The sequence below is a fragment of the Mesorhizobium sp. genome (assembly GCF_005063415.1).
Classification (GTDB): Bacteria; Pseudomonadota; Alphaproteobacteria; order Rhizobiales; family Rhizobiaceae; genus Mesorhizobium.
The window spans coordinates 1-49,945 of sequence record NZ_SUEG01000017.1 but is presented as its reverse complement, the minus strand read 5'-3'; the positions used below and the strand labels follow the sequence as shown (position 1 = coordinate 49,945).

Below are 49,945 nucleotides of genomic sequence, written 5' to 3'. Positions count from 1 at the left end.
GCGCCATGATCGCCGACCGTCCTGGAGCCGCCTGAGCACTTCTCCTTCTCCCCTTGTGGGAGAAGGAGGATCGGCGCGCAGCGCCGAGCCGGATGAGGGGTGCTGGAAGAAACTCGGCGTAAAAATATTGAGGGATTTTAAGCGCTTATTTCTTCGCTGTAGCGATCCGTCCAACACCCTCATCCGACCGAGCTTCGCTCGGCCACCTTCTCCCACAAGGGGAGAAGGGAAGACCAGCGCGGGCTTACTACCTAACCTCCATCCAGCGCTGTTCCGCGAACGAGCGCGCCATCGCGTGCACCGTGCGCTCGATCTCCAGGCCTTCGTCGAAATCGATGATCCGCGCCGGCTTGCCGGCAAGCCGCGTCAAAAGTTCCCGGCATTCGATGATCTTGAGGTCGTTGAAGCCGAGGCCGTGGCCGGGCGCCGGCAGGAAGGCGTCATAAGGCTTATGGTGCGGCGCCACCAGGATGGTGCGATAGCCTTGCTCGGTCGGCCGGTCGGCTGTCAGATAGAGTTGGAACTCGTTCATCCGCTCCTGGTCGTACAGGATCGAGCCCTTCGAACCAAAAATCTGGATGGCGATCCGGCCTTTGCGGCCCCAGGCCGAGCGGTTGACCAGCAAGGTGCCGGCGATGCCGTTTTCGAGATGCATCAGGATGCTGGCGATGTCATAGGTCTCGACCGCGCGGCGCCCGCCCGAGGCGACGCGGCGGTCGGCGTAGGGTCTGGCCATGTCGCACATGACTCGGGCGACACGGCCGAACAGTACGGCAATGAGCGACAGCGGATGCACGGCGAAATCGTCGAGCGCGCCGTAACCGGACGCCGCCTCGTGCTTCCAGAAGAACAGCGCCTCCGGATCGGCCATGAAGTCCTCGTCCATCTCGATACGCAGATGGTTGACCTCGCCGATGATCTTCTCGTCGAGCAGCGCGCCGATATGGCGGATCGCAGGGTTCTGAATATAGTTATAGCCAAGCGCGGCCACCTTGCCGAACTTTTGGGCCGCCGCAGCCATTGCTTGCGCCTCCGCAAAACTTGGCGCCATCGGTTTTTCACACCACAGATGCTTGCCGGCCTCGAGGATGGCGATGGCCATTTCCGGGTGGAACTGGTTCGGCGTGGTCAGCGAGATGACATCGACATCCGGGTCGTCGACGACGGCACGCCAGTCGCCGGATGCCTTGGCGAAGCCGAATTCGCTGGCGCGGCGTTTGGCAAGGTCCTCGTTGACCTCGCCCAGATGGACCAGCCTTGGCTTGTCGACATCGGGAAAGACGGTGCCGACCGCGTTCCAGGCAATGGCGTGGCACTTGCCCATGAAGCCCGTGCCGATAAGACCTACCCTGACCATCTGCCTTGCCTCCCTGTGTGCAAACTTATGTGGATGAATTAGTCCATTTTGTTTGCAAATGGAACGCTTGCCTCATTTTTTATGGTGTTCTTGCACAGGCCCGCTATGATGAGGCACAGAGGGAACTAACGATGAGCCTGGGCGGAGCGACGATGGACGAACGGGTGCCTCGCGATTTCGAAACGCTGCGGGCGACGATCCTGGAGCGGCGTCAGAGCCTGCCGAAACGTATCGCCCAGATCGCCGCCTATGCGCTCGACAACCCCGACGATATAGCCTTCGGCACCGCTGCCAGCATCGCCGCCTCCGCCGGTGTCCAGCCTTCGACCCTGATCCGCTTTGCGCAGCAGCTTGGCTTTGACGGATTTACCAGCCTGCAGCTGGTGTTTCGCGAGCGCCTGCGCGAACGCAACTCGTCCTACGATGAAAGGCTGGCGGCATTGCGCGCCAAGGCCGACGAAGGCGCCGGCCACCGGGCGATTTTCGACGGTTTTGTCGCCGCGGCCAGCACCTCGCTCAACGACATTTCGCGCACGCTGAATGAAGACCATTTCGAAGATGCGATCGCCGTGTTGGCCAAGGCCGAAACCATTTATGTGCTGGCCAAGCGGCGCTCCTACCCGGTCGCCTCCTATATCGCCTATGCATTGGGCAAGCTTAGGATTCGCAACCAGCTGATCGAATCGGCCGCCGGCCTGAACGCGGAGATGATCGGCTTTGCCTCTCCAAGGGACGCTGTCATCGCCATCAGCTTTTCACCCTATGCCCCGGCCACCATCGAAGAGGCGCGCGTCATTTCGGAGCAAGGCGTGCCGATCGTGGCGATTACCGACAGCTCCTTTTCGCCGCTCGCCCAATTCGCCAGGGTTTGGTTCGAGGTCGCCGAAGCCGATTTCGCCGGCTTCCGCTCGCTGTCGGCGACGATGGCTTTGGCCATGGCGCTGACCGTCGCCGTCGGCGAGAAGCGGCGCGATAGCGGCCGCAAGCGCAAGGCCTAGTGGTGAAAGCCTGACGCTTGGTACCCGACGCACAGGGAAGTTCAGGGTGGAGAGTTCGCGTTGACGGTCTGAACGGGCAAGAAGGGACAGTTGCGGACGATCGGAAGTCACGTCATTTGTTGCGATGGTGATTTACCTACGAATGCCCAGCGTTTCATTCCGGCAGGCCAGCGAGCCGCAACCCGTCGACGTATCGGGCAAGGAGAGCCTTATCCCGATATGGCGCGCGGGAGCTGTATCGCTCGATTGAGAATTCCGGATTGAGCTTGAGAAGTTCGCTAGCGGCGCGACGGGCGTCCTCCAATCGACCAAGTTGGGCATATGTTGCCGCCAGCAAGCGGTAGGCGGAACCAAGATCCGCCATCTTTTCCAAAAGGGACAGGGCTTCGAGGTAGTTTCCGGAAAGGTATTTGCTGGCCGCAATGTTCCAAAGGTACCAGTCGGGTCGGCTGGGATTGAGCCGTAAAGCCAGTTCTCCGATTCTGGTCGCGTCCTCGAGACGCCCGAGATAGCCCAAGGCATCGCAATATTCGGCGAGGAGATCGCAATTGTTGGGCGCAAGCTCGCGGCCGCGTTCGTAACAGCCTATTGCTCTTTCAGCTTCCCCCCGCCAGAGGTAAACGACGCCCAGCGCCCAGTGGACGTTGGCGTCGTAGGGACTGAGTTCAAGGGCTTTGCTCGCCGAAGCGAATGCACTTGCCAGCGTGGTTTCCAGATCGACGCGCTCATTCCATTTCAGCCTGTGTATCTCGAGCCAGGCGAGTCCCAGGTATCCGCGCGCGTAGCCCGGATCGTCCTTGATCGCGGCGACGAACATCTCTCTGGCAAGTCTGACGTCATCCGGATTCAAGCTCATCTCAAGATGCCTGCCGCGCAGGTAAAAGTCGTATGCCCTCAGTGCGGTTAGCGGTTTGCCGAGAACACGGTGGCGCTCGGCCTCCTCGATCTTGATGTTAAGGGCGGCCGGAATGGATTGGGACAGCTCGTCTTGGATGTAGAACACATCGACAAGGTCGAAATCGTATTTCTCCGCCCAGATGTGTTCGTGTAACGCATTGGTCAGATTGGCATTGACCCGGACGCGATTGCCGAGCCGCCTCACGCTGCCCTCAAGAGTGTAATGCGTGGCCGGAGCATTCTGTTGCGGCTCTGAACGAGGCAAGCGAACGATCACGTTTAACCCGGAGAAGCGCGACAATGCGGCAACGATATCCTCGGTTATGCCGGCGGCGAAATACTCCTGGTCGGGATCGCCGCTCAAATTCACAAACCTCGAGACATAGAGAAGCGTTCTGTTCGACGCGATAGCAGGATTATCCTGAACGTCGAGCGACGGCGGTGCCATGAGGGCGGTGGGCGTGTGCTTGGATGGCGTGTCATCATCGATGATGACATTGAAAATCCGGAGCGGACGTTCAATGTTCTTCAACGCCTGCTCGCCCGCATCTTCGAAGCTGATATACAAGCGGTTGCCCACAGTATCGCGCACCGATGCCGAGACCGCGACGCCCCCAGGCCTGGCGATGCTCTCGATGCGCGCCGCCACGTTTACGCCGTCACCATAGACGTCTTCGTCTTCGAACAGGATGTCGCCGATATTAATGCCGATGCGAAATTCTATTTGCCGATCGCGACGGACGTTCGTGTTCCTCGTCCGCATCTCCCGTTGGATTTCGACCGCGCAGAGAACCGCTTCCTCGACGGCGCGGAACTCCACCAACATGCCATCGCCCATGAGCTTGATGATGCGGCCATGATGCAATGCGACCTTGACGTCCAATAGTTCCTGACGATGCTTCTTCAGGGCCGACAAAGTACCTTTCTCGTCAATTTCCATCAGCCGGCTGTAGCCGACTACGTCAGTGGCCATGATGACGGAGAGTTTCTGTTCCATCGGCGCTCCCCACTCCTACAAGCAACTAGATAACACATCCGCACCGCCGAAGCATCGAACTTGCGCGGCCGGAAATGGGAAGATGATTACACGATAGGTTCCTGATGGCTGCGGAAATTTCGGCTGCCGGCATGGACAACTTATTGAAAGGCAATTCCGTTTTTGATTGTCGGCTTCGGGCTCAATCACGACCTTCCAGCAGAAGATTTAAGGGCAGCACAGGGTCGGATCTTGCCGTTCATTGCGGGTACCAAGCGTTAGGCTTTCACCACTAGATCACCTCTATTGCCGTTTCGCCTCCTGTCAAAAGCCGCGCTGCGTCGCGGGCGGGCGGCGATCCGAACTGGCGGGCATACTCCCGGCTGAACTGGGAAGCACTCTCATAGCCGACAGCGAAGGCGACACGCGCCACGTTGCCCGGCTGGGCAATCAGCAAATGGCGGGCTTCCAGCAAGCGGATTTGCTTTTGATACTGGATTGGGCTCATGGCCGTCGCCGCCTTGAAGTGACGATAAAACGCAGCACTGCTCATACGGGCGATCTCGGCCAGATCGCCGACCCGGACCGGCTGATGGGGATGCGAACGGATCCAGGCGATCGCCCGGCCAATCCGGGACAGATGGCCATCGGCGCGCGCAAGTTCACGAAGCTTTCCGCCCTGGGGGCCTTGCAGGAGCCGAAACAGCATCTCCCGCTCGAGCATGGTCGCGAGCACGGGAATCTCCGCTGGCCGGTCAAGCAGCCGCATCATTCGACGCAACGCGTCGAGCAGGTCGTCATCAACGGGAGAGGTGGAGAAACTGTCGCCACTGAGGGTCGGCCCGTGCTCAACGAGGAGCGCGGCGACGGCCTGCAGGTCAAGGGTCAAGCCAATGGCCAGGTAAGGGCGCGCGGCGCTCGCTTCGACTATCTGGCTGATGGTAGGCGTCTCGACAGTGTAGATGAAATAGCTGGCCGGATTGTAACGAAGGGTCCGGTCGCCGATCAGGACCGTTTTCGCGCCCTGCAATACGAATAAGATTCCCGACCCCCACACCCCTGGCATTGGCGCCGTGGCAACTTCGCTGCGGCCGATCGAAACGCGGGGAACGGCCGTTCTTGTTCGTCGCCCGCGCGCATGGCGGCTGGCGATCTCGATCAACTCCTGCAGCGCCTCGCTCATTGCGCCAGCATCGCGCATTCACGCCGGCCGCGCAACTGCGTGAGAGGATTAGGCAAGAGCCTGAGAATTTCCGGCGCGCGGCGCCCGCTGCCTCGCGCCATTTGTGGGTCTTCCACAAGAAAAATGGAGACACCGATATGACGACTTCGAAGACCGCGCTGGTGACCGGCGCCAACAAGGGTATAGGCCGTGAAATCGCCCGGCGACTGGCGACCATGGGCTTCAAGGTCTGGCTCGGCGCCAGGAACGCCGAACGCGGCATGGCGGCGGCGCAGGCATTGCGCGCCGAAGGCCTCGACGTGGAGTGGCTTGAGCTGGACGTCACGCGGGATGACAGTGTGAAGGCGGCAGCCGAGGCATTCAGGCAGGCCAGCCCCTGCCTCGACGTGCTGGTGAACAACGCCGGCGTCGCCATCAACTACGACCTGCCGCCGAGCCAGCAGCGGATCGCCGACATCCAGGCCACCTACGACGTCAATGTCTTCGGCCCGATCCGCGTGACCCAGGCATTCCTGCCGCTGCTGCTGGCGGCACCTGCTGCCCGGATCGTGATGGTGAGCAGCTCCACCGGGTCCATCGGCCGGGCGCTAGATCCCGCCACCGCAAACCACGCCGTCAACATGATGGGCTACGGCAGCTCCAAGACAGCCTTGAACGCCATCACGGTGGCCTTCGCCAGGGAGCTCGCGCCCCAAGGTATCAAGGTCAACGCCGCGGCGCCCGGCTACACCGCCACCGATCTCAACGGGTATAAAGGTCATCGCACGGTGCAGCAGGCGGCCGAGATCGTCATTCACCTGGCGACCTTGGACGCTGATGGCCCGACCGCCGGGTACTTCACCGATGATGGCCCGCTTCCTTGGTAAATCAGCAGGTGTCAGTGGTAGACCCTTGACGTTCGTCTAACTTCAAAGTTTCTGAACGCGCGAGCCTTGCACAGCACTTTTCAGCCTTGGGAATGCTCGTTCCATATTGACTATGGATTGGAATTATTATTTCATATTGCCGGCGCCACGCTGCCGCTCGCGCGTGTTACCCAAGACAACAAAGCCGATGGGAGGTTCGAATGGGCGAAGCCGTGGAAGCGAGACATGCGCCGCTCGACATCATCACGATCGGCCGCGCTTCCGTCGATCTTTACGGCCAGCAGATCGGCTCGCGCCTCGAGGACATTACTTCCTTTGCCAAGTCGGTCGGCGGCTGCCCAGCCAACATCGCAGTCGGCACTGCCAGGCTCGGCCTGCGCTCGGCGCTGCTCACCCGCGTCGGCAATGAGCAGATGGGCCGCTTCATCCGCGAGCAGCTGACCCGCGAGGGCGTTTCGGTCCAAGGCCTCAAGACCGATCCGGAGCGGCTGACCGCCCTGGTGCTGCTGTCGGTCGAGGATGAAGGCGTCTCGCCGATGATCTTCTATCGCAGCGATTGCGCCGACATGGCGCTTTCGGAAGACGACATCGATGAGGCGTTTATCGCTTCGGCACGCGCGGTCGTCGTCACCGGCACGCATTTTTCGCGACCCAACAGCGACGCCGCCCAGCGCAAGGCGATCCGTGCCATGAAGGCCAAGGGCGGCAAGGTGGTGTTCGACATCGACTACCGCCCTAACCTGTGGGGCCTCGCCGGCCACGCCGAAGGCTTTGAGCGCTATGTGAAATCCGACCGCGTCTCGGCGCAGCTGAAGACTGTGCTGCCCGATTGCGATCTCATCGTCGGCACCGAAGAGGAAATCATGATCGCCTCGGGCGCAGACGATTGCCTGAGCGCGCTGAAGGCCATCCGCTCGCTGTCGGCGGCAACCATCGTGCTGAAACGCGGCGCCATGGGCTGCATCGTGTATGACGGGCCGATCAGCGACGATCTCGAGGACGGTATCGTCGGCAAGGGGTTTCCTATCGAAGTCTACAATGTGCTCGGCGCCGGCGACGCCTTCATGTCGGGCTTCCTGCGCGGCTGGCTCGGCGAGGAAAGCCTGGCGACGGCGGCGACCTGGGCCAATGCCTGCGGGGCATTTGCCGTGTCGCGGCTGCTCTGCGCACCGGAATACCCGACTTTCGAGGAATTGCAGTTCTTCCTGAAAAACGGCAGCAAGCATCTGGCGCTGCGCAAGGACGAGGCGATCAACCACATCCATTGGGCGACCACGCGCCGGCGCGACATCCCCTCGCTGATGGCGTTCGCCTGCGACCACCGCGTCCAGCTAGAGGACGTCGCGGCAAAAGCCGGCGCCGATCCGTCGCGAATTCCAGCTTTCAAAGTGCTGACCGTCAAGGCCGCGGCCAAGGTCGCGGCTGGCCGCACCGGCTACGGCATGCTGCTCGACGAAAAATACGGACGCGAGGCGATGTTCGAATTCGTCCACCATTCCTTCGCCTGGCTCGGCCGGCCGGTCGAGTTGCCGGGTTCGCGGCCGCTTCGCTTCGAGTTCTCGCAAGACATAGGTTCGCAGCTGACCGAATGGCCGGTCGACCACTGCATCAAATGCCTGTGCTTCTATCATCCCGACGATCCCGCGGAGCTGAAGACCGAACAGCAGCAGAAACTGCGCGCTTTGTTCGAGGCCGCGCGGAAAGTGGGCAGAGAACTTCTGGTGGAGATCATCGCCGGCAAGCACGGCAAGCTCGACGACATGACCATCCCGCGCGCGCTGCAGGAACTCTACGCACTCGGCATCAAGCCCGATTGGTGGAAGCTCGAACCGCAGGCATCGGCTGGCGCATGGGCAAAGATCGAGGCGGTGATCCTGAAGCACGATCCGTGGTGCCGCGGGATTGTGCTGCTCGGTTTGGAAGCGCCGCAGGACGAGCTGGAAGCGGCCTTCGCCGCCACCGCCAAGGCGCCCATCGTCAAGGGCTTTGCCGTCGGCCGCACTATCTTCATCAACGCGGCCGAACAATGGCTTGCCGGCAAGATGTCGGACGATGAGGCGGTTGCCGACATGGCATCTCGCTTCGAGAGACTGACCGAGGCATGGCTTGCCGCGCGTGGCCGCAAAGCAGCATAAGAAGGCGCGGCATAAGGACTGCGGAGGAAACGATATGACCAAAACCGTTCGCCTGACCATGGCGCAGGCGCTGACCCGCTTTCTCAGCAAGCAGATGACCGAGATCCACGGCAGGAAAGTGCCGATCTTTGGCGGCGTCTGGGCGATCTTCGGCCATGGCAATGTCGCCGGAGTCGGCGAGGCGCTCCATCAGGTGCGCGACGAGCTGCCGACCTTCCGCGCCCATAACGAGCAGGCGATGGCGCATTCGGCGATCGCCTACGCCAAGGCCAATTTCCGTCGCCGCTTCATGGCGGCGACCAGTTCGATCGGCCCCGGCGCGCTCAACATGGTGACGGCGGCGGCACTTGCGCATGTAAACAGGTTGCCCGTCCTGTTTCTCCCCGGCGACGTCTTCGCCAATCGCATTCCCGACCCAGTGCTGCAGCAGGCCGAGGATTTTTCCGACGGCACGGCTACCGTCAATGACTGTTTCAAGCCCGTGTCGCGCTATTTCGACCGCATCACCCGGCCCGAGCAGATCATGCCGGCGCTGAACCGCACCATGCAGGTGCTGACCGATCCGGCCGAATGCGGCCCGGTGACGCTGGCGCTGTGCCAGGATGTGCAGGCCGAGGCCTATGACTACCCCGAGAGCTTCTTTGCCGAACGGGTCTGGATCCCGCGCATGATCCGTCCGGATCGCCGGGAACTGGCGGCCGCCGTCGCGGCGCTCAAGGGCGCGAAGAAGCCGCTGATCATCGCCGGCGGCGGCGTACTCTATTCGCAGGCTTGGGAAGAACTGGCCGGGTTCGCGGAATGCCAGGGTATTCCGGTTTGCGAGACGCAAGGCGGCAAATCATCGCTGCCGGACGATCATCCCTTGAACATGGGCGCGGTCGGCGTCACCGGCACTTCGGCGGCCAACAGGCTGGCCGAAGAGGCCGACGTCGTGCTTGCCGTCGGCACCAGGCTGCAGGATTTCACCACCGGCTCGTGGTCGCTGTTCAAGAATTCCGCCAAGACCATCATCGGGCTCAACGTCCAGCCCTTCGACGCCGGCAAGCACCAGGCGCTGCCGCTGGTCGCCGATGCGGCGGAAGGGCTCGCCGAACTCGCTGCCGCGCTGAAAGGTTGGAAAGCCCCTTCAGGCTGGACCGACAATGCGATCAGCGGCAAGAAGGAGTGGCAGGCAGATGCCGGCAAGGTGACTGCGTCGACCAATGCCGCCTATCCGTCCGACGCGCAGGTGATCGGCGCCGTGCAGCGCGCCATGGGCTCCGGCGTGACGTTGCTTCACGCCGCCGGCGGCTTGCCCGGCGAATTGCACAAGCTATGGCAGGCGGGCGCGCCCGGCTCCTATCACGCCGAATACGGCTTCTCGACCATGGGCTACGAAATCGCCGGTGGACTCGGCGTCAAGATGGCCAGGCCCGACGAGGAGGTTGTGGTGATGATCGGCGACGGCTCCTATCTGATGCTCAATTCCGAGATCGCGACGTCGGTGATGCTCGGCCTCAAGCTGACCATCGTGCTGCTCGACAACCGCGGCTATGGCTGCATCAACCGGCTGCAGATGGCGACCGGCGGCGCCAACTTCAACAATCTGCTGAAGGACGCTCGTCACGAGACCTTGCCCGAGATCGACTTCGCCGCGCATGCTGCGAGTATGGGTGCGATTGCCGAAAAAGTGCCGTCGATCGCTGGGCTCGAAACGGCGCTGGCGCAAGCGAAGAAGAATACGCGAACGACCGTGCTGGTCATCGACACCGACCCGCTGGTTTCGACCGAGGCCGGTGGAAGCTGGTGGGATGTCGCAGTGCCGGAAGTCTCGGCACGGCCGCAAGTGAATGCGGCGCGCAAGAAATACGAGGAAGCGCTGAGCGGGCGGCGATTTTAGCGCCCGCCAACGCCTCGAAATGTCTGAAACTGGAGTGACGACTTGAAAGCCAAACTGGGCATGTCCCCCATTGCATGGTGGAACGACGATCTTGCCGAACTCAGCGATGATGTGTCGCTGGAGGAGTGCCTGCGCCAGTCGCGCTCGGCTGGCTTTACCGGCATGGAAATGGGCCGCCGCTTTCCCAACGACCCGACAATCATGCTGCCGATCCTCAGGCAGGCCGACGTGACGCTTTGCGGCGGCTGGTTCTCGGGGACGCTGGTCGACGAAGACATGGCGAAGAACAAGGATCGTATCCAGCCGATGATCGACCTGTTCAAGGCGGTGAATGCGCCTTGCATCGTCTATGGTGAAGTCGGCCGCTCCATCCAGGGCGACCGCTCGAAACCCCTCGCCACCAAGCCGAGGCTTTCGGACGATGAGATGAAAGCCTACGCGAAGCGGCTCACGCAGTTCGGCGAATGGTGTGCCGAGCAAGGCATGCCGCTCTCCTATCACCATCATATGGCGGCGGTGGTCGAGACCGAGCCAGAGCTCGACGCCTTCATGCGCTATTCGGGAGAAGGCATTCCATTGCTGCTCGACGCGGGTCACCTGGCCTTTGCCGGCGGCGACGTGCTGCGCGCTATTGATAACCACCACCGGCGCATCAACCACGTGCATGTGAAAGACGTGCGCATGGAGGTGATCGATAAGCTGGATCGTAGCAGGCAATCCTTCCTCGATGCGGTGGCGCTTGGTGCCTTCACCGTGCCGGGAGATGGCTCGCTGGACTTTGGCGCCATCGTCCAGAGGCTCGCCGACCATGGCTATGAAGGCTGGTTCGTGGTCGAGGCCGAGCAGGATCCGAAGAAGAACCCGCCGCTCAAGATGGCGCAGGTCGGCTACAAGGAATTGATGCGGGTGATGACGGCGGCCGGCTACACGGTGGAGACACAGGGCTTTCCCAATGCTTGAGGCTCGCGAGGAAAGGGTTGATCCGATGCCGGGGGTGATCCGATGAAAGACTCCGAGCACCCGTTTTTCCGGCCGCTGTGGCGGCGCGTTGCCGTTGTCGCGGTCTGCCTGGTCTGGTCGGTGATCGAATTCGCTACCGGCACGCCGTTCTGGGGCGTGATCGCGCTCGGCTTCGCCGGCTATGCCGTCTGGCAATTCTTCTATCTCTACAAGCCGGCTGACGAGGACAAGCCATCGGCAGACGCCAAACCGAAGGAATGACCATGTCGAAGCTGCTCATCAAAGCCAATAAGGGCCACGGCCGCATCGCCCATGTGACGCCGCAAAATGCCGGCTGGACCTATGTCGGCTTCGATCTGCATCGGCTGAGCCCCGGCGAGAGCGCTTCCGGGCAAACCGCGGATCGCGAGGTCTGCCTGGTGTTCGTCACCGGCAAGGGTAAGGCCAATGCCGGTGGCAAGGAACTCGGCCTGCTGGGCGAACGCATGTCGCCGTTCGAAGGCAAGCCGTGGTCGATCTATGTGCCGCAGGGGTCGGAGTGGTCGGTGAGCGCCGATACCGATCTCGAACTTGCCGTCTGTTCGGCGCCAGGACTGGGCGGCGGTCTGCCGGTCCGTGTCATCGGGCCCGACGATCTCGGCCAGGAGGTTCGCGGCAAAGGCACCAACACGCGCTATGTCACCAACATCCTGCCGGAGGGCAAGCCGGCCGATTCCTTGCTGGTGGTCGAGGTCATCACACCCGGCGGCCACACATCGAGCTATCCGCCGCACAAGCACGACCAGGACAATCTGCCGGCTGAATCCTATCTCGAGGAAACCTATTACCACCGCCTCAACCCGCCGCAGGGCTTTGCTTTCCAGCGCGTCTACACCGATGCGGACGAGAGCGGTGCTCGTTCGCTCGACGAGGCGATGGCGATCGAGGACGGCGACGTCGTGCTGGTCCCCAGGGGTTATCACCCCTGCGCCGCCTGCCACGGCTATGATCTCTATTATCTCAACGTCATGGCCGGACCGAAGCGGACGTGGAAATTCCACAACGCACCCGAGCACGAATGGCTGATGAAGGCCTAATCACTTCCCCTTCGCCCCAACCGCTGGTCCAAGCGAAAAATCGTCGGCTAACGAACCGGCTGTGTGGTTTCGTTACCGAAAACGCCGCAAAGCTTCGTCAATTCGTCATGGAAATCACCTATGGCTGCGGGGCTGACGAGGACTTTCGATGCGCTACGCGATCTATTTCACCCCCCGACAGGACGAAACGCTGGCACGGATCGCCGCCAACTGGCTCGGCCGGGACCCATTCGGCGCCGCCACAAAGCCGGTCGAGGCAGTGGGCGAGTTGTCGGCGGCGGAAGTTGCCTTCCATACCGCCTCGGCGCGCCGCTATGGCTTTCATGCGACGCTGAAGGCGCCCTTCCGACTGGCTTCCACCGAGACGGAAGCCTCGCTTCGCGCAGCACTCGACGATTTTGCCGAGGCGACGCCGGTGGTGACGATCCCGCGGCTGATCGTCACCCAGATCGACGGCTTCTTCGCGCTGGTGCCGGAAGCGCCGCTGCCGGCGCTCAACCGCTTCGCCGACGACGTGGTGCACGACTTCGACCGCTTTCGCGCGCCGTTGACCGAAGCCGAGATCGAGCGGCGCAGCCCCGATTCGCTGAAACCCGACGAGTTCCGCAATCTCTGCCAGTGGGGCTACCCCTATGTCTTCGAGACCTTTCGCTTCCATATGACGCTGTCCGGCCGGGTCTCGTCACAGGAAAGCCCTCGTCTTCACCTAGCAATCGACAGCCTGTTTGCGGGCGTGCTGCAACGGCCGGTGCCGGTGGACGCGCTGACGCTGTTTGTGGAAACTGAACCCGGCGCACCATTCATGGTGCTGTCGCATCACGCGCTCGGGCGCCGCCCGGCCAGAAGAACTGCCTGACCAGAAGAACTGCCAAAATGACTATTTGCTTTAACCGCATTGTGCGACACCGATTCATTTTCAGTTGGTTGCAAAATGCTCCGAGGACTGCCTGAAATGACCGCCGAGACCGTTCTTGACAATGCCCGCATCGTACTGGCCGACCAGATCATCGAAGGGTCGATCGTGCTGCGCGATGGCGTGATCGCCGACATTGCTCCCGGCGCTGGCCGCAGCGGCGAGGACATGGGCGGCGACTTCATCATCCCTGGCCTGGTCGAGCTCCACACCGACCATCTCGAAGGCCATTACGCGCCGCGGCCGAAAGTGCGCTGGAACCCGATCGCAGCTGTGCTGGCGCATGACGCGCAGGTGGCGACCGCCGGCATCACCACCGTGCTCGACGCCTTGCGTGTCGGCATGGACGAGGACGCCGACCTGACGGCCGCCGACATACGCAAGCTGGCCGACGCGATCGAAGACAGCGTGCAGCAGGACCGGCTCAGGGCCGACCATTTCCTCCATCTGCGCTGCGAGGTTTCGGCGCCGGACTGCCTCACGGCCTTCGCCAATTTCGACGGCGACGAGCGGGTCAGGCTGGCGTCGCTGATGGACCATGCGCCGGGACAGCGCCAGTTCGTCGATCTGGAAACCTATGCCTACTACTACCAGCGCAAGCTGAAGCTGACCGATCGCGATTTCCAGAAATTCTGCGAAAAACGGATGGCGGAATCGGCGAAGAACTCAAGCCCGAACCGCAGCTTCATCGCTGCTGCCTGCCAGGAGCGCGGCATCGTGCTGGCCAGCCATGACGACGCAACTGTCGGCCATGTCGACGAAGCGATCGAGCAAGGTGTGCGCGTCGCCGAGTTCCCGACCACCGAGGAGGCGGCACGGGCTTCAAAAGAGGCAGGGCTCGGCGTATTGATGGGCGCGCCGAACGTCATGCGCGGCGCCTCGCATTCGGGCAATGTCTCGGCCCGCACGCTGGCCGGCAACGGCCTGCTCGACATATTGTCGTCGGACTACATTCCGTTCAGCCTGATCCAGTCGGCCTTCTTCCTCGGCGACGTGGTCGAGGGCATCTCGTTGCCTCAGGCGGTGGCGATGGTCTCGAAAAACCCGGCCGAGGCGGTCGGCCTCACCGATCGCGGCGTCATCGAGCCCGGCCGGCGCGCCGATCTGGTTCGCGTGCGCGTCGACGACCATGTCCCAGTCGTCCGCACGGTCTGGCGGCAGGGACGGCGGGTCGCATGATGGTGTCGGCATCGGTCGAGCGTGAATTGTCAGCTGCGGCGTTTCCGATCCGCGACGGCGTCTTCGTCGCCGTCGTCGGGGCGAGCGGTGCCGGAAAGGATACGGTGATCGGCTATGCGCGCGCCGTGTTTGCCGACGAGAGCCGGCTCGAGTTCGTGCGCCGGGTCATCACCCGGCCGAGCGACGCGGCCACCGAGGATCACGACACGCTCGCCGACGCGGCCTTCGTCGAGGCCGAAGCGGATGGCGCCTTCGCGATTTCCTGGGAGGCGCATGGCCTGCGCTATGGCATCCCGGCCGAAGTCGATTGGTCGGTCTCAAACGGCCGTGTCGCGATCGCCAACGTCTCGCGCGCGATCATCCCGGCGCTGCGGGAGCGCTACGCCAATCTGGCTGTCGTCGAGATCACGGCTACACCGCAGATCCTGGCCGAGCGGCTGGCGTTGCGCGGTCGCGAGTCGCGCGGCGAAGTGCTGGCACGGCTGGCGCGCAGCGCCAATGTGGCGCTGTCCGGACCGGGTGTCACCTCGATCGACAATAGCGGTCCTCGTGAAGCCGCCGGCGAGCGCTTCGCCGAGGTGCTGCGCAAGGCCATGGCCTTCTCCGACATGTCGGGCCTTATCTAAAGTAGCGCCCATCCGATGAATTCGGGATGGGCGCTACTTGTCTAACCCATATTTTTTTTGGAAACCGGTATCCACTTTTCGGGATTATGGCCTCATGCGGCGTGCCGGTCCCGACCAGTGTGACGAGTATCTGTGGTAGTGGTTGTCGAAGGCTTCGCTGGCGCATCCGCTGGTGTATCCAGAACTGCAACGTGATGGCGATACACCATTTCCCAGCCCTTCCAGCCGGTAAACAACAGTATGCAGACCACTATGAACGACAACAGCGCGCCCCATGGTCGGACCGCGGCTTCGGCGCCTTGCGCATAGCGAAGGTAGAAATTGATCAGTGCCACAACGACCGCGGTCAAGTTGCCCAGCATGTGGTACCAGGCGTCGGACAAGGCGCGAATGCGCGGCTCGTTGAGGAAGTCGATAAAACCGGCTGTCGCAGCGAGAAGGGCCATTACGATGGCTGCCCCGATCAGCCACATCGATGCCCGTGCCCAGAACGCATCGGCAGTTCCCCAGAAAACCAGGTCGGTGACAAAGGCGCCAACAAGAAACGCGACAGGAAAAGGTATCAGCATCGGGTGGAGAGGGTGAGTTCCTACTTTGGCGGTACTTACTGGATTCGTGGGCATGGGACGCCTCCGCGTAGCAAAGCTTAAATAAACGCTCAGATACGGGTTTCGTTCCAAATGGAGATTAACCTGAACTTCTGTCGCGAAGCTCAGGCTGACCTTTTCATGCCCGCCAATGGCAGTCGGCGTATTTCATCCAGCTATTTTTGCGTCATTCCGCGGCAGCACCCGCCACGCCCTTACGAGTAGCTTCCAGCATCCGCCGCCGCGCCCTGAACACGCCCCATTGCTGGTCGACCAGCACGCCGATGAGGATCACCCCGCCCATCACGGCGAAGTTGAGCGAGGACGGGATGCCGAGCAGGTTGACCAGGTTCTGCAGCTCCTGCAGCAGCACCGTGCCGAGGAGGACGCCGATCAGCGAGCCTTCGCCGCCACGCAGCGAGAAGCCGCCGAGCACCGCTGCCGCGATGGCATAGAGCTCGTAGAACTGGCCGTGGCTCGCCGGCGAGATCGAGCGTGTGTACATGGCGAAATAGATAGCCGACAGCGCCGTCAGCACGCCGCAGATGACATAGGCGGCCATGACGATGCGGCCGGTGCGGATGCCAGAATATTTCGCCGCTTCCTCGTTCTTGCCGATGGCGTAGAGATAACGCCCGAACACCGAACGGTGCAGGACCACCCACATGACGACGGCGATGACGATCAGCGCGATAAAACTGTTCGGCACGCCCCAAGACCGCCCGGCCGTCAGGAATTCGAGTTCCGGGAAGTTCTGCCCGAAGGCAAAGCCGGCGGTGCCGTCGGCGGTGTAGAAGCGGGCCACGCCGCGATAGATCAGGAGGCCGCAGAGGGTGACGACAAACGGCTGCAACTTCAGCCGGGTGATCAGCCAGCCATGCATCAGGCCGATGGTGGCGCCGAGCGCGATGATCAGCACGAAGGCCAGCGGCCACTCCATCTCCCGCACGGCGATGAAATCGATGAACAGCGTACCGAGTAGCGCAACCACCGAGCCGACCGACAATTCGATGCCGCCGGTGATGATGACGAAGGCTTGGCCGATCGACAGAATGCCGAACAGTCCGATCAGGTTCGAGGTGTTGGCGAGGTTGATCGGCAGCAGGAAGCGCGGATTGATGATCGCCACCACCGCGCCGACCACCAGGATCAGGATCAGCAGGCCGAGATCTTTCTTGCTCATCGTCTTCTCCCAATGCCTGCGAATTATTTCGGCTGCTTGCCGACCGCCAGCAGCAGCACGTTTTCCTGGCTGAACCGGTCCTTGTCGAGAATGCCGGAGATCTGGCCCTCATGCATGACGGCGATGCGGTCGGAAACGCCGATCACCTCCTCCATGTCGCTGGAGATCATCAGCACGGCGACGCCGGCATCGGCCAGCGCCCGCATCAGCCCGTAGATTTCGGCCTTGGCGCCGATATCGATACCGCGCGTCGGTTCGTCGAGGATCATCACCTTCGGCTTCATCGCCAGCCATTTGGCCAGCACGACCTTTTGCTGGTTGCCGCCCGACAGCGTGCCGGTACGCGTCTGGACGGAGGGCGCCCTAATGCCGAGATCGGTCTTCTGCTTCTCGGCGGTGGCGGCCTCGGCGCTGGCCGAGACCAGCGAGCGCCGCGAATGCGCCGGCAGATTGGGCAGCGAGATATTCTGGGCAATCGACAGATCGAGCAGGATGCCGGTCAGCTTGCGATCCTCGGGGACGAGGAAGATACCATTGGCCACTGCATCCGCGGCCGAACCAAGAACCAGATCTTTTCCGTCAAGCTGGAACGAGCCGCCAAAGCTCCTGTTGATGCCGAACAGCACGCGCGCCAGTTCCGTCCGGCCGGAGCCGACGAGGCCGGCCAGGCCGAGGATCTCGCCATGCCTGACGTCGAGGTCGACGGGCCGGTCAGGATAGGCGGCGGTGCGAATGGCCTTGACCGAAAGCGCGACAGAGCCCGGCGGGCGCGCCGATTCTGCGGCCTTCTCGCGCTCCTTCAGCATGCGGCCGATCATCAGCTTGACCATCTGGTCGTGATTGATGGCGCTCTTCGGCAAGGTTCCGGCGAGCATGCCGTCCCTGAGCACGACGACGCGGTCGGCGACGCGCTCGACCTCGTGAAGGCGGTGCGAGATGAAAATGACACTGATGCCGTCTGCCTTCAGCGCCTTGATGACACCGAGGAGCTTGTCGGTTTCGGCGATCGGCAGGCTGGACGTCGGTTCGTCGAGGATAACCAGTCTTGCCTCGATCGACAGCGCCTTGGCGATCTCGACCATTTGCTGCTGCGCCAGCGACAGCGCCGACACCGGCGTATCGGCCGAGAAATTGGCGCCCACGCGTTTGAGCAGCGGCGCCGCCTGCGCTCGCAGCCTGGCGCGGTCGACGAGCTTGAGCGGCCCGGCGCGCAGCGGTTCGCGGCCGAAGAAGATATTGGCGGCCACGTCGAGGTTTTCGAACAGGTTGAGTTCCTGGTGGACGAAAGCGATGCCCGAGCCGATGCTGGCCTCGACTGTCAGTCCGTCATGGGTGACGCCATCGACGGTGATGGTGCCGGTGTCCGGCCTGGTGACGCCACCGAGGATCTTCATCAGCGTCGATTTGCCAGCGCCGTTTTCGCCGACCAGGCCGATGACCTCGCCGGGCCTTACGTCCATCGAGAATCCGTCCAGCGCGACGACGCCGGGATAGGTCTTGCGCACACCGTCGAGGCTCAGGAACGGAGCGTCCGTAGATGCAACGATGGATGGGTCGGAATAATTCATCACGCCTGACAGCAGCCGGTGGGCCGTTTGGCCTCAGACTGACGAGCCTCGCGAGGCCCGTCAATAGAACGCCGGCTCAAGACGAATCTTGAGCCGGCGCAACCTAATTCGCTCAGTTTCCAGACATCGCCTTGAGGCTGGCGGCGTAGGCGTCGACATCGTCCTTGCCGATGATCTTGGTCGGGATGATGATCAGTCCATCGGCGGGAATGCCCGACTTGTCGCCCTTGAGATAGGCGGCCATCAGCTTCATGCCCTGATAGGCCCATTCGAAGGGCTGCTGCACGACGGTGGCGGCGACGGTGCCTTCCTTGACGCCGCCCAGCGTGATCGGATCGTCGTCGAAGCCGACGACGGTGATCTGGCCGAGCTTGCCGGCATCGCGCAGCGCTTCATAAATGCGCGGCGTGTTGTAGGAATAGAAGCCGACCATGCAGGTGACGTCGGGGCTGGCGACCAGCGCGTCCTCGACGTTCTTCTTGGCGCGAGCCTGATCGATGTCGTCGCCACGCACGTCGACCAATTCGATCTTGGTGCCGGCGAGGCCGTCCTTCATGCCCTGGATACGTTCCTTGGCGTTGTCGGCGCCGAGCAGGCCGACGAACCCGAGGCACTTGCCGCCGTCAGGCATTGCCTTCTTGGCGATCTCTGCCGCCTGCTTGCCGGCATCGACATTGGACGAGCCGATATAGGCGACACGCTTGGTCTGCGGTGCGTCGCTGTCGGTGGTGAACAGCGCCGTTTCCGAGGCGATCTTGTTCAGCCCGTCGGTCGACGTCTTGGGATCGACGGCCGAGACCATGATCGCCTTCACGCCGGCCGTCACCAGATCGTCCATCAGGCGCTGCTGGATGGCGACTGAGGACTGCTCCGGATATTTGAGTTCCAGATTGTAATTGGGCAGTTCGCCTTGAGCCTTCTTGACGCCGGCTTCGGCCGCCTTCCAGAAATCGGAAGCGCCGTTGACGACGAAGGCCAGTGTCGGCTTGTCGTCGGCCCGCGCAATTGCGCTGGCGGACAGGCCGAGCAGCAGGGCTGCAGCGGCGACGGACGCATTTCGTATCGCAGATTTCATATTCAACCTCCCATTTGACTCAATAATTTTCGCTGATGGTGAACTTGCCGGCGCGGCTTGGACGCCCTTCTCCTCAAGGGTTTCCGGCAGCGAAGAACGACGCCATTCCAGCCGCAATCGTCGACTTTAGAGACTCATTCGCCGTTCGTAAATAGTCCGATTTGTCTGACATTTCCCGGAGCGGCAGGCAAGCTTCGGCTGACGGGAACCAGGCTGGCTTGCGTTCCGACCATGCGCGGTCCGATGTCGTCCGGCATGATGGATTGACGTTATAGGGATGCCAGATATTAGTAAAGAGTATTAGTTGGTCGGGATTCTCGCCACAAAGGAGAGAGGCCTCCCCAGTCGTCACCGTTTCGGATCGGGGACTAAATCGGCCTAAGAGGGTCGATTATATCTATTAGTATCGCTTCGCCCTATAAATGCGAGATTCGAGGGACCAATGACATGAACGAACCACTGCGTGATCCCGTCCTTGAGGGTACCAGGCGGCGCAAGCTGTCCGGGAAAAACCCCAAGGGCCGCGTTACCATGACCGACATCGCCAGGGCCGCAGGCTGTTCGCAGGCGACGGTTTCGTTCGTGCTCAACAACACGCCGGGCATCAGGCTGTCGCAGCAAACCCGAGAGCGGGTGATCGAGACCGCGCGAACGCTGGGCTATTCGCCGCCGGTGTTTTCCGCCCTGCGAGCCCCGGTTGCCGCATTCGACGGGCTGGATGGCGTGATCGGCTTCGCCGTCGACCAGTTGGCGACCAGCCCGGAGGCGGTCGTCGCCATTGAAGGGGCGCGGCAAGCCTCGTGGAACGCTGGCAATGTGCTGCTGGTGGCGCAGACCATGGGCGACGAGGTGATGGAGCCTCGCGCCATCGCGGCGCTGACCAAGCGGGGCATTTCGGCGCTGATCTACATGACCATCTTCACCCGCGAGGTCGTCGCGCCGGATTATCTCTACGGCCTCGACATTCCGGTCATCCTGCTCAACTGCTACACCGCCGACTATGCCTTCCCCGCCGTGGTGCCGAGCGAGATCGCCGGCGGGCAGAGCTCGACCCGGCACCTGATCAGCCATGGCCATCGCCGTATCGCCACCATCACCGGCGAGCCCTGGATGCAGGCGGCTCAGGACCGGCTGAAGGGCTACCGCCGGGCGCTGGCGACAGCCGACATCCCGTTCGACCCGGACTTGGTCGTCGAAGGCGATTGGTCGGCAAGCGCCGGCTATGCCGCGACCGTCAAGCTCTTGGCGCTGAAGGACCGGCCGACCGCCATCTTCTGCCAGAACGACCGCACCGCGATCGGCTGCTACGAGGCGCTAAAGGAGGCCGGCCTGCACATCCCCCAGGATATTTCGGTGGTCGGTTATGACGACGAGGAGATCGCGCGGCATCTGTTCCCGCCGCTGACGACGTCGATCCTGCCGCATATGGCGATGGGGCAATGGGCGATCGAGCAGCTGGAAGTCCCCGCCCCACCCGGTCGCGGCCGCTATCCCATCACCAAGCTCGAATGCCCGCTGGTGGAGCGGGAGTCGGTTGGCGCTATGCCGGGCTGAGGCGAAGCGGGCGGCGATCGACAACGGCACAGGCTTGACATCAGCCCCGGCATATACCCGATTGACTTCATGAGACTGCAAAGCTGCTATAATTTTCAGGACTTTCGCCGGCTGGCAAAACAGCGCCTGCCAGGCCCGATCTTCAACTATATCGATGGCGGCGCGGACGACGAGACGACGCTGCGGCGCAACACGGTGGCGTTCGAGGGCTGCGATCTCGTCCCCAACGTCCTTGCCGGCGTCGGACAGGTCGACATGTCGGTCACCGTCATGGGCCAGAAGCTGGCGATGCCGGTCTATTGTTCGCCGACGGCTCTCCAGCGGCTGTTTCACCATAGCGGCGAGCGCGCCGTCGCCGCGGCGGCGGAGAAGTTCGGCACGATGTTCGGCGTCTCGTCGCTTGGGACGGTCAGCCTGGAGGAAGTTCGCAAGCACAGGACGCCGCAGGTTTATCAGTTCTATTTCCATAAGGATCGCGGCCTGAACCGCGCCATGATGGAGCGCGCCAAGGCGTCCGGCGTCGAGGTGATGATGCTGACGGTCGACAGCGTCACCGGCGGAAACCGCGAGCGTGACCTGCGGACCGGCTTTTCCATCCCCTTTCGGCTTACGCTCGGCGGGATGATGCAGTTCGCGATCAAGCCGAGATGGGCCATCGACTATTTGACGCACGACAAGTTCAGCCTGCCGCAATTGGACGGCCATATCGATCTCGGCGGCGGAGCGCTTTCCATCAGCCGCTATTTCACGGAGATCCTCGATCCATCGCTGGATTGGAAGGACGTCGAAGACATGGTCCGCTTTTGGAACGGCCAGTTTTGCCTGAAGGGGATCATGAGCGTCGCCGATGCCAGAAAGGCCGTCGACATCGGCTGCACCGGCATCGTTCTGTCCAATCATGGCGGCAGGCAGCTGGACGGCTCGCGCAGCCCGTTCGACCAGCTGTCGGAGATCGTCGACGCGGTGGGCGACAAGATAGACGTGATCATCGACAGCGGCGTCCAGCGCGGCACGCATGTGCTGAAAGCCCTGTCGTTGGGTGCCAAGGCCGTCGGTGTCGGACGCTACTATCTCTTCCCGCTGGCAGCCGCCGGACAGGCCGGCGTCGAACGGGCGCTCGGCCTGATGCGAACCGAGATCGAACGCGGCATGCGGCTTATGGGATGCAGGTCGGTGGCAGAGCTTTCGAGGGCGAATGTGCGGTTTAGGTAATAGAGCCGGGAAGTGGCGCACGGCATAAGCTTTCGAAGTGCGAACCTATACCGACCTGCCGCTGCTCCTGCCGTCCGTGTCGAAGACGGCCTCGCCGGAAACAGCATCCGTATATCCGCCCTCAAGCCGCTGCAACGTATGCCGGAACCGATCAAGATTGCCTAGCATTTTGGGCCTGGCATCGACCATGTGCTGGAAAGTGTCCCACTCTCCAATCGAGAAGAAGGTGCCGCCTCCCGATTTGATGAGAGCCATTTTTCGCAATCCCTCGAAATTGCGCGGAGCGCTGCTGAACAGTTCGACGAATTCGTCTTCACTACCCGGCTTGACCTGGAAGCGGACGCTGTTGAATGCCGTCATGTACGTTCCCCCGTGAAAGGCACCTCGAACCCTTCGAACAGGTGTACAGGAAAATCGGAAGGTTGGCTTCAGTCACCTCCGGCCGAATGCCCCGTTTCTGGCGCTATTTTGCCAGGAAGAGGACGACGCTCGATCTCAATCGGTACGCCCTTCCGACCGGCAATGAAACGCGCTGTTAACGCCGTTCGCGGGTGACAGGATGTTGGCCGCAGTTCGAAGGTATGATCTGCGTCTCGCTGTCGTTGCGGAGGCGAAAATGAATTTGCTTCGGATTGCGCTCTTGTGCACGGCCATGATCGACCTTGGAATGCCGGCCGTTCGCGCTGAGGATCGGCCTGTGCCGCAGAACAATAAAGCCGCAACAACGCAGCCGCCCGTTCATTGTGAAGGCCAAAATTGTCTCCCGCCGGCGAAAGATCCCGTGCAGGAATGCACTGGCCAGGATTGCACGCCAGCTCCGCCGACTGAACCGGGTTCGGAGATTAAGCAGGCCGATTGAGCAGCATCAGCTGACGATCCCCTTTTTGGCATCGATAGCGCTCAGCCCTCGCGACCTTCCGACCATCGGCGCCGGTCACGGTCATAGTCGGAAGACAATGAGCTCACCGCGCCCGAGAGGCCCCATGAGGCGGGCCGTGCATTGGATTGATGGCGCGCCCGAAGAGATTCGAACTCCTGACCCCCAGATTCGTAGTCTGGTGCTCTATCCAGCTGAGCTACGGGCGCGCAACAGGCCATGCTTTGCATAGCCCCGCGATCCGATCCTGGCGACCGGCCGCGATGTGACGTGTTCCCTAGCGACTGAATTTGTGAAAAGCAAGCCGATCCTGGCCAAAAGTTTTACCGCCACGTTTTGCCGTCACGCGCCCGCCGGCGAAGGCGAGCTCACGCCACACGGCGGCCGAGCTGATGACTCGTAGTGTCGGACCAACCCTTTGCGGATTGAAACGATCCGTAACGAAACGGTTCGTTACGCCGGGCGACGCAGACCGTTGCGGGCCTGGTCGAGCCGGACCGGCTGGTCGGGAATGGTGACGGCGAATGTGGTGCGGCCGCCGATGCTTTCGACCAGTTCCACCGTGCCGCCATGGGCGCGGATCAATTCGTGGGCGATCGCCAGGCCAAGGCCGGTGCCGCCGCTGCGGGCCGAGCCGCGAAATGCCGCGAACAGGTTTTCTCGCGCCTTTGGCGGCAGGCCGGGGCCGGTGTCGGTGACGACGATGCGGCTGACGCTGCCGATGCGCTCGGCCGATATGGTCAAGCGGCGCACCACGGCGCTCTCGGTGTCCGCCGCCATCGCCTGCACGGCGTTGCGGCTAAGATTGGTGAGCACGCGGAACAGCTGGTCGGAATCGGCGTCGACCTCAAGCACCGGGTCGACGGCGTTGACGAATTCGATGCCGCATTCGATGTCGAGCAGGCCCTGGACGTCTTCGACCAGCTGGCGCAGCCGCAGCCTGCGGCGCGACGGCGGCGGCTCCTGGGTGCGGCCATAGGCCAGCACGCCTTCCGAATAGGACACTGCACGGTCGAGCGCGCGCAGCAGTTTTGGCGCGAAGGCCTGCACCGTCGGGTCCTTGACCTGGCGCAGGCGGTCCGACATCAGCTGCGCCGAGGCGAGGATGTTGCGCATGTCGTGGTTGATCTTCGACACGGCCAGGCCGAGATCGGCCAGATGCTTCTGCTCGGTCAGCATCTTTTGCAGCCGCTCCTGCATCTGCGACAGCTCGCGTTCGGCGACGCCGATCTCGTCGGCTCGGGCGGCGGGGTGAATGATGCGACCGGGATCGTCGGGCGCCTCGGAAAAGGACAGCATCGAGCGTGTCATCGTCCTGATCGGGCCGATCATGATCAGGTCTATCGCGGCGTAGACCAGCATGGCGGTGAACAGCGAGATCAGCAGCGAGACGAAGGCGACGTTGCGCGAATAGATCAGCATGGCATTGCGCAGGCGGTGGTCGGGCATGATCAGCTCGAATTCCTTGTCGCTGTCGCCGACCGGCCCGAAAACGCGCAGCATCCGCTTGCCGCCGAAAAACAGCGTGTCCAGCGCGCCGGTCATGCCCTTGATCATGCCGACATTGGCGATATCGATATGCTCGTCGACCTGCGGCGGCATTTCGGCCACCACCAGAAGCCGCGAGACGCCGCCGTCGCGCACCGCGATCGCCTTGGCGCCGATCGCCATCAGCACGTCGTTCTGGGCGGCACGCGACAGCGAGGCAGGTTCGCCCTGCACCAGGACGATTGAAACCGCGGCGGCCGTGCTCAGCCTCTCCTTCAGCCAGCTCAGCCTGTAGCTGGCGATCCAGGGCACGAAGATGAGGATTTCGGCCAAGAGCACGAAGACGATGGTGAGCAAAAGCAGCTTGGTCGACAGGCCGCGCGCCAGCGGCACCCTGCGGGTGGCGGCCTTCGCCTGGGCGATGCTTTCGTCGGTTGCTGGGACTTCACTCATGCTCGTCGTCACGGCTGCCTGTCATCACGGCTGCTTGTCTTAAGGACTGCTCGTCTTCACGATCGCTTGATCGGGTGAGATTAGGCGATTGCGGCTTTTTTGCCAAATTCATCCTTTGGTCGAAGCCGGACAAAGCGCCGCAAGACTTCCCTGCCGGTCCGACAATGCCGGCCCGACGCACTGGATTGACTTCCAAAACCCTTCTTTCTATAAGCCCGCTCACGCTCGGGCCATTCGTCCCGGCGCGGTTTCGATCGCGCCAAAACCGGCCCGGCAAAGCTCCTGTTACAAAGTGACAGAATCAAGAAGGGCCGCACCCCGCGGTATTTAAACAAATGAAGCGTACTTACCAGCCGTCCAAACTCGTCCGCAAACGCAGGCACGGTTTCCGTGCCCGTATGGCCACCAAAGGTGGCCGCGGCGTCGTCGCAGCCCGCCGCAACCGCGGCCGCAAGCGTCTCAGCGCCTGAGCACCAAGCGAGAGACAAGATCGTTGCCCGCAACCGGCAAGCCAACGGGTGCCCATCCCAAGCGGCTTCTGAAGCGCGCGGAATTCCTGGCTGTCCGCCGTGGTGAAAAGCGCCGCGGGCGGCTTTTCCTCGTCGAGGTCCTGGGCCGCGACGACAGCGAGGCACCGCGCGTCGGCTATACCGTCACCAGGAAGGTCGGCAACGCCGTCGTTCGCAACCGCATCCGGCGGCGGCTGAGAGAGGCCGTGCGCACGCATGCCGTGGATGACATGGCGCCGGGCAATGATTATGTCATCGTCGGGCGCGAAGACGTGCTTACCACTCCGTTCGGCCAGTTGAAGGCCGAACTCTCCCGCAGATTGCGTGGAACACGATAGGCCAAGGGCTTCGATGGAAAACAACCGCAACTTCTTCATCACCATCGCACTGTCGGTGCTGATCCTGGCGCTTTGGCAATATTTCTATGTGATGCCGCGCAGCGATATGCAGCGCGAAGCCGCCCGCATCGAAGAGCAGCGCGTGGCGGAGCAGAAGAAGGCCGCCCAAGGCACCAGCCCGGGCGCCAGCGAAACACCGGTGCAGCCGGGCGCCATTCCGAACGCGCCTGGCGGCGACGCGGTGACGCCGGCCGGCCGCGAGCAGGCGATTGCCTCGACCAGCCGCGCCAAGATCGACACGCCGAGCCTCGAAGGCTCGATCAACCTCACCGGCGCGCGCCTCGATGATCTCCGGCTCAAGCATTACAGGGAGACGGTCGACAAGACTTCGCCCGAGATCGCGTTGCTCAACCCAGCGTCCCTGCCAAATGGCTATTTCGCCGAGATCGGCTTTTCAGGCACGCCGGATGTCGGCAGGCTGCCCGGCCCAGACACCGTCTGGCAGACCGACGGCAATGCGACGCTGACACCGGCGACGCCGGTCACGCTGACCTTCACCAACGACAAGGGCCTGACCTTCAAGCGCACCTTCTCGGTCGATAGCCAATATATGTTCACCGTGTCCGACATGGTCCAGAACGGCGGCTCGGCACCCGCGACGTTGTCGAACTATGGCCGCGTCACACGTTTCGACAAGCCGGCTATCGCCAGCACCTATGTGCTGCACGAGGGCCTGATCGGCGTTACCGGAAGCGAGGGCCTGCAGGAATACAAATACTCCAGCGTCGAATCGGACAGGGAGTACAAACCAGGCAAGTCGAGCGACGGCTGGCTCGGCATCACCGATAAATACTGGGCGGTGACCCTGGTGCCGCCGAGCGGCCGCGAATTTCAGCCCAAATTCTCGTATTTCGAGTTCAAAAGCGGGCCCCACCCGCATAGCTATCAGTCCGATTTCCTGTCCGATCCGGTCACGATTGCTCCCGGGCAGTCAACGACCGTGGAGTCGGAGATATTCGCCGGCGCAAAGGAAGTTTCGACGATCAACGCTTATGAAAAGGACCGTCATATTCGCCAGTTCGATCTTCTGATCGACTGGGGCTGGTTCTATTTCATCACCAAGCCGATGTTCTGGCTGATCGACACGCTGTACAAATTCTTCGGCAATTTCGGCCTGGCGATCCTCGCCACCACCGTCATCGTCAAAGCGCTGTTCTTCCCGCTCGCCAACAAGTCCTATGCGTCGATGGCGAACATGAAGAAGGTGCAGCCAAAGATGCTCGAGATCCGCGAGAAATACGCGGACGACAAGATGAAGCAGCAGCAGGCGATGATGGAGCTCTACAAGACCGAGAAGATCAATCCGCTCGCCGGCTGCTGGCCGGTGGCGTTGCAGATCCCGGTGTTCTTCTCGCTTTATAAGGTCCTCTACATCACCATCGAGATGCGGCACGCGCCGTTCTTCGGCTGGATCCAGGATCTGGCGGCGCCGGACCCGACATCGATTTTCAACCTGTTCGGGCTGATCCCCGTTACCTTGCCGCACATGCTGATGATCGGCGTCTGGCCGCTGATCATGGGCGTGACAATGTTCCTGCAGATGCGCATGAACCCGACGCCGCCGGACCCCACGCAGGCTGCGATCTTCACCTGGATGCCTGTGATCTTCACCTTCATGATGGCGGGTTTTCCGGCCGGCCTGGTCATCTACTGGGCCTGGAACAACACGCTGTCGATCCTGCAGCAGGGCGTGATCATGAAGCGGCAAGGCGCCAAGATCGAATTGTGGGACAATCTGGTCGCGCTGTTCCGCAAGAAACCGTCGCCGGCGGAATAGCCGGCGCTCCGATGATGCGAAACCCAAAAGCCCCGGTTCGTCCGGGGCTTTTTGCACAAGCTGCCGGCCTGGATTAAGCGATTGGTACTGCCGGACGGATCGCGCTATTTTGACCTGGCTGGCAGTTGCCCGATGGAGCTCGATATGACCGGACCCAATCCATCGATCAAGCATCCGATCCCGTTGCACACGCGCGTCGGCTTTCTGAAACCGCTGGTGACGGCGCCGAATATCGAGATCGGCGACTTCACCTATTATGACGACCCTGACGGACCCGACAAATTCGCCGAAAAATGCGTGCTGCATCATTATCCGTTCATCGGCGACAGGCTGGTCATCGGCAGGTTCTGCGCCATTGCCGAGGGTGCGCGCTTCATCATGAACGGCGCCAATCACGCCATGTCCGGCTTTTCGACCTATCCGTTCAACATCTTTGGCCACGGCTGGGAGGAAGGTTTCGACCCGGCGACATGGTCGAAGGAGGTGCGTGGCGACACAATCGTCGGCAACGACGTCTGGATCGGCATGGAAGCGGTGATGCTGCCGGGCGTGAAGATTGGCGACGGCGCCATCGTCGCGGCAAAGTCGGTGGTGACGCACGATGTACCGGCCTATGCGATCGTCGCCGGCAATCCGGCCAAGGTGGTAAAGATGCGCTTCGATGACAGGACCATCCGGCGGCTGCTGGCGCTGGCGTGGTGGCACTGGCCGGTGGAAAAGATCAGCCGCAATCTCGATGCCATTCGTGGCAGCAACATTTTTCTTCTGGAGGCAGCGGTTTGAACGCGTTGAACAAGACCACGATCGGCATCGAATTGTTCACGCGAGCCTGGATCTTCATCCGCGGCGTGCCGGCGATGAAATTCCTGCCGCCGGAGGGTCCACCCGAGATCGCCTTTGCCGGCCGCTCCAACGTCGGCAAATCGTCACTGATCAACGCGCTGGTCAACCAGAAGGGGCTGGCGCGCACCTCCAACACGCCGGGCCGGACGCAAGAGCTCAATTATTTCGTGCCGGGCGGATTTTCGGGAGAAGGCGCCGATCTGCCGCCGATGGCACTGATCGATATGCCGGGCTATGGCTACGCCACGGCACCGAAGGAAAAGGTCGACGAGTGGACGAAGCTCGTGTTCGACTATCTGAAGGGCCGGGTGACGCTGAAGCGCGTCTACGTCCTGATCGATGCCCGCCATGGCATCAAGGCCAAGGACGACGAGGTGCTGTCGCTGCTCGACAAGGCGGCGGTGTCGTATCAGATCGTGCTGACCAAGACCGACAAGATCAAGGCGGCGGGGGTACCGCGGCTGATCGAGGAAACGCTCCAGAAGATCAAGAAACGCCCGGCGGCCTTTCCCTTCGTGCTCGCCACGTCATCGGAAAAGAGCGAGGGTCTCGAGGAACTGCGTGCGGCGATCGTGCTCGCCGCCAACGGCGGATAGGCAACGGACTCCGACGGCTGGTCAGGCGGGGCTGGAGGCCCGTTCCTGCTCTGCCAGCTGTTCGGTGCCGTACGCCTTCAGGAACACATCGACGCCCGACCTGACGATGTGTTCGATCTCGGCCGCACTTGGCGCCTTGGTGCGATAGGCGAATATGCACTGGCGGAAAAGACCGGCCAGGCACAGCTCGGTGAACTGATAGGCGGCAAGCTCGACGTCGTCGATCTTCAGCAGGCCGCGTTCGATAGCCATGTTGAGGAAAACGACGACCCTGTCATGGCCGCGCTTCGGGCCGCGTTCGTAAAATCGCGCGCCAAGCTCCGGAATGCGTTCCGACGCGCCGATCACCGTCCGCTGCGCCAGGATGACCCTGGCCGAAGTGATCTTCATGGACAGCACGATGCCGAACTTCACCAGCGTCTGGCGAAGGTCGCCGATCTGGTCGAGCACTTCGTACATGTTCTTGAAGATCGTGCCGCGCTCTTCCTCGATCAGCGCTTCGAACAGCTCTTCCTTGTTGGCGAAGTAGACATAGATGGTGCCCTTGGACACGCCGGCCTCGCGGGTGATGTCGTTCATCGACGCGGCTTCGAAGCCCTTGTCGATGAAGACACGGCGCGCACCGTCGATGATCTGGCTGCGCTTGACCGGATCTTGCCCCGCGGCCGGGCGGCCGCGCGGCAGACTGTCCAGCAGATCGCACTGGTCCTTGCCAGCGCTGGGCAATGGGCCTGAATCAGGCAAAGGAGCGGCCTTGGGGGCTTCGGCCATAATGTCACACCTCGTAAAATAATTCGAACCATCCGGTTCGATTGCTCTTGATATGGTCCTCTTTAAGCGCTAAGTCAACGTCGAGATCGAACCGAACGGTTCAGTCTGATGAAGTTCAGCGCCAGTTAATTTAGAGAGATATCATGTCCTCGAACGCGCCCACCAGTGCCGAAGTCCGCCCTTTCCCCAATGCCAAGGTCCAGCCTGCGATCGAAGCGCCGGAAGCCCCTCTCAAGCCCGCCGACGTCACCCCGCTGGCGCCCGCCAAGAAGAAGCGCTCGATGCGCTCGATGTTGTTGCCCATCATCGGCTTGGCCCTGCTGGGCGCCGGCTCTTGGTATGGCTATGATTACTGGACCGACGGGCGCTTCATGATCACGACCGACGACGCCTATGTCCAGGCCGACACGGCGTTCATCTCGCCAAAAATCTCGGGCTACGTCGATCAGGTCAAAGTGACCGAGAACCAGCAGGTGAAGGCCGGCGACCCGCTGCTGATCGTCGATGACGGTGACTACAAGATAGCCGTTGCCCAGGCCGAGGCGCAGATCGCCACGTTGAGCAAGACGCTCGACCGCATCGATGCCCAGACCGAGGCGGCGCGCGCCTCGCTCAAGCAGGCGCAGGCGCAGAAGACCGCCGACCAGGCCGCGGCCGATAATGCCAAGCGGGCTCAGGTTCGTGCCGCCCAGTTGCTCAAGACCCGCGTCGGTACGCAGGCCCAGTTGGACGATGCCCAGACGGCGGTCGAGCAAGCCAATGCCGCACTAGCCGGCGCCGACGCACAGATCGCGGCGGCTCAGGCCAATATCGGCGTGCTCCAGGCGCAACGCGCGGAATCGGCCAGCACGCTGGCCTCGCTGCAACTTGCCCACGACAAGGCGGTGCGGGATCTGTCCTTCACCGTGCTGCGCGCACCCTATGACGGCGTGGTCGGCAACCGCTCGGTCGAGCAGGGCGACCTGATCAGCCCCGGACAGAAGCTCGCCGTCATCGTGCCAATGGACAAGCTCTACATCGTCGCCAACTTCAAGGAGACACAGCTTGCCCGGCTGGTGCCTGGTGAAAAGGTCAGAGTATCGGTCGACGCGATTGACGGTCAGGACATCGAGGGTACCGTGTCGTCGCTGGCGCCGGCTTCAGGAGCAGTGTTCTCGCTGCTGCCGCCGGAGAACGCCACCGGCAATTTCACCAAGGTGGTGCAGCGCGTTCCGGTTCGCATCGACGTGCCCGCGGATGTGCTGAAGATGGGCAAGCTGCGCGCCGGCCTGAGCGTCGTCGTCGCCGTCGACAGCCGCACGGCGCCTTCGGCATCGAAGTAAAGCGGAACCGGGAGCAAAGGTCATGGCGACCGCAACCCTAACTGCAGGATCCGCGCCGGCGCCAGCCATGCCGGTGCCGGCCGACCACATCTCGACACGCCGCGTCATCGCCTTCCTGGCGATGGTGTTCGGCATGTTCATGGCTATCCTGGACATCCAGATCGTCTCGGCCTCGCTGGCCGAGATCCAGGCGGGGCTGAGCGCCAGTTCGGACGAGATTCCGTGGGTGCAGACGGCCTATCTGATTGCCGAGGTGGTGATGATCCCGCTGTCGGGCTTCCTCAGCCGGATGCTGTCGACGCGCGTGCTGTTCACGATCTCGGCGGCAGGGTTCACCGCGGCCAGCGCGCTGGCGGCGACCGCAACCAATATCGACCAGATGATCGTCTACCGCGCCGTGCAGGGCTTCATCGGCGGCGGCATGATCCCGAGCGTCTTTGCAGCCGCCTTCACCATCTTCCCACCGTCGCGTCGCGCCATCGTCTCGCCGATGATCGGCCTGGTGGCGACGCTGGCGCCAACCATCGGCCCGACAGTCGGCGGCTATATCAGCCATGCCATGTCCTGGCACTGGCTGTTCCTGGTCAACGTCGTGCCCGGCATTCTGGTGACGACGGCCGCCTGGTCGCTGATCGACTTCGACAAACCCAATCTCAAGCTGTTCAGCAAGTTCGACTGGTGGGGGCTTGCCGGCATGGCCGCCTTCCTGGGCTGCATGGAATATGTGCTGGAGGAAGGTCCCAACAACGACTGGCTGCAGGATCAGGTGGTGTTCATCTGCGCGATCATCATGACGTTCGGCGCGGTGCTGTTCTTCTGGCGCGTGTTCACGGCCGAGGAGCCGATTGTCGATCTGAGGGCTTTCAGCAATATCAATTTTGCCTTCGGCTCGCTGTTCTCCTTCGTCGTCGGCATCGGCCTCTACGGTCTGACTTATCTTTATCCGGTGTTCCTCGGGCGCATCCGCGGCTACGATTCGATGATGATCGGCGAGGCGCTGTTCGTCAGCGGCCTGGCCATGTTCTTCACCGCGCCGATCTCCGGCATCCTGTCGAACAAGATGGACCCGCGCATCATGATGATGATCGGCTTCTTCGGCTTCGCCACCGGGACCTGGTGGATGACGCATCTCACTGCCGACTGGGATTTTTATGAACTGCTGATCCCGCAGATCCTGCGCGGCTGCTCGATGATGCTGTGCATGGTGCCGATCAACAACATTGCGCTCGGAACCCTGCCGCCGGAGCGGCTGAAGAATGCGTCTGGCCTGTTCAACCTGACCCGCAATCTCGGCGGCGCCGTCGGCCTGGCCGTCATCAACACCGTGCTGATCGACCGCAATGCCTTCCACTACGCCAGGCTCTCCGAGCACGTGCAATGGGGAAGTGCCGCTGCGCAGCAGAAGCTGCAGAACATGACGGTCAACTTCGAGCAGACCGCCGGGCTCGACGCCTCCAAGGCGGCCATCTCCAAACTGTCAGGCATGGTCCAGCAGCAGGCGTCGCTGCTGTCGTTCATGGACGTATTCTTCATGCTGACGGTTTTGTTCGCGACGCTTGGGCTCTTCACCCTGGTGATCCGCAAGCCAGCCGCTCAGGGCGGCGGTGGCGGAGGCCATTGAGGCGCGCTGGATCCCCCGCCTGGCGCCCTCGCGCATGGCCCCGAAAACCGATTTTCGGGGCCATGCGCAAAATCAACAATTACGAAGTCCTCTCGCGCTCCGACAAAGTCAGGGGCGCAGCCGTCCTCACGCCGTCGCCGGCTTGAAGGTCAAGGCGACGCCATTGATGCAGTGTCGCAACCCGGTCGGCGGCGGACCGTCGTCGAAGACGTGGCCGAGATGGCCACCGCAGCGGCGACAATGGACCTCGGTGCGGGTCATGCCCAACGACCTATCCACGGTCTTGCCGATGGCGTTGGGGATTTCCTGCCAGAAGCTCGGCCAGCCGGTGCCGGAATCGAACTTGGTCTCTGACGAATAGACCGGCAGGTCGCAGCCGGCGCAAGCGAAGATGCCTTTGCGGTGCTCGTTGAGCAGCGGACTGGTGCCCGGGTATTCCGTGCCCTCCTTGCGCAGCACATTGAAGGCCGCGTCGGACAGGATGGCGCGCCACTCGGCCTCGGTCTTGGTAACCTCGAAAGTCTCGGCCGCGCGTGCATCCTGGGCTCCGCCCATGCGCAGCGCGGTGGCGCCTGCGACAACGCCAATGGCTGCCGCACCACTCAAAAGAAGCTCGCGACGGTTCATGCCCATTCCTCCTGTTACTGCTTGTGCCAAATTCGACCGCCAGACGGAAATCAAAAGCCGGTGACGATCGCTGTCCTCAAAGCGGGACTCCGCGCCTATCCACTTGCGTGAACGGCGCGGAGTGTGCGCAGGGAGGCCCTTAGCGATATCTTCGCCGGCAGCGTGCGTTTGTTACATCTTCGGCAGGAGAACCTTGTCGACGACGTGGATGACGCCGTTGGACTGCTCGACATCCGCGATCGTCACATTGGCGACATTGCCGTTCTCGTCGGTCACGGTGACCTTGCCGCCCTCGGCCTTGAGCGACAGTTCGCAACCTCCGACCGTCTTGACCTTGTGGGTGCCGCCGTCATCCTTGACCATCTTGGCGACGTCGGCGGCCATCGCCTTGGCGCCGATGACATGACAGGTCAGGATCTTGACGAGCTTGTCCTTGTTTTCAGGCTTGAGCAGCGTCTCCACCGTGCCGGCTGGAAGTGCCGCAAAGGCCTCGTTGGTCGGCGCGAACACGGTGAAGGGGCCGGCGCTCTGCAGCGTATCGACCAGGCCGCCTGCCTTGACGGCAGCGACCAGCGTCGTGTGGTCCTTCGAGTTGACCGCATTTTCGACGATGTTTTTCTGGGCATACATGGCGGCGCCGCCGACCATCGGATTTTGGGCATAGGCAATGGTGGCGAGCGCAGAAATGGCGACCGTTCCGGCAAGCAAAAGGGTGGCGAATTTACGCATGATTTCAATCTCCTCGGGTTATCGTTCCCCTCGTTCGGGAACGCAAGGAGATACGCAATACAAATGCCTGAGTTTCGCCCTCTCCGAAAAAAAATATTTGTCGCTGCAATTTGCCCGGCGCGGATCGACAGCCGCCAACAAGCTTTGCAGGCGTTTAAATCGCGGGAGATAGATTTCAGGTCTGCTTCCGGAGATGAGAAGCGGTTAGATGCTCTTCAGATCGCCCGCTGCGACCACCGGTCCAGTCGGCTGGCCGGTCGGCGAACCGCCGGCAGGCTCGACGCTGACCGCAAGCACGGCGCCTTGCGCCAATTTCTCCTGGACGGCGGGCGGGATGGCCAAATGCGCGGTCGCACCGGCCGGGATGACGCCCATCGACACCGGCGCCTTCTTGCCTTCGATCATCCACAATTCGAAGTCCTTGCCGGCGGCCCGCTCGCCGGAGACGTGGGAAAGGCCGACATCGTGACGGACGGCATCGTAGACGACGAGATATTTGACGTCGCTGCCTTCGGCCGCCAGCGAGGCGACAAGCCGCGTCTGCGGCGGTTCGGTGGACGGGCGGAAGTAAGGCACGGCGATGTAGATCGCCAGCGCCGCAATGGCGGCGGCGGCAAGACCGCGCCAGAAGCCAAGGCTCGACCACAGGCCGGCGCGCGGCTCTGCAGCGAACAGCCGGCGGTCCAATGCTTCCTTGACCCTGATCGGAGGCTCTGTCTCCGGATAGGCGGCGGCCATCGGCGAAAGATGCGCCTCCCAGCTATCGACAAGGCGCGCAAAGGCGGCGTCCGCATCGATGCGGCGCGACGCGATCTCGCGTTCGTCGGCGGCCAGCAGGCCAAGAACGTATTCGGCGGCGAACAGGTCGTCGCCCCCACGTTCCGGTCCGTTGTCGTCGGCCAGCGTCATCTTTCCAGGCATTCTCTCAGTTTCAACAGGCTGCGCCGCAGCCAGGTCCGCATTGTGTTCAGCGGCACGCGATAGCGCTCCGCCAGCTCGGCATAGCTTTTGCCATCCAGATAGGCGCCCCGGACGGCCGCCGCCCGGTCCTTGTCCAATTCCCCGAGGCAATGGTAGATGCGTTCGGACTCACCGCTCGCCACGGCCATGGCCTCCGGCCCCGGCGCCGGATCGGCCACGTCGAGCGCGGCATCGATATAGGCGGCAGGCTCTCGCCGCGCCCTGATCCGATCGATCGCATGATTGCGCGCAATGGCCACCAGCCAGGAGATCGGGCTCAGATCCGAAACGGCGAAACGGTCTGCCTTCGTCCATATCTTGACGAAGACCTCTTGAAGCGCCTCTTCTGCATCTCCCCGATCCTTCAATACACGAAGGCAGACGCCGAAAAGTTTCGCGCTGGTCTGCTGGTAGAGCAGATCGAACGCAGCCCGGTCCTTCATCGAAGTCCGGACAATCAGGTTGCTGATGTCCTGCGGCGTCATCGGCCGCCAAATTAGGCGATTGCAATGTATTTGCAACGACTGAAATGGTCTTGCGCACCGGCAGCACCGGCGTCGATTGCCAAGGAAATCGCCGCCCGCTAGCTTGCCATGAGCGGGAGGGCGACCATGTCGATCGAGCGGGTTCTGTGGGAGCATGACGCAACCGGCCAGGCCGCACTGGTGCACAAGGGAGAGATCACACCGCAAGATCTCGTCGATGCGGCGATCGCCCGGGCCGAGGCCACCCGGCCGGAGATCAACGCCATCGCCGAACCGCTTTTTGAGGCGGCGCGGGCGCGGGCGAAAACCGTCGACCACAAGCTGCCGCTTGCCGGAGTGCCCTTTGCGCTGAAGGACCTCGGCATCGCCATGAAGGGCGTGCCGACGCATGGCGGCAGCCGCATCCCAGCCTACACCCCCGATTTCAACTCGGTCATGACGGAACGCTATCTGGCTGCTGGCCTGGTCCCGATCGCCACCAGCACCGCACCCGAACACGGGCTGAGGCTGGTGACCGAGTCCGTGGCTTACGGCGTCACCCGCAATCCATGGGACACCACCCACACAACCGGCGGTTCCTCGGGCGGTGCGGCTGCGCTGGTCGCGGCCGGCGTCGTGCCGGTGGCGCATGCCTCGGATGGCGGCGGCTCGATCAGGGTGCCTGCGGCTTGTACCGGGCTGGTCGGGCTGAAAACCTCGCGCGGCCGCGTGCCCTTGACGCCGCTCGTCACCGAAAGCTGGTACGGCTTCGTCGTCGACCATGCGTTGGCCCGCTCGGTGCGCGATACGGCCCTGCTGCTCGACCTGACCCACGGGCCCGACCCGCTGTCGCCCTACGCGGCACCGTCGCCGAACGGCAGTTTCGCCGCGGCGGCCGGGCGCGATCCTGGCAAGCTCAAGCTCGCCTTCTATCGAAAATCGCCGCTCGGCCTGCCGATATCGGAAGAGACGTTGAAAGCTCTGGATGCGGCGATCGGGCTGGCGCGCGAAGGTGGACACAGCGTCGAGGAGATCGACCTGCCCTATATCGATCGCGATTTCATCGCCGATTTCTCCAGAACCGTCGCCGCGGCGGTGGCCGGCACGATGCGTGGCGAGGCCTTGCGCGTCGGCCGCTCCATCTCAGGCGACATCGAACGCGCCACGCGCGTGATGAGCCGGTTCGGTGAAATCCTCTCGGCCGGCGAAATCTATGCCGGCCTGCAGCGGCTGCACGCAACCTCGCGTCGGCTTATCACCGAAACCGCGCATTATGATGCAGTGCTGATGCCTGTCATCGCGCACCCGCCGCTCGCCTGTGGCACCATGGACCCGAAAGGCGCCGACGAATTCATCGAGAATGTCCTGGACAGACTGCGCCTCGCCGGCCTGCTGAAGTTCAAGCCGCTATTCGGCCAGCTGATGGACAAGAGCCTTTGGTTCACCCACTGGCCGGCGATCCAGAACGTCAGCGGGCAACCGTCGATTACGCTTCCGGTTTACGTCACCGATGCCGGCCTGCCGCTCGGCGTCCAAGCCGCCGGCCGCCCCGGCGACGAGGAGACGCTTTTGTCGTTCGCCGCGCAGATGGAAAAGATCTCGGGCTGGCTGGGACGGCGCGCGCCGCTGCAGGTGCCGGCATAGACCATGATCCCGAAAGGTGGGAACCGGTTTTCGGACAAGATCGTGGTCAAACAAATAGTAGTACCGATTTGATCGATCGTGACAGCAAAGCCGTTTGCCCCCTCGTCCAATTCCCGCTAAGACGCCGCCGTTCATGCCAAGCTGGGAACCACGCCGATGACGGATGTCGCCGCCACCGCCGAAATGCAGGCCGCGCTGCTTTCAAGGGCGCTGCCCTATATGCAGCGCTACGAGAACAAGACGGTCGTGGTGAAATATGGCGGCCACGCGATGGGCGACATCGCGCTCGGCAAGGCTTTCGCCCGTGACATCGCGCTTTTGAAACAATCCGGCGTCAACCCGATCGTCGTGCATGGCGGCGGGCCGCAGATAGGCGCCATGCTCAGCAAGATGGGCATCGAATCCAAATTCGAGGGCGGCTTGCGCGTCACCGACCAGAAGACCGTCGAGATTGTCGAGATGGTGCTGGCCGGGTCGATCAACAAGGAAATCGTCGCGCTGATCAATGCCGAGGGCGAGTGGGCGATCGGCCTGTGCGGCAAGGACGGCAACATGGTGTTTGCCGAAAAGGCGCGCAAGACCATGATCGATCCTGATTCCAACATCGAGCGGGTGCTCGACCTTGGCTTCGTTGGTGAACCGGTCGAGGTCGACCGCACATTGCTCGACCTCCTGGCGCGGTCCGAAATGATCCCGGTGCTGGCGCCGGTGGCGCCCGGCCGCGACGGCCATACCTACAACATCAACGCCGACACTTTTGCCGGCGCCATCGCAGGTGCCTGCCAGGCGACGCGCCTGCTGTTCCTCACCGACGTGCCCGGCGTGCTCGACAAGGACAAGAAGCTGATCGACGAGTTGACCGTGGCCGAGGCCAAGGCCCTGATCAAGGACGGCACTGTCTCGGGCGGCATGATCCCCAAGGTTGAGACCTGCATCGAGGCAATCGAGCGCGGCGTCGCAGGCGTCGTCATCCTCAACGGCAAGACGCCGCATGCGGTGCTGCTCGAGCTGTTCACCGAACACGGCGCCGGCACGCTGATCGTGCCGTGAGGCCGGGTGTCTGAGGGGCTCAAGCGTTTGGCGAAATAGTGGTCACGGACTGACGCGACAGGCGTTCCACAACCATCGATTCCTCTTCCTCGTCTTGCGGCGCGCCCCAGAATTCGGCGAGCGTCGGGCCATTTTTGAGGCGGCGGTCGCGAACCAGAAAACCCCAGACTTCGCGAAACCAGACGCGGCGGCCCATTTTGGTGTACCAGCGCATCGAATGCCGTTGCTCCGGATCCTTGTGGAACAGGATGCGCGCCAAGGCCTTGGGCCGCGACTGCACGGCCAGTTCGATCAGCTTGACGGCGAAGAACAACATCCACGGCTTGAGGCGGGTCATCCGCAGCACCTGATGCTTGTAGTCCCACAGGCGGGCGTCCAGCTGGATCACCTTGCGGTCCCTGGCAATCCTGAAGAACGGCGTCCAGCGATGCGGCGTCACATAGAGCGCCTGGATCTGGTCGGGGTCATAAGCGATCAGCTGGCGGAAGCCGCGCCAGAGGTCCCGAAAGCCTTCGTCCTCGAAACCGGCCACCCAGGTCGCCATCGACAAGATGCCGTTGAGGCGCAGCAGTCGGATCGCCTCGCGGTCGGATGAGGTGCTGCCGCCCTTGCGGATCAACTGGAGCGTCTGCTCGTCGGTATTTTCCATGCCAAGCAGCCAGCGGATGACGCCGGCCTTGCGATAGAGATGCAGGCTGTCGGCGTCGCGGACGATGTCGTCGGCGCGGGTGGAGCCGACGATCAGCACCGGCACGTTCTCCGCGATCATCGCATCGAGAAAGGCGCGCCAGGCTTTTTTGGACGAGGTCGGGTTCTCGTCGGCAAGGTTGATCAGCTCGACGCCATGCTCGCGGTATAGCCAGGCAATCTCCCGCGCGAGCTTCACGGGGTCGCGGTGCCGCCATCGCGTCCAGAAGCCGCGCTGGCCGCAATAGTTGCACAGATGCGGACAGCCTCGCGAGAACTGCATGACCACCGCGCGCTTGCCTCCCCAATAGCTGTAGCGGCTGAAGTCGATCAGTTCCCAGCCGATGCGGTAGTCGTCGAAATTGGCGATCGTCCTTGCCGGCCGGGTGGCAAAAGGACGGCGCAAATCATCAGGAAAGGCGATGCCCGCCACATCCGACAGCGGCTTGCGTTTCTCAAGCGCTTCGACCAGCGCGACGATTGTCGCCTCGCCCTCGCCGCGCACGATGAAGTCGAAGACATCCGTTTCAGCCAGTATGTCGCGCCAGTGATAGGTCGGAAACACACCACCATAAATCAGGATTGTCGCCGGCTCGATATCCTTGACCATGCCGGCGATCAGCAGGGCTGTCGGATGTGCAGAGGTCGAGCCGGAATGGCCGATCAGAATGCAGTCGGGATGGTCGCTCAACGCGTCCTGGACCAGCGCGGCAAGCGGCATCGGCCCGAATTCGGCGTCCACAAGCCGCACTTGATGTCCCGCGTCGATCAGCGGACCGCCCAGTGCCAGCAAACCGAGCGGCGGCAGATGGTCGTCCGGCACACGGCTGCCGATGGCGGTATGCGGCGGGTTGATCAGGACGATTTTCATCGCGGGCCTTATGCTATGGCGGTCCGCATGTCGTAGTCGGCGATCTAGCTCTGGAGATTGGCCAGCTTCAGCAGTTTTTGTGCAGCTTTTCCGCAGAAATGCCTATCGTCTGAGATGTGCAAGCGGGACATGGCCGGGCCCCTTGATATTCTGCAGCACAAGCTGGGTGTGGACGTCGCGCACGCCTTCGAGCCGCATCAGACGGTGCATGACGAAAGCATTGAGCTCGTCGACCGACGGCACCATCACGTGCAGCAGGAAATCATGGTCGCCGGTCATGGTCCAGCATGAGGACACCTCGTCCATGCGCTGGACGGCGGCGATGAAGCTTTCGGGCGAGCCGTCGCTGTGGCTGGTCAGGCGCACCTGGATGAACACCTCGACCATCAGCCCGACGGCGCGACGGCTGAGCACCGCGGCGAAGCGCTTGATGATGCCCGCCTGCTGAAGAGCCTCAAAGCGCCGCGCGCAAGGTGTCGTCGACAGGCCGATCTGCTGCGCCAGTTCGGATACCGGCTTGCGCCCGTCGCGCTGCAGGATATCGAGCATCTTGATCTCGAATTCGTCAAACTGAGGCATTTTCACTCTCCCAAAGCTCGATCGTGGAGTCTTTTACCTCCAACCCCGCATTTGAGCCACCATCAAAGCTGATTTGCCTCCCGCCATTCCGCTAGAATTGCCGACAATCCGCTGATCATGATTTCTAGGAGAGCAGCCATGAACATGAGCGTTGCCGACTATGCCCGAGAATGCGCGGCGCGAGGTCTTCGCGGCGATTATTCGGTCTGCCGTGCCGATTTCACCGTGGCGCAGGGCTACAATTATAGCGACGAAGAACAGGCGGTGTGGCGCACGCTGTGCGACCGCCAGACGAAGCTGACCAGGAAGCTCGCCCACCATTCCTATCTCGATGGCGTTGCGGCGCTCGGCCTTCTCGACAAGATCCCGGATTTCGGTGAGGTCAGCGAGAAGCTGCGCAAGCTTACCGGCTGGGAGATCGTCGCGGTGCCGGGGCTCATTCCCGCCCAGCCGTTCTTCGACCACCTCGCCAACCGCCGGTTCCCGGTCACCAACTGGCTGCGAACCCAAAAGGAGCTCGACTATATCGTCGAGCCCGACATGTTCCACGATTTCTTCGGTCACGTGCCGATCCTGACGCAGCCGGTCTTTGCCGACTTCATGCAGATGTATGGCAAGAAGGCCGACAGCGTGATTGCGCTCGGCGGCGACGAGATGATCACCAGGCTTTACTGGTACACCGTCGAATACGGGCTGATGCGCGAGCCGGGCCAGCCGCTGAAGGCTTTCGGCGCCGGGCTGATGTCATCCTTCACGGAGCTCCAGTTCGCGGTCGAAGGCGGCGACGCGCACCATGTCCCCTTCGACCTGGAAACCGTAATGCGCACCGGCTACGAGATCGACAAGTTCCAGCGTGCCTATTTCGTGCTGCCGTCGTTCGACGCCCTGCGTGATGCTTTCGAGACCGCCGATCTTGCGGCGATCGTGGCGCGCCGCAAAGGCGAGCCGGCGCTCGATCCGGCAAAGGTCTGAAAGGTTAGGTCTTGTTAGCGGCCGCCAAGGCTCAGGCGGCTTCGGAAATATCGCGGTCGATGATCGACAGATTGCGGCCGCGATGCTTGGCCTCGTAAAGCCGCTGGTCGGCGCCGCGCATCAGCTCCGACACTGCGGCGTCCTTGCCGCAGGTGATGCCGCCAATACTGACTGTCAGCGGAACCGTTCGTTCGTCGACGGGCCGGAAACGGATACGCTCGACTTCACGGCGGATGCGCTCGGCGACGCGCCTGGCCTCGTGTTCGGTGGCGCCGATCAGAAGGGCGCAGAATTCCTCGCCGCCGATACGGCCAAGCACGTCGCCGCTGCGCACGCCACGCTCTATCGCGTTTGCGATCAGGAGCAGCGCATCGTCGCCGATCAGATGGCCGTAGCTGTCGTTGATGGTCTTGAAATGATCGGCATCGATGATCAGCAATGCCCCGCGATCGAATTTACGCCGGGAGCCGTCGAGCGCGGCAAAGAAGCTTTCGCGGTTGAGCATGCCGGTCATGTCGTCGCGGCTCGCCTTTTCCGCCAAGCGCCTGTGCGCGGCGGCGAGTTGGGCATGGGCACGGGCGAGCTCGCGATGGGCGGTCTGCAACCTTTCGCCCTGCCAGAACGTATAGGCGCCGACGCCCCAGGCAAGGGCCAGCGGGCAGACGGTGGAAGTCAACCAGATGGTGCGATTGATCGGAAAACCCATTGCCGGCACGACGATCAGCGTCAGCAAAAGCGAGACGGCGACGGAGGCGAAAGCGATGGCGGCAGACTTTAGAATTATGCGATTCATCGCTTGCTCCCACTGGTCCGTGTTGGTTCCAGCAAAGCGCTGAATGTCACCTTTCGGTGATGCTTAAGATTTTAATCATAGTGCCATTTTCATCACCCAGGACGCGCATAGGTTGTGGATAAACCTCCTGTTAGAAAGATCGTTTCGTGCCATAAGGACCGTATGACCACACTTCCCGACCCCGCCCGCTTTGCCCATGTCACCGACTGGGTGTTCGATCTCGACAACACGCTTTATCCGCATCATTCGAATCTGTTCTCGCAGATCGATGTGAAGATGACCGCCTATGTCGGAGAATTGCTGACGCTGCCGCGCGAGGAAGCACGCAAGCTGCAAAAGGAGCTCTACCGCGAATACGGCACGACACTGAACGGATTGATGACGCGCCACGGCATCGACCCCGATGATTTTCTCGAGAAGGTCCACGACATCGATTATTCCTGGCTGGTTCCAGATCCCGTCCTCGGCACCGCCATACGCCAGCTTCCCGGCCGTAAATTCATCTTCACCAACGGGGATCGCCGGCATGCCGAACGCACCGCGCGGCAGTTGGGCATTCTCGAGCATTTCGACGATATTTTCGATATCGTCGCAGCCGGACTGAACCCCAAGCCGGCGCGGCAATCCTATGAGAAATTTGCCGAACTCCACGCCGTCACCGGGCAAAATGCGGTGATGTTCGAAGACCTCGCCCGCAACCTATCGGTGCCGAAATCGCTGGGCATGACCACGGTGCTGGTGGTGCCGCGCAATTTCGAGCCGACCTTCTCGGAAATCTGGGAACGCGACCCGGCCAATGAGGACGATGTGGACTTCGTCACCGACGATCTCGCCGGCTTTCTCACGGCGATCGTCGAAGTCCCTGCTTGAGGCAGCCGGCGCGCTTCAAGTCCTTGCTTGCATGTCAAAGTTTATAGAAGCGGCTAATGATCCCCCAGGCCTCGTCGGCGGTGTCGACGAAATCGATGATATCCTGGTCGCCGGGCGTGATCGTGCCTTGCTCGGCGAGGAAATCGAGGTCGATTGCCCTTGCCCAGAAAGCCTTGCCGAACAGAATGACCGGCACGCGTTCCATGCGGCCGGTCTGGATCAGGGTCAGCGTTTCGAAGAACTCGTCCATCGTGCCGAAGCCGCCGGGAAATACCGCAACGGCCTTGGCACGCATGACGAAATGCATCTTGCGGACCGCGAAATAGTGAAAATTGAAGCAGAGTTCCGGCGTCACGTAGGCGTTTGGCGCCTGCTCGTGCGGCAGCACGATATTGAGACCGATCGAAGGCGCGCCGACATCGTCGGCGCCACGATTGCCGGCCTCCATGACGCCCGGCCCGCCGCCGGTCACCACGACGAATTCGCGATAGTACGAGGTGGCCGACTGCTGTGAGCAGAGGCGGGCGAATTTGCGCGCCTCCTCGTAATATTTGCTGTTTTGCTCGAGGTTCTTCTTCTGCGTCTCGTTCTTGGCCGCCCAGGCTTCGCCGCCGGGCTCGGGAATGCGGGCGCCTCCGAACAGGATGACGGTCGATTGGATGCCGCGCTCGGCCAGGATCATCTCCGGTTTCAGCAGTTCGAGCTGCAGCCTGACCGCGCGCAACTCGCGCCGCGTCATGAAATCGGGATCGTTCCAGGCCAGCCGATATGTCTCCGCGCGCGTTTGCGGCGTGTCCGGCACGCTTCTCGACCGCTCCAGATCCTCGTCCGAATGCGGCAGCGGCGTCCATCCCGCCTTTTCCATGGGAGTCATATTTGCTTTACCCGTCCAATCATTCACTTGCGCCGTCCCGTGACGCTGCCGCGATTGACCCTCCCCAAGCCTTCACATAGGGTCCGCGCGACTTTCAAACAGGTTAAGGCGCCGGCCCTTAACAGCTTGGTAATGGAGCGAATTCATGTCGAAGCCCGATCTCGCGAGCCTCGAGGAGATTATCGAGAACGCCTTCGAGGAACGCGACACGATTTCGACCGCAACCCGCGGCGAGACGCGCGAGGCCATCCAATCGGCGCTCGACCTGCTCGACCGGGGCGTCGCCCGCGTCGCCGAGCGGCAGGCCGACGGCAAATGGCACGTCAACCAGTGGCTGAAGAAAGCGGTGCTGCTGTCCTTCCGGCTCACCCCGATGGAGATCATCAAGGGCGGTCCCGGACAGGCGGTATGGTGGGACAAGGTGCCCTCGAAGTTCGACGGCTGGAGCGCCGTCGATTTCGAGAAAGCGGGCTTCCGCGCCGTGCCGTCGTCGATCGTGCGCCGCTCCGCCTATGTCGCGCCCGGCGCCGTGCTGATGCCGTCCTTCGTCAACGTCGGCGCCTATGTCGACAGCGGCACCATGGTCGACACCTGGGCTTCGGTCGGCTCCTGTGCCCAGATCGGCAAGAATGTGCATCTGTCGGGCGGCGTCGGCATCGGCGGCGTGCTGGAGCCGATGCAGGCCGGCCCAACCATCATCGAGGACAATTGCTTCATCGGCGCCCGTTCCGAAGTGGTCGAAGGCTGCATCGTGCGCGAAGGCTCGGTGCTCGGCATGGGCGTCTTCATCGGCCAGTCGACCAAGATCGTCGACCGCGCCACTGGCGAGGTGTTTTACGGCGAGGTGCCGCCTAATTCCGTCGTCGTCGCCGGCTCGCTGCCGGGCAAGCCTTTGCCAAACAACGAGCCCGGCCCCAGCCTTTACTGCGCCGTCATCGTCAAGCGGGTCGACGCCAGGACCCGTTCCAAGACCTCGATCAACGAATTGCTTCGCGATTGATCTTTCCCAACGAATACGGATGGAATTCGCTTGCCTGACGGATCTGACCTTATCTGGCTTTTCTTCAAAGCTTCGGGCCGCGTCAGCCGCGCGGCCTATTTTCTTGGAGGACTGCTGGTGGCCATCATACAGGCCTTCCCGCTCTACCGTTTCACGCTGGTGCCGGAAGGCACCACCGAGAGCAACATGTGGTCGGTCATTTTCTTCATCGCCTTCATTGCCTCGCTTTGGTCGAACGTGGTGCTGGCGGTGAAGCGATTGCACGACCTCGACAAGCCGGGCGTTGCGGCGCTGGTGCTGTTCGTGCCGGTTGTCTCGATCATCGCTTTTCTCGTGCTTTGCCTGTTTCCGGGGCAACCCGGCCCTAACCGCTACGGCAAGCGCACCAACGCACCGGCCGAACCCTGAGCGCCGATCGGACATTTTTTCATGCGCTATCGCTCGCTTAATCCGAAACTGATCCTCGAAACCGCCGAACGGCTGGAAGGCCGCGTCGCCGAACGCTTTCCCGATGCAGGCCTGCGCGGCGTCGCCGCCGAGCTCGTGTCGCTGTCGCGCGATCTGGCAAAGGCAGCCAAGGCGCTGGAGGCGCCGATCTGGTGGCTGCGCGGCGTCATCATCGCCGCCTTCGTCGTCGGAGCGCTGATGTTCCTGTTCGTCGGCACAATCCTGCCGCTTGGCCGCATTTCGGGAAACCACGATGCCTTCCAGTCGGTGCAAGGCATCGAAGCCTCCCTCAACATGATCATCCTCGCGGTGCTGGGCTTCCTGGCTCTGATCCGCTCCGAGGAGCGGATCAAGCGCAAGCGGGTGTTCCGCCAGCTCCACGGGCTGCGGTCGCTGATCCACGTCATCGACATGCACCAGCTGACCAAGGATCCGGCAGCACTTTCAGCCAGTTTCAAGCCGACTGCGCATTCGCCAGCCCGCATCACCAACGCCGCCGACCTTGCCCGCTATCTCGACTATTGCTCCGAAATGCTGTCGATCACCGGCAAGATCGCCGCGCTGTTCGCGCAATCGGTGAATGACGCCGTGGTCATCGACGGCGTCAATGACATCGAGAACTTGGCTTCGAACCTGTCGCGAAAGATCTGGCAGAAGATCACGCTGATCGAAACCCCTCATGGGCAGCCGGCACATGTGGCGAAAACCGATCCCGAGCCGGGTCCGCCGCGTCGGCCTGCGGTCCGCAAACAACCGGGGCCGGCAAGCTAAAACCCGCGAGCCGGCGGCAGATCCGCGAGAGCGGCAGAGCGGGGAGTTCCAAAACCCCGGCTTTGCGCCGGATGCTCTAAGCGAATGTTAATCACCCTCGCCCAGCATGCCGGCGAAGACTGTGTCGACCGGCACGGAGCGCTCGACTGGCAAGCGACCTATCTCTGACCACCGAGGAGCCGCGCAAAACGTGGAGCGCCGGCGCTCGCCTGTTTGCCTGGTTCTCTTCGCCGATGAGATTGGAACCGGAAGCCGTCCGCGCACGGCTTCTCGACACCACTTTCGACCGCAAATTCGCGGTCCTGTTCGGCACCATCAGCGTTCTGTTGGTTGCGGTCAGCGCCGCATTTGCCACCGGGGATTGGTGGCCCTACGCCTGGATCGCAGCCGACCTGATGCTTTTCACCGTCCGCGTTCTGCTGATGCGGGAATGCGAGCAGGCCAGCAGGCGCGGCTCGAAAGGGCCGCTGGCAGGCCTGATGGCAGCCAGCGGTGTCTGGTCGGTTGTTTTCGGCCTCGGCTGCTATGGCTGTGTTGCCAGCGGGAATATGGCGCTTTCCGTACTGGCCGCCTTGAATATCGCAGGTGTCGTTGGCGTGGTGTCGTCACGCAATGCGGCGACCCCGCGCTTCGCCATATTCGTCATGTTGGCCGTAAGCGTGCCTTACGCGGTCGGTGCATTGTTTTCTGCGGCGCCCGGAATGCCGATCGTCGGAATTCAAACGCCGTTCTATGTGGCCGGCGTCATCATCGTGCTGCTTCAGAATCACGCGATCAACGCCCGCATGATCCGCGCCGAGCTGGACAATCGCGACCTGGCCATCAAGGACGCGCTGACCGGCCTGCCAAACCGCATCTTCCTGCAGGAGAAATTGCGCGACATGTGCCGCGACCTTGCGGCGCCGGCCGCCAATGGCGGCAAGCCGTTTGCAGTGCTCAGCATGGATCTCGACGGCTTCAAACAGGTCAACGACCGTTTTGGCCACGCCGTCGGCGACGTGCTGCTGCGCAAGGTGCCCGAACGATTGAAGCGCGGCTTCCGGCCGGGGGACGTGGTCTTCCGCATCGGCGGCGATGAATTTGTCATCCTTTTGCCCGCAACCTCGGAGATCGAGGCCACCTACCTGGCAAAGCGGGCCATCGAAAAGGTCTCGGTGCCTTTCGACCTCGGGGTCGGTTCCGCCATCCATGTCGGCTTGAGTGTCGGCAGCGCATTCGCACCCGCCGACGGCGGCGATCCGGAAATCCTGCTCACCTGCTCCGACCATGCGCTCTACGAAGCCAAGCGCACCGGCAAGGGCCGTTACTGGACGCCTGTGCGGGCTACGATCTGACGGTCGCGACGACGGCTTCCGGCGTCAGGCACGGCGATCCGCGCCTCTCCTGTTCGGCCGCGCGCACCAGTGCCGTCACGCGCTTCAGCAAAGGTGCCGGCGTGCCGGCCTTTTCGGCCAGGCGCAGGGCCGCGCCTTGCAGTTCGCCGATCTCCGTCGGCCGGCGGCGCTGAAGGTCATCCCACATCGACGAACGCGCGGCCGGGTCGATGGCAAGCATCCGCCGCGCCAAGAACTTGATCAGCCAGTCGGGCAGGCGAAGCACTTTCGGCAGCAGTGCGGGACGCAGGCCAGCGATGCGAGCGGGTTCGATGCCTGTCGCCGTCATTGCCGCCAATGCTTCGTCGATCTGGCCGGCCAGGATCAGCCGTCAGCGGCGATCGGCAAGCTCTGCCGCCAGCGGCAGGCCGGAAAGCGCCACCAGCGCGTTGTTGAGGTTGAGCAGCAGTTTGCCCCATAGCACCGCTTCGATGTCACCACGCGTGGCGACGGCAAACCCTTCGACGTCAAGCAGTTCGTCAAGGCCTGTCGGACCCTGTTCGATCATCACCTTGCCGCCGCTGGCGCGGTGCAGGCGAAGCGGCAATTCGCCCTCCGGCGATTGAACCACGTTGAACGGCACCATGCCCGCGAGCACCCGCCGGGCGGTGAGATGCGCTCGCAATTTATCGGCATTGTCGACGCCGTTCTGCAGACTGAGTATCACCGCATCCGGTCGGGCATGGGCGGCAATAAGCCCGGCCATGTCTTGCGTCGCGCCGCTCTTGACCGTTACCAGGATGACATCGGCACGGAGGAATGCCGCGGCCGGATCGGCGGTGACCGACAATGCCTCCGCCCTGACGGAACTGTCGCGGCCATCACGGTCGGTGATGCGCAATCCACCTTTTTGCAGCGCCTGCTCGATGCGCGGTCGCGCCAGCAGAACCACCTTTCGCCCGGCAAGTATCAGGCAGCCGCCGGCGTAGCATCCGATACTGCCGGCACCGGCGATTAGGATTGTCTTGCCACGCGTGACCATGCGATGGCCCTGTCCTGGTGGAGAGGCCTTGCCGCAGTTATACGACATGAAAACCATAATGTCGGCGGCATGGCTGGCCCCTATGTCTGGCCGTGACAGGCCTTGCGCTTTCGACTATCGCTTTTGCCCATGACGCTGCCTACCGATCCGACCCGAAACCTGGCTGCTCTCATCCGCTGCGCTTCCGTGACGCCCACCGAAGGCGGTGCGCTGAGCGCGCTGGAAGAAATGTTGAAGCCGCTCGGCTTTGCCGTCGAGCGCCCGGTGTTTTCCGAATCCGGCACACCTGACATCGAGAACCTTTACGCGCGGCGTTCCGGCAACGGCCCGCATCTGATGTTTGCCGGCCATACCGATGTGGTGCCGGTGGGCGATGAAACAGCCTGGACGCACCCGCCCTTTGCCGCCGACATCGCCAATGGCGAGATGTTCGGCCGCGGCGCCGTCGACATGAAGGGCGGCATTGCTTGTTTCGTCGCGGCGGTAGCGCGACATATCGCGCAGAAGGGCGGCCCGAAGGGGTCGGTCTCGCTGCTGATAACCGGCGATGAGGAAGGGCCGGCGATCAACGGCACGACGAAGCTGCTCGAATGGGCGGCTGCCAAGGGCGAGAAATGGCATGCTGCGATCGTCGGCGAGCCGACCAATCCCGACGCGCTCGGCGATATGATCAAGATCGGCCGGCGCGGCTCGCTGTCGGGCACGGTCACCGTCAACGGTCGCCAGGGCCACGCCGCCTACCCGCAGCTAGCCGACAACCCGGTGCGTGGCCTGGTAACGCTGGTCGACGCCTTGCTTCACCCGGTCTTCGATAACGGAACAAGGGATTTCCAGCCGACCAATCTTGAGGTCACTTCTATCGATGTCGGCAACCCCGCCACCAACGTGATCCCGGCGAAGGCGGCGGCGGCCTTCAATATTCGCTTCAACGACACATGGACCGCCGAGACGATCCAGGCCGAGATCCACAACCGCCTCGACCGGGCGGCGAAACGCAAGAAATACCGCGCCGGCAAGAAGACGCCGGTCGACTACGAGATCGCTTGGCGCGACGGGCCGAGCCATGTTTTCCTGACACGCGACGACAGGTTGATCGAGACGCTTGGCGGCTCGATCAAGGCGGTGACCGGCAGGAAGCCGGCGCTCTCCACCTCCGGCGGCACCTCCGATGCCCGCTTCATCAAGGATTATTGTCCGGTGGTCGAATTCGGACTTGTCGGCAAGACCATGCACATGGTCGACGAACGCGTGGCGATTGCCGACCTCGAGACGCTGACGCAGATTTATCTGCGCTTCGTTGAAGACTGGTTTGCGCAGGACATATCCTAGTGATGCTTTCAGCGGATGAAACCTACGCTTCGCTTGCCGGCGCC

General features: G+C 62.5%; 46 protein-coding genes, 1 tRNA gene and 1 pseudogene. 28 read left to right on the top strand and 20 right to left on the bottom strand.

Translation table 11 applies throughout. The annotated features are described in order from the left end of the window. Nucleotides 1-247 precede the first annotated feature (247 nt). Complete coding sequence (locus E5W70_RS07500) at nucleotides 248-1,357, bottom strand: Gfo/Idh/MocA family oxidoreductase (RefSeq protein ID WP_292655958.1); 1,110 nt, start codon at nucleotides 1,355-1,357, stop codon at nucleotides 248-250. A 152-nt stretch (nucleotides 1,358-1,509) separates the two neighbouring features. Here E5W70_RS07500 and E5W70_RS07495 point away from each other — a divergent pair, with 152 nt between their 5' ends. After that, nucleotides 1,510-2,355 carry a MurR/RpiR family transcriptional regulator gene (locus tag E5W70_RS07495; RefSeq protein ID WP_292655981.1) on the top strand — a complete coding sequence of 282 codons (846 nt, stop codon included), beginning with the start codon at nucleotides 1,510-1,512 and terminating at the stop codon, nucleotides 2,353-2,355. 154 nt (nucleotides 2,356-2,509) lie between these two features. Here the strand turns inward: E5W70_RS07495 and E5W70_RS07490 are convergent, their stop codons facing one another. Together E5W70_RS07490 and E5W70_RS07485 are read right to left on the bottom strand one after the other, a co-directional pair. Beyond that, on the bottom strand, nucleotides 2,510-4,249 hold the full coding sequence (locus tag E5W70_RS07490; RefSeq protein WP_292655955.1) for an adenylate/guanylate cyclase domain-containing protein: 1,740 nt from the start codon (nucleotides 4,247-4,249) through the stop codon (nucleotides 2,510-2,512). A 271-nt stretch (nucleotides 4,250-4,520) separates the two neighbouring features. Further along, nucleotides 4,521-5,411 (bottom strand): AraC family transcriptional regulator, encoded by an 891-nt coding sequence (locus E5W70_RS07485; RefSeq protein WP_292655952.1) that lies wholly within the window; start codon nucleotides 5,409-5,411, stop codon nucleotides 4,521-4,523. Nucleotides 5,412-5,548: 137 nt separating this feature from the next. On the opposite strand from E5W70_RS07485, the gene E5W70_RS07480 reads away from it, so the two are divergent. The 9 genes from E5W70_RS07480 to phnN all read left to right on the top strand — a co-directional run bounded on the left by E5W70_RS07480 (nucleotide 5,549) and on the right by phnN (nucleotide 15,045). Then, nucleotides 5,549-6,277: an SDR family oxidoreductase gene (locus E5W70_RS07480; RefSeq protein WP_292655949.1), complete on the top strand. Its 729-nt coding sequence runs from the start codon at nucleotides 5,549-5,551 to the stop codon at nucleotides 6,275-6,277. Between the two features lie 200 nt (nucleotides 6,278-6,477). Next, nucleotides 6,478-8,412, top strand: a complete 1,935-nt coding sequence (iolC, locus tag E5W70_RS07475) for a 5-dehydro-2-deoxygluconokinase (RefSeq protein WP_292655946.1) — start codon at nucleotides 6,478-6,480, stop codon at nucleotides 8,410-8,412. A gap of 34 nt (nucleotides 8,413-8,446) precedes the next feature. Continuing rightward, entirely contained in the window at nucleotides 8,447-10,291 is a 1,845-nt protein-coding gene (iolD, locus tag E5W70_RS07470; protein WP_292655943.1) for a 3D-(3,5/4)-trihydroxycyclohexane-1,2-dione acylhydrolase (decyclizing), read from the top strand. Between the two features lie 42 nt (nucleotides 10,292-10,333). Further along, nucleotides 10,334-11,251: a myo-inosose-2 dehydratase gene (iolE, locus tag E5W70_RS07465; protein ID WP_292655941.1), complete on the top strand. Its 918-nt coding sequence runs from the start codon at nucleotides 10,334-10,336 to the stop codon at nucleotides 11,249-11,251. Nucleotides 11,252-11,293: 42 nt separating this feature from the next. Continuing rightward, nucleotides 11,294-11,512, top strand: a complete 219-nt coding sequence (locus tag E5W70_RS07460; RefSeq protein WP_254815905.1) for a DUF3329 domain-containing protein — start codon at nucleotides 11,294-11,296, stop codon at nucleotides 11,510-11,512. Nucleotides 11,513-11,514: 2 nt separating this feature from the next. Continuing rightward, nucleotides 11,515-12,327 carry a 5-deoxy-glucuronate isomerase gene (iolB, locus tag E5W70_RS07455; RefSeq protein WP_292655937.1) on the top strand — a complete coding sequence of 271 codons (813 nt, stop codon included), beginning with the start codon at nucleotides 11,515-11,517 and terminating at the stop codon, nucleotides 12,325-12,327. Nucleotides 12,328-12,475: 148 nt separating this feature from the next. Then, entirely contained in the window at nucleotides 12,476-13,183 is a 708-nt protein-coding gene (locus tag E5W70_RS07450; protein ID WP_292655934.1) for a DUF1045 domain-containing protein, read from the top strand. 96 nt (nucleotides 13,184-13,279) lie between these two features. Further along, nucleotides 13,280-14,419 carry an alpha-D-ribose 1-methylphosphonate 5-triphosphate diphosphatase gene (locus tag E5W70_RS07445; RefSeq protein ID WP_292655931.1) on the top strand — a complete coding sequence of 380 codons (1,140 nt, stop codon included), beginning with the start codon at nucleotides 13,280-13,282 and terminating at the stop codon, nucleotides 14,417-14,419. Then, complete coding sequence (gene phnN / locus E5W70_RS07440) at nucleotides 14,416-15,045, top strand: phosphonate metabolism protein/1,5-bisphosphokinase (PRPP-forming) PhnN (RefSeq protein ID WP_292655929.1); 630 nt, start codon at nucleotides 14,416-14,418, stop codon at nucleotides 15,043-15,045. Before E5W70_RS07445 ends, phnN begins: the two co-directional genes overlap by 4 nt. A gap of 92 nt (nucleotides 15,046-15,137) precedes the next feature. On the opposite strand, the gene E5W70_RS07435 is transcribed toward phnN, so the two are convergent. The 4 genes from E5W70_RS07435 to E5W70_RS07420 all read right to left on the bottom strand — a co-directional run bounded on the left by E5W70_RS07435 (nucleotide 15,138) and on the right by E5W70_RS07420 (nucleotide 19,458). Then, nucleotides 15,138-15,668 (bottom strand): DUF2231 domain-containing protein, encoded by a 531-nt coding sequence (locus tag E5W70_RS07435; RefSeq protein ID WP_292655926.1) that lies wholly within the window; start codon nucleotides 15,666-15,668, stop codon nucleotides 15,138-15,140. 151 nt (nucleotides 15,669-15,819) lie between these two features. After that, the gene (locus E5W70_RS07430) at nucleotides 15,820-16,815 is read right to left on the bottom strand and encodes an ABC transporter permease (protein ID WP_292655924.1); all 996 of its coding nucleotides are present in this window, start codon (nucleotides 16,813-16,815) and stop codon (nucleotides 15,820-15,822) included. Nucleotides 16,816-16,838: 23 nt separating this feature from the next. Next, nucleotides 16,839-18,383 carry a sugar ABC transporter ATP-binding protein gene (locus tag E5W70_RS07425; RefSeq protein WP_292655921.1) on the bottom strand — a complete coding sequence of 515 codons (1,545 nt, stop codon included), beginning with the start codon at nucleotides 18,381-18,383 and terminating at the stop codon, nucleotides 16,839-16,841. Nucleotides 18,384-18,495: 112 nt separating this feature from the next. Further along, nucleotides 18,496-19,458 (bottom strand): sugar-binding protein, encoded by a 963-nt coding sequence (locus tag E5W70_RS07420; protein ID WP_292655919.1) that lies wholly within the window; start codon nucleotides 19,456-19,458, stop codon nucleotides 18,496-18,498. A 531-nt stretch (nucleotides 19,459-19,989) separates the two neighbouring features. On the opposite strand from E5W70_RS07420, the gene E5W70_RS07415 reads away from it, so the two are divergent. Together E5W70_RS07415 and E5W70_RS07410 are read left to right on the top strand one after the other, a co-directional pair. After that, nucleotides 19,990-21,012 (top strand): LacI family DNA-binding transcriptional regulator, encoded by a 1,023-nt coding sequence (locus E5W70_RS07415; protein WP_292655979.1) that lies wholly within the window; start codon nucleotides 19,990-19,992, stop codon nucleotides 21,010-21,012. Nucleotides 21,013-21,081: 69 nt separating this feature from the next. Beyond that, complete coding sequence (locus E5W70_RS07410; protein WP_292655916.1) at nucleotides 21,082-22,224, top strand: alpha-hydroxy acid oxidase; 1,143 nt, start codon at nucleotides 21,082-21,084, stop codon at nucleotides 22,222-22,224. A gap of 45 nt (nucleotides 22,225-22,269) precedes the next feature. Here E5W70_RS07410 and E5W70_RS07405 read toward each other — a convergent pair whose 3' ends face one another. The 3 genes from E5W70_RS07405 to E5W70_RS07395 form a co-directional block, all read right to left on the bottom strand. Further along, a complete protein-coding gene (locus E5W70_RS07405; RefSeq protein WP_292655913.1) occupies nucleotides 22,270-22,584 on the bottom strand; it encodes a DUF718 domain-containing protein in 315 nt (104 codons plus the stop codon). Nucleotides 22,585-23,233: 649 nt separating this feature from the next. Continuing rightward, nucleotides 23,234-23,310 (bottom strand) — tRNA-Arg (locus tag E5W70_RS07400). A gap of 244 nt (nucleotides 23,311-23,554) precedes the next feature. Next, a complete protein-coding gene (locus E5W70_RS07395; protein ID WP_023677495.1) occupies nucleotides 23,555-25,042 on the bottom strand; it encodes a HAMP domain-containing sensor histidine kinase in 1,488 nt (495 codons plus the stop codon). A 335-nt stretch (nucleotides 25,043-25,377) separates the two neighbouring features. Between E5W70_RS07395 and rpmH the strand changes: the two genes are divergently transcribed. From rpmH to yihA, 5 genes are all read left to right on the top strand, one after another. After that, nucleotides 25,378-25,512: a 50S ribosomal protein L34 gene (rpmH, locus tag E5W70_RS07390; protein WP_008833937.1), complete on the top strand. Its 135-nt coding sequence runs from the start codon at nucleotides 25,378-25,380 to the stop codon at nucleotides 25,510-25,512. 23 nt (nucleotides 25,513-25,535) lie between these two features. Continuing rightward, nucleotides 25,536-25,889, top strand: coding sequence for a ribonuclease P protein component (gene rnpA, locus E5W70_RS07385; protein WP_292655910.1), 354 nt, complete (start codon nucleotides 25,536-25,538; stop codon nucleotides 25,887-25,889). Between the two features lie 13 nt (nucleotides 25,890-25,902). Beyond that, nucleotides 25,903-27,726 (top strand): membrane protein insertase YidC, encoded by a 1,824-nt coding sequence (gene yidC, locus E5W70_RS07380; RefSeq protein WP_292655908.1) that lies wholly within the window; start codon nucleotides 25,903-25,905, stop codon nucleotides 27,724-27,726. Between the two features lie 144 nt (nucleotides 27,727-27,870). Beyond that, on the top strand, nucleotides 27,871-28,509 hold the full coding sequence (locus E5W70_RS07375) for a CatB-related O-acetyltransferase (protein ID WP_292655907.1): 639 nt from the start codon (nucleotides 27,871-27,873) through the stop codon (nucleotides 28,507-28,509). Continuing rightward, a complete protein-coding gene (gene yihA, locus E5W70_RS07370) occupies nucleotides 28,506-29,165 on the top strand; it encodes a ribosome biogenesis GTP-binding protein YihA/YsxC (protein ID WP_292655904.1) in 660 nt (219 codons plus the stop codon). The genes E5W70_RS07375 and yihA overlap by 4 nt, the downstream gene beginning before the upstream one ends. Before the next feature lie 21 nt (nucleotides 29,166-29,186). On the opposite strand, the gene E5W70_RS07365 is transcribed toward yihA, so the two are convergent. Further along, a complete protein-coding gene (locus E5W70_RS07365) occupies nucleotides 29,187-29,936 on the bottom strand; it encodes a TetR/AcrR family transcriptional regulator (protein ID WP_292655902.1) in 750 nt (249 codons plus the stop codon). Nucleotides 29,937-30,079: 143 nt separating this feature from the next. Here E5W70_RS07365 and E5W70_RS07360 point away from each other — a divergent pair, with 143 nt between their 5' ends. Together E5W70_RS07360 and E5W70_RS07355 are read left to right on the top strand one after the other, a co-directional pair. Then, a complete protein-coding gene (locus E5W70_RS07360) occupies nucleotides 30,080-31,258 on the top strand; it encodes an HlyD family secretion protein (protein ID WP_292655900.1) in 1,179 nt (392 codons plus the stop codon). Between the two features lie 67 nt (nucleotides 31,259-31,325). Continuing rightward, nucleotides 31,326-32,879, top strand: coding sequence for a DHA2 family efflux MFS transporter permease subunit (locus tag E5W70_RS07355; protein ID WP_292655977.1), 1,554 nt, complete (start codon nucleotides 31,326-31,328; stop codon nucleotides 32,877-32,879). 126 nt (nucleotides 32,880-33,005) lie between these two features. On the opposite strand, the gene msrB is transcribed toward E5W70_RS07355, so the two are convergent. From msrB to E5W70_RS07335, 4 genes are all read right to left on the bottom strand, one after another. Further along, on the bottom strand, nucleotides 33,006-33,506 hold the full coding sequence (gene msrB / locus E5W70_RS07350) for a peptide-methionine (R)-S-oxide reductase MsrB (protein WP_292655897.1): 501 nt from the start codon (nucleotides 33,504-33,506) through the stop codon (nucleotides 33,006-33,008). Nucleotides 33,507-33,677: 171 nt separating this feature from the next. Beyond that, nucleotides 33,678-34,235, bottom strand: coding sequence for a fasciclin domain-containing protein (locus E5W70_RS07345; protein WP_292655893.1), 558 nt, complete (start codon nucleotides 34,233-34,235; stop codon nucleotides 33,678-33,680). A gap of 204 nt (nucleotides 34,236-34,439) precedes the next feature. Further along, complete coding sequence (locus E5W70_RS07340; RefSeq protein WP_292655975.1) at nucleotides 34,440-35,144, bottom strand: anti-sigma factor; 705 nt, start codon at nucleotides 35,142-35,144, stop codon at nucleotides 34,440-34,442. Next, a complete protein-coding gene (locus tag E5W70_RS07335; protein WP_292655891.1) occupies nucleotides 35,141-35,680 on the bottom strand; it encodes a sigma-70 family RNA polymerase sigma factor in 540 nt (179 codons plus the stop codon). Before E5W70_RS07335 ends, E5W70_RS07340 begins: the two co-directional genes overlap by 4 nt. Nucleotides 35,681-35,806: 126 nt before the next feature. On the opposite strand from E5W70_RS07335, the gene E5W70_RS07330 reads away from it, so the two are divergent. Beyond that, nucleotides 35,807-37,303: an amidase gene (locus E5W70_RS07330; protein ID WP_292655886.1), complete on the top strand. Its 1,497-nt coding sequence runs from the start codon at nucleotides 35,807-35,809 to the stop codon at nucleotides 37,301-37,303. Nucleotides 37,304-37,459: 156 nt separating this feature from the next. Further along, the gene (gene argB, locus E5W70_RS07325; protein ID WP_023677482.1) at nucleotides 37,460-38,353 is read left to right on the top strand and encodes an acetylglutamate kinase; all 894 of its coding nucleotides are present in this window, start codon (nucleotides 37,460-37,462) and stop codon (nucleotides 38,351-38,353) included. A 19-nt stretch (nucleotides 38,354-38,372) separates the two neighbouring features. On the opposite strand, the gene bchE is transcribed toward argB, so the two are convergent. Together bchE and E5W70_RS07315 are read right to left on the bottom strand one after the other, a co-directional pair. After that, the gene (gene bchE / locus E5W70_RS07320; protein WP_292655882.1) at nucleotides 38,373-39,911 is read right to left on the bottom strand and encodes a magnesium-protoporphyrin IX monomethyl ester anaerobic oxidative cyclase; all 1,539 of its coding nucleotides are present in this window, start codon (nucleotides 39,909-39,911) and stop codon (nucleotides 38,373-38,375) included. Between the two features lie 102 nt (nucleotides 39,912-40,013). Then, nucleotides 40,014-40,490: an Lrp/AsnC family transcriptional regulator gene (locus E5W70_RS07315; protein WP_292655879.1), complete on the bottom strand. Its 477-nt coding sequence runs from the start codon at nucleotides 40,488-40,490 to the stop codon at nucleotides 40,014-40,016. Nucleotides 40,491-40,628: 138 nt separating this feature from the next. Between E5W70_RS07315 and phhA the strand changes: the two genes are divergently transcribed. Then, entirely contained in the window at nucleotides 40,629-41,462 is an 834-nt protein-coding gene (gene phhA / locus E5W70_RS07310) for a phenylalanine 4-monooxygenase (RefSeq protein WP_292655876.1), read from the top strand. 31 nt (nucleotides 41,463-41,493) lie between these two features. Here phhA and E5W70_RS07305 read toward each other — a convergent pair whose 3' ends face one another. Continuing rightward, complete coding sequence (locus E5W70_RS07305; RefSeq protein WP_292655873.1) at nucleotides 41,494-42,255, bottom strand: GGDEF domain-containing protein; 762 nt, start codon at nucleotides 42,253-42,255, stop codon at nucleotides 41,494-41,496. Between the two features lie 162 nt (nucleotides 42,256-42,417). Here E5W70_RS07305 and E5W70_RS07300 point away from each other — a divergent pair, with 162 nt between their 5' ends. After that, a complete protein-coding gene (locus E5W70_RS07300) occupies nucleotides 42,418-43,125 on the top strand; it encodes a pyrimidine 5'-nucleotidase (RefSeq protein ID WP_023677476.1) in 708 nt (235 codons plus the stop codon). A 34-nt stretch (nucleotides 43,126-43,159) separates the two neighbouring features. On the opposite strand, the gene E5W70_RS07295 is transcribed toward E5W70_RS07300, so the two are convergent. Then, nucleotides 43,160-43,999, bottom strand: a complete 840-nt coding sequence (locus E5W70_RS07295; protein WP_292655870.1) for an LOG family protein — start codon at nucleotides 43,997-43,999, stop codon at nucleotides 43,160-43,162. Nucleotides 44,000-44,144: 145 nt separating this feature from the next. On the opposite strand from E5W70_RS07295, the gene dapD reads away from it, so the two are divergent. From dapD to E5W70_RS07275, 4 genes are all read left to right on the top strand, one after another. Continuing rightward, nucleotides 44,145-44,999 carry a 2,3,4,5-tetrahydropyridine-2,6-dicarboxylate N-succinyltransferase gene (gene dapD, locus E5W70_RS07290; protein ID WP_292655868.1) on the top strand — a complete coding sequence of 285 codons (855 nt, stop codon included), beginning with the start codon at nucleotides 44,145-44,147 and terminating at the stop codon, nucleotides 44,997-44,999. Nucleotides 45,000-45,029: 30 nt separating this feature from the next. Then, entirely contained in the window at nucleotides 45,030-45,407 is a 378-nt protein-coding gene (locus E5W70_RS07285) for a DUF805 domain-containing protein (protein WP_292655865.1), read from the top strand. A gap of 21 nt (nucleotides 45,408-45,428) precedes the next feature. Continuing rightward, a complete protein-coding gene (locus E5W70_RS07280) occupies nucleotides 45,429-46,217 on the top strand; it encodes a hypothetical protein (protein ID WP_292655863.1) in 789 nt (262 codons plus the stop codon). A 233-nt stretch (nucleotides 46,218-46,450) separates the two neighbouring features. After that, on the top strand, nucleotides 46,451-47,551 hold the full coding sequence (locus E5W70_RS07275) for a GGDEF domain-containing protein (protein ID WP_292655860.1): 1,101 nt from the start codon (nucleotides 46,451-46,453) through the stop codon (nucleotides 47,549-47,551). Here E5W70_RS07275 and E5W70_RS07270 read toward each other — a convergent pair. After that, nucleotides 47,541-48,572: pseudogene (locus tag E5W70_RS07270) on the bottom strand (2-dehydropantoate 2-reductase). The gene E5W70_RS07275 and the pseudogene E5W70_RS07270 sit on opposite strands and share 11 nt — an antisense overlap. Before the next feature lie 129 nt (nucleotides 48,573-48,701). Between E5W70_RS07270 and dapE the strand changes: the two are divergent. Further along, nucleotides 48,702-49,901: a succinyl-diaminopimelate desuccinylase gene (dapE, locus tag E5W70_RS07265; RefSeq protein WP_292655857.1), complete on the top strand. Its 1,200-nt coding sequence runs from the start codon at nucleotides 48,702-48,704 to the stop codon at nucleotides 49,899-49,901. The last annotated feature ends 44 nt before the right edge of the window (nucleotides 49,902-49,945 follow it).

Excerpts from the sequence above, each read along its gene's own strand:
- E5W70_RS07500 (WP_292655958.1), bottom strand. The coding sequence starts at position 1,357 with ATGGTCAGGGTAGGTCTTATCGGCACGGGCTTCATGGGCAAGTGCCAC.
- E5W70_RS07495 (WP_292655981.1), top strand. The coding sequence starts at position 1,510 with ATGGACGAACGGGTGCCTCGCGATTTCGAAACGCTGCGGGCGACGATC.
- E5W70_RS07490 (WP_292655955.1), bottom strand. The coding sequence starts at position 4,249 with ATGGAACAGAAACTCTCCGTCATCATGGCCACTGACGTAGTCGGCTAC.
- E5W70_RS07485 (WP_292655952.1), bottom strand. The coding sequence starts at position 5,411 with ATGAGCGAGGCGCTGCAGGAGTTGATCGAGATCGCCAGCCGCCATGCG.
- E5W70_RS07480 (WP_292655949.1), top strand. The coding sequence starts at position 5,549 with ATGACGACTTCGAAGACCGCGCTGGTGACCGGCGCCAACAAGGGTATA.
- iolC (WP_292655946.1), top strand. The coding sequence starts at position 6,478 with ATGGGCGAAGCCGTGGAAGCGAGACATGCGCCGCTCGACATCATCACG.
- iolD (WP_292655943.1), top strand. The coding sequence starts at position 8,447 with ATGACCAAAACCGTTCGCCTGACCATGGCGCAGGCGCTGACCCGCTTT.
- E5W70_RS07460 (WP_254815905.1), top strand. The coding sequence starts at position 11,294 with ATGAAAGACTCCGAGCACCCGTTTTTCCGGCCGCTGTGGCGGCGCGTT.
- iolB (WP_292655937.1), top strand. The coding sequence starts at position 11,515 with ATGTCGAAGCTGCTCATCAAAGCCAATAAGGGCCACGGCCGCATCGCC.
- E5W70_RS07450 (WP_292655934.1), top strand. The coding sequence starts at position 12,476 with ATGCGCTACGCGATCTATTTCACCCCCCGACAGGACGAAACGCTGGCA.
- E5W70_RS07445 (WP_292655931.1), top strand. The coding sequence starts at position 13,280 with ATGACCGCCGAGACCGTTCTTGACAATGCCCGCATCGTACTGGCCGAC.
- phnN (WP_292655929.1), top strand. The coding sequence starts at position 14,416 with ATGATGGTGTCGGCATCGGTCGAGCGTGAATTGTCAGCTGCGGCGTTT.
- E5W70_RS07435 (WP_292655926.1), bottom strand. The coding sequence starts at position 15,668 with ATGCCCACGAATCCAGTAAGTACCGCCAAAGTAGGAACTCACCCTCTC.
- E5W70_RS07430 (WP_292655924.1), bottom strand. The coding sequence starts at position 16,815 with ATGAGCAAGAAAGATCTCGGCCTGCTGATCCTGATCCTGGTGGTCGGC.
- E5W70_RS07425 (WP_292655921.1), bottom strand. The coding sequence starts at position 18,383 with ATGAATTATTCCGACCCATCCATCGTTGCATCTACGGACGCTCCGTTC.
- E5W70_RS07420 (WP_292655919.1), bottom strand. The coding sequence starts at position 19,458 with ATGAAATCTGCGATACGAAATGCGTCCGTCGCCGCTGCAGCCCTGCTG.
- E5W70_RS07415 (WP_292655979.1), top strand. The coding sequence starts at position 19,990 with ATGACCGACATCGCCAGGGCCGCAGGCTGTTCGCAGGCGACGGTTTCG.
- E5W70_RS07410 (WP_292655916.1), top strand. The coding sequence starts at position 21,082 with ATGAGACTGCAAAGCTGCTATAATTTTCAGGACTTTCGCCGGCTGGCA.
- E5W70_RS07405 (WP_292655913.1), bottom strand. The coding sequence starts at position 22,584 with ATGACGGCATTCAACAGCGTCCGCTTCCAGGTCAAGCCGGGTAGTGAA.
- E5W70_RS07395 (WP_023677495.1), bottom strand. The coding sequence starts at position 25,042 with ATGAGTGAAGTCCCAGCAACCGACGAAAGCATCGCCCAGGCGAAGGCC.
- rpmH (WP_008833937.1), top strand. The coding sequence starts at position 25,378 with ATGAAGCGTACTTACCAGCCGTCCAAACTCGTCCGCAAACGCAGGCAC.
- yidC (WP_292655908.1), top strand. The coding sequence starts at position 25,903 with ATGGAAAACAACCGCAACTTCTTCATCACCATCGCACTGTCGGTGCTG.
- E5W70_RS07375 (WP_292655907.1), top strand. The coding sequence starts at position 27,871 with ATGACCGGACCCAATCCATCGATCAAGCATCCGATCCCGTTGCACACG.
- E5W70_RS07365 (WP_292655902.1), bottom strand. The coding sequence starts at position 29,936 with ATGGCCGAAGCCCCCAAGGCCGCTCCTTTGCCTGATTCAGGCCCATTG.
- E5W70_RS07360 (WP_292655900.1), top strand. The coding sequence starts at position 30,080 with ATGTCCTCGAACGCGCCCACCAGTGCCGAAGTCCGCCCTTTCCCCAAT.
- E5W70_RS07355 (WP_292655977.1), top strand. The coding sequence starts at position 31,326 with ATGCCGGTGCCGGCCGACCACATCTCGACACGCCGCGTCATCGCCTTC.
- msrB (WP_292655897.1), bottom strand. The coding sequence starts at position 33,506 with ATGAACCGTCGCGAGCTTCTTTTGAGTGGTGCGGCAGCCATTGGCGTT.
- E5W70_RS07345 (WP_292655893.1), bottom strand. The coding sequence starts at position 34,235 with ATGCGTAAATTCGCCACCCTTTTGCTTGCCGGAACGGTCGCCATTTCT.
- E5W70_RS07340 (WP_292655975.1), bottom strand. The coding sequence starts at position 35,144 with ATGACGCTGGCCGACGACAACGGACCGGAACGTGGGGGCGACGACCTG.
- E5W70_RS07335 (WP_292655891.1), bottom strand. The coding sequence starts at position 35,680 with ATGACGCCGCAGGACATCAGCAACCTGATTGTCCGGACTTCGATGAAG.
- E5W70_RS07330 (WP_292655886.1), top strand. The coding sequence starts at position 35,807 with ATGTCGATCGAGCGGGTTCTGTGGGAGCATGACGCAACCGGCCAGGCC.
- argB (WP_023677482.1), top strand. The coding sequence starts at position 37,460 with ATGACGGATGTCGCCGCCACCGCCGAAATGCAGGCCGCGCTGCTTTCA.
- bchE (WP_292655882.1), bottom strand. The coding sequence starts at position 39,911 with ATGAAAATCGTCCTGATCAACCCGCCGCATACCGCCATCGGCAGCCGT.
- E5W70_RS07315 (WP_292655879.1), bottom strand. The coding sequence starts at position 40,490 with ATGCCTCAGTTTGACGAATTCGAGATCAAGATGCTCGATATCCTGCAG.
- phhA (WP_292655876.1), top strand. The coding sequence starts at position 40,629 with ATGAACATGAGCGTTGCCGACTATGCCCGAGAATGCGCGGCGCGAGGT.
- E5W70_RS07305 (WP_292655873.1), bottom strand. The coding sequence starts at position 42,255 with ATGAATCGCATAATTCTAAAGTCTGCCGCCATCGCTTTCGCCTCCGTC.
- E5W70_RS07300 (WP_023677476.1), top strand. The coding sequence starts at position 42,418 with ATGACCACACTTCCCGACCCCGCCCGCTTTGCCCATGTCACCGACTGG.
- E5W70_RS07295 (WP_292655870.1), bottom strand. The coding sequence starts at position 43,999 with ATGACTCCCATGGAAAAGGCGGGATGGACGCCGCTGCCGCATTCGGAC.
- dapD (WP_292655868.1), top strand. The coding sequence starts at position 44,145 with ATGTCGAAGCCCGATCTCGCGAGCCTCGAGGAGATTATCGAGAACGCC.
- E5W70_RS07280 (WP_292655863.1), top strand. The coding sequence starts at position 45,429 with ATGCGCTATCGCTCGCTTAATCCGAAACTGATCCTCGAAACCGCCGAA.
- E5W70_RS07275 (WP_292655860.1), top strand. The coding sequence starts at position 46,451 with ATGAGATTGGAACCGGAAGCCGTCCGCGCACGGCTTCTCGACACCACT.
- dapE (WP_292655857.1), top strand. The coding sequence starts at position 48,702 with ATGACGCTGCCTACCGATCCGACCCGAAACCTGGCTGCTCTCATCCGC.